The following is a 55268-nucleotide window of genomic DNA, read 5'->3' as shown; positions in this document are numbered from 1 at the left end:
GCCGGGTACCTGCCCAGGTGAACTCCTCGGCGAGCCAGGTGGCGAGCAGGGTGTGGCAGTGCGCCCGCCATGACGGCACGTCGAAATCAGCGGGATGGCTGGAGGCCGGTTCGCGCAGGCCGAGCGGTGCGGCTCTGGCCGACTTGACCGACGACGGCTGGGGATGCGGCGTAGGGACCGCGGGCATGGAGAGTCTCCAGTGGTTGCGCAGGTCCGGCGGATCGCGCCTGGGGGAGCGTCCCATGGTCGCGCCCATCTTCCGGCCGGCGCCCGGGTGGATCGGTCGCCACCGTAATTTGATCACCTTACGTCTGGTGTTGGCCACGAGCCCAAACCGGCATATATCGAACGCTTGTACGATGGCGGGGTGATTCTCGCGCCTGGCATGTGCTCGCGGTGGCATCGCGTGCCGCGGCCGATGCTGCAATACGCGGTCGGCGACCACGTCACCCGGTTCAAGAAGGTGACTGCTCGGCCCGCGGGACTGGGAGGTCCTCGTCTACTTCCACAGCGGCGGCGATCGTTTCGGCGTGTGGCTGATACATCAGGCGGCCGCGATACGGTCTGTCGACGAGCCGACTTTCGGGCCGCCCTTCTGGCTGTGAAGTGGGCCGTCGCGCGGTTCCGGCCTTGCGGGCTGCGCCGCTGCCATGGCCTGCAAGCAGGCGACGAGAGGTGGTATCGGTGGAGCGTCCGACTTGTTGAAACGGCTGGCCAGCCGAGGGTCCCGCGAACGATCGGCGGGATCTCGGGCGCGCTGAGCGGCGCCCGCTGTGCTCAGTTCTTCGCCGAACTGATGAGCGCCGAGCAGGGCCCCGAACTGGACAACGTGCTGAACGCCTGGTGGGGCCGCGCGATACTCGACCCCGACCCTGACCGCGACAGCATCCACCAGGCGGCGGAGACGGGCAGCCTGCCGACGTCCAGCATGGACGAGATCCGGCGCCGCCGGCAGGAACGCGCCTCGTAGGCGGGTGTCAGGGGCGGTAGTCGAGGTGGATGAGTTCCGGCGGGAGGCTGGGTAGCGGTACGCCGCGCAGCCGCATGGTCTCGCGCCGGTCTGCGATCCGTTCGGCTGCGCGTTCGGCCTGCTGGGTGTGGAGGTGGGCGGTGAGCGGCCGAGCCGGACGCCTGACGCCTTCGCCACCTCGACGCCTTCCGGCATCCGATCGTCGCGCCAGACGTGAAGCCGCCGGTGCCGCGGCCCGGTCGGCGGCGTCCGAGGAGGGGCAGGCGGCCAGGGACCGGCAGGTGGCGGCCCAAAGCTTGCCGCGATCAAAGCGTCGAACGTTTCGCGCAGCCACTGATCGTCGGCGCAGATCAGCTCCGCGAACTCACCGTCCACGCGCCGCGTGGCCAGGTCCTGCACGTCGATCCCTCCCCGGAAACCTCTGATAGCGCTGCCAGGTCATCGACCGATACACTTTTTCTATAGCCAACGCTGCAAGAATCTGTCAAGCTCCTTCTTCGCACACCCTGGCGAGTGGCCGCCGTACCAGGAAGTGATCATGTCGGTTGAACGGCTCGACGATCTGGACTACCCCGCCTACACCACCAGCCAGGCTGCCCAGGTGCTCGGCGTGCAGCAGGCGTTCCTGCGGGGGCTGGACTCCGCCGGGGCGGTACGGCCGGACCGCTCGGCTGGCGGGCACCGCCGCTACAGTCGCCGCCAGCTTGTGTTCGTGATGCGCATCCGAGAGCTGTTCGACCAGGGCCACTCCCTGGCCTCCACCTTGCGGATCCTGTCACTGGAGGACGAGCTGGCGGTGGCCCGCGCCCACATCGGCCGGCTCCAGGATCTGGCACGCGGCCTGGAGGTGGCCGCGGCCGAAGCAGTCGCATCGGACCCCGCGGAGAGTCACCCGCAGGGGATTTGACAATTGGCCACTAAGATTATCTACAATCTCTCTTAGAGGTTTTCCTCTGTGGCAGAGCAGGCATCCCCGGGTGCCGTCGGCCCCGGGGGGATCTTCGGAGGTGAGCACGATGCTGCTGACGTCGATCGACCCGTTCGTGCAGGAGTTCGAGCGTCAGTTCGACCGGCTGACCCGCCAGGCCGCCGCCGAGGGCGCCGGCGCCATCATGCCGATGGACGGAATCCGCCGCGCCGACGACGTGGTGCTGCGGTTCGATCTGCCCGGCATCGACCCCGACTCCATCGAGGTCACCGTCGACCGCGGGGTGCTCTCGGTCAGCGCCCGCCGCGAGGAGGAGCTCGGCCAGGACGAGCGCGTCTTCGTCCGCGAACGGGTGATGGGAGCCTTCACCCGCCGCGTCTACCTGTCCGAGCACCTCGACAGCGACAGGATCGACGCCGACTACACCAACGGGGTGTTGACCGTGCGCATCCCCGTGATGGAGAAGGCCAAGCCGCGCAAGGTGGAGATCAGCCGCGGCGACAGCAAAGCCATCAACGCCTGACCCGCTCCGGGGACGGGCCATGGCGCGGCACCGCCGCGCATGGTCCCGTGGCCCGCCCCCGGCCCGGAGGCCGATCGTCCACGCTGCCGCGCTCGCCAGGTCGCCGACCTTCTCCAGGTCCAGCACGCGGTACGGAACCCTGGCAGGAACCGTGGAACGCCGAGCCGGACTGACCCGAGACGGCCGGCCTTCCCGAGCTTTCACGCAGTGAACCAAGGGATCGGGCGATGGCGAAGGACTTCTACCAGGCGCTGGGGGTCACCAGGACTGCCGGCCAGGAGGAGATTCAGCGTGCCTATCGCAGACTGGCCCGCCTCTACCACCCTGACGTCAATCGCGAGCCCGGCGCCGAGGAGCGCTTCAAAGAGATCTCCGAGGCCTACCGCGTCCTGGGTGACCCGGCGGCGCGCAGGCGCTACGACGCGGCCGGGCAGGACTTCCAGCCGGCTTCAGCGGGCTGGGACCCCGGCATGCGGCCGCACGTACGGGTCCGGCGAGGAGCGCCGACGCCGGGGCCCGCCCCGGTCTGGACGACGGCTCCCGGTTTCGACGACCTGTTCGGCGACATGTTCGGCCACCGCCCGTACCAGGGATGGGTCCCCGCCGCAGGCGCCCATCAGGAGGCCGAGCTTGAGATCACCGTCGAGGAGGCCTACCACGGCGCCCGCCGTGTCCTCACCCTCGACGATCGCCACCGGATGGAGATCGTGGTTCCTCCCGGGTTCATCGGAGGCCAGCGCCTCCGAATCGCGGGGCAGGGCGGGCGCGGCAGGGCGGGAGCGCCGGACGGCGATCTCTTCCTCGTGGTGCGCGTCGCCGACCACCCGAAGTACCGGGTGCAGGGGCGCGACATCCACGTTGAGCTTCGTCTGGCTCCGTGGGAGGCCGCGCTGGGAGCCGTCGTGCCGGTGGACACCCCGGCCGGCCCAGAAATGATCAAGGTGCCGCCGGGCACCTCGAGCGGGCACCGTCTCCGGCTCCGCGGCCGTGGCCTGCCCAACCCCCAGGCAGCGCCCGGCGACCTGTACGCCGAGGCCCGGATCGTGGTCCCCAACCCGCTCAGCGAGGACGAGCGCCGCCTGTTCCAGCAGTTGGCGGCCAGAACCGGATTCGACCCGAGGAGGCAGCCGTGACCGCCGCACCGCAGCTGCCCCCTCTAGCCAAGTAGGGACCGTTGGCGGTGTGCCTGCCAGGGGTTTGCCCAGCCGGGAGGGCACGGCGCCGTCGACTGTGGCCACCTGATGGCAAATGTAACGGTTCGTGACAATTCGGGGCATAGAGATCTGTGGGGGTTGCGATGGCGTGTCTGACGGTGACGTGCAAAGACGAGGGCCACCGTGTTGTCGTCCGCCCGCTCGGGGAGCTCGACATGGCGACCGCTGACCTTCTGCAGGCGGTGCTAATGCCCAGCACCGGACGGCTCCCGCGCTGGTGGTGGACCTGAGCCAGGTGTCGTTCATGGACTGCTCGAGGCTGCGCGCACTGATGGCGATCAAGCAGCAGATCCTGCCCTACCGACGAGAGCATTCTCAACTACGGTGAGCTACTGACAGAACTTGTCGCCGACCACCGTCAACTTCTCGCCGCTCAGCGGCCGGGCCGGGGCGCCACGCGCGCCCGCGCATAGAGGGGCCCGAATAGTCCGAAAACCCTGGTCGCCGTGCCCGGGGTCCCGGTAGTAATCGCGGAAAATCCAACGGATGTACCCCTGACCTGCCCTGATGTGAGGGCGTCTCGATTTTCCGCCGTTGCTACCGGAACCTCCTTCAGCCGGAACCCGGGTCCGACATGGTCGCGGCCCGGTCGAGGCGGTCGCAGACCTCGCGCAGCACCGGGACCAGCTCCGGCGGATCCAGCACCTCGAAGTCGAACCCCTTCACCGCCACGTGCACCGCCAGCTCACGCAGCGAGTTCGAGCCGGCCGTGAACAGGCAGGTGCGCGTGTCCACGGCCTCCAGCCGTCCAGCGCCGGGCGACGTGCGCGGCGCCACCGCCTCCAGCGGGGCGTGGAAGAGGACGCGGGCCTGGTACGTGTACGGCGCCGAGGTGATGGCGTGCGAGACGTAGGCGGCCGCGTCCTCCTCGGGCGGCATGCGCGGCGTGAAGCGCGCCCCCGGTGGCCCGAGCGGCTCCTCGATCCGGTCGACCCGGAAGGTACGCCAGTCGTCCTTGGCCACGTCCCACGCCACCAGGTACCACCGGCGCGGGGTGTGCACCAGCCGGTGCGGCTCGACCTCGCGCGCGGTGACGCCGTCGCGCCCCCGGTAGCGCAGCCGCACCCGGCGCCGGTCGCGGCACGCCGTGGCGATCGCGGCCAGCAGATCGGCGCTGACCTCCGGATCGGCCGCCCCGGGCAGCGCCACGGTCGCCGCGCGGAACGCCTCCACCCGGTGCCGCAGCCGGGAGGGCAGGAGCTGCTGGAGCTTGGCCAGCGCCCGCACCGCACCCTCCTCCAGGCCGGCGACGCTGCCCGTCGCGGCCGTACGCAGGCTGATCGCCACCACCACGGCCTCCTCGTCGTCGAGCAGCAGCGGCGGCAACGCGGCCCCCACCCCGAGCCGGTATCCGCCGGCCACACCCGGAGTGGCGTCCACCGGATAGCCCAGCTCGCGCAGCCGTTCGACGTCGCGCCGCACGGTGCGCAGGCCGACCTCCAGCCGGTCGGCGAGTTCGGCACCGGTCCAGTCCGTACGCGCCTGCAGGAGCGACAGCAGGCGCAGCAGCCGCGCGGAGGTTTCCAACATGGGCACCATTGTGGCCACGATTGGTGCCCAAACCTGACACCAATGGCCAATACCGTGACGGACATGACGAACGAGATCCAGCCCTACCGCGTCGAGATCCCGCAGGCCGACCGCGACGACCTGCACGAGCGGCTGCGCCGTACCCGCTGGGCCCCCGAGCTGCCCGGCACCGGATGGGAGCGCGGCGTGCCGACCGGCTACCTGCGGGAGCTCGCCACCTACTGGGCCGACGGCTTCGACTGGCACGCCCAGGAGGCGGCGCTCAACGCGTACCCGCAGTTCACCACCACCGTGGACGGCGCGCAGGTGCACTTCCTGCACGTACGCTCCCCCGAGCCCGACGCCACCCCGCTCCTGCTGCTGCACGGCTGGCCCGGCTCGATCGTCGAGTTCCTCGACCTCATCGGCCCGCTCACCGACCCCGTGGCCCACGGCGGCGAGGCCGCCGACGCCTTCCACCTGGTGATTCCGTCGCTGCCGGGGTACGGCTTCTCCGGCCCGCTGCCCGGCACCGGCTGGACGGACGGCCGCACCGCCGCGGCGCTGGCGGAGCTGATGTCCAGGCTCGGCTACGACCGGTACGGCGTGCAGGGTGGCGACGTCAGCGCGTTCATCGCTCCGCTGGTAGGACGCGCCGCGCCGGACAGTGTCATCGGCGTGCACGTCAACGGCCTGCTCACGTTCCCCAACGGCGATCCGGCGATCATGGGCTCGCTGACCGAGGCCGAGCGTGGGCGGCTGGCCGGGATGAAGGAGTGGCAGGAGAAGCTGGGCGCGTACATGCAGGTCCAGGGCACGCGCCCGCAGACGGTTGCGGCCGCGCTGCACGACTCCCCCGCCGGGCAGCTCGCCTGGATCGTGGAGAAGTTCAAGGACTGGACGGACCCGGCCGCTGAGCTCCCCGAGGACGCGGTGGACCGGGACCGGATCCTCACCGACGTGAGCATCTACTGGTTCACCGGCACCGCAGGCTCGGCGGCTCACACCTACTACGAGCGGTTCAACGACTTCACCATGTGGGCGCCGAAGGAGCGCGGGACGGTGGCGACCGCGGTCGCGGTGTTCCCCACGGACTTCTCGGTCCGCCCGCTGGCCGACCAGGCGCACAACGTGGTGCGCTGGTCGGAGTTCGAGCGGGGCGGCCACTTCGCGGCCCTGGAGACCCCCGACCTGATGATCGCCGACCTTCGGGCGTTCTTCCGGAGCCTGGGCTAACCGGACAGCAGGGGTCCGCGAGTGCCCCGCGCGTGGCGGCCAGCTTCGAGGAGGTTGACCTTGACGTGCGGGTCAGGAGTTACGGTCTCGGCGCTCTTGCGACCACACGCCCGAGGAACGCCCCATGATCCCCGCGCCGCGAAGCCAGCGAGCTGTCACCAACCGCCACCATTCGCGACCTTTCGCTACGATGATCGCGGCCCATGATGGGCGGCGGGTTCGTGTCGCCGAAACACGCGAGGAGCGCGGATGCAGCCGAATCCGGCGGTGATCGCCGGCATCCTGGCGCTGCTCACCGCTGGCATGCTCGTCTGGTTCGCGCTCTACAACGTCGTCTACGCCAACGGGCCGACCGGTCTCTGGTCCAGCCTGGTGGTGGAGAACGTGCTCGGCGGCGTCATCTGTCCTGACACGCGCGGCCCGGCCCTCCACGAGGTTCCCAGGGTGGCACTGACCTTCCGGATGGTCCTCCCTCACGCGCACCCGCGCGTGAGGGAGCGGGAGTGGCGGGAGGCTGTGGGGTCAGGGAAGCCGGCGGGGTTGCGCGGGAGGGACCGGCGCTCGGCGGGTCCGCGCGAGCAGTTCTTCGGCGCTGGGGTTTCGAGATCAGGGACGTCGTTGCTGTCTGGCGAAGAATTCGAGGAGTTCGGGGGCCAGGGCGTGGGCGGCCACGTCGTGGGACTGGTTCGGGAGGAGCCGGTGGCAGGCGGCGGGGATGGTGCGGGCCACGGCGGTTCCGGCGTTGCGCATCCAGGCGGGGCTGTCACCGCCGTCGAGGACGAGTGTGGGCCTGGTGAGCGTGGCGGCGATGGTGGGGAGGCGGTTTCCTGGCCGCATGATCTCGGCCTCGTAGGCGAGGGTGCGGGCGATGGCTTCGAGGTGCGTCCAGGTGGGATGGGTCCGCATGGCGGCGACCGCGTCGGCGGGGACCTCTGCGGCCTGGACCATGAACAGCTCGACCGCGTCGCCCGGCCGTCCCGCCTCGATCAGGGCGGTGAGGCGCGAGGCGAAGTCGTCCGGCAGGTAGGGAGCGGTCGGGTCGACGTGGTACGGCGGCTCCCACAGGGCCAGGCAGGTGATCGCGGGCAGTTGGGCCGCGGCCTCCAGCGCCAGTGCGGCGCCGGAGGACCCGCCGAAGACCATGGCGCTGCCGCCCGTCGCCGTGATGACGGCGGCAAGGTCCTCGATCTCTCGCTGGACGGCGTAGGGACGGGTGTCCCCGCTGCCGCCGCGGCCACGGCGGTCGTAGTTGACCACCGTGAACCAGGGCGAGAGGGCTCGGGCGACCTCGGCGAGCGTCGGGTGGGACCGGTCGGTGACCGCGCCATGGACGAGGACGACCACCGGTCCCGAGCCGAGGCGGTCGAACACGATGCTCGTGCCGTCGGCCGACGTCGCGGTCCCGGTGACCATGGTGGGGGTCGTCACGTCAGTTGCTCGGCGCGGCGATGCACAGCGCGGACCAGTGGTGGCCGTCGGGGTCGGCGAAGTGACGCTGGTAGCGCCCGCCCGCGGTGACGGGCTCGCCGAGCTCCTCGGCTCCTGCGGCCACGGCCTTGCCGACCAGCTCGTCCACCTGCCCTTGGTCGTCGAGGCCGAGGACCAGGATTGCCTGGGTGGTCTTGGCCGGGTCAGCGACCTCGTTTCTGGCGTAGCCCGCGAAGGTCGGCTCGGCCAACAGCATGACCTGGGTGCGCTCGCTGATGATCACGGACGCCATGTCGTCGGCCATGCCGAAGTGCTCGAAGCCGAGCGCGGTGTAGAAGGCCTTGGAGCGGTGGAGGTCCTTGACGGCGAGGTTCACGAACAGGGCGGGACCGGACATTGTCGGTCTCTCTTTCTTCCGGGGTCTCCTTGTGGCCTCCAGTGTGCTGATCGGCCGATCGCCCGGCTTGTCGCCGCGTGCCGGCCGCTTGACGATCCGTGCCGGGCCTCAGCCGCTCGGCGTCAGGCTCGCTCGGCGGTACTCGACCGGCGGCATCCCGTACGCCTGCCGGAACAATCGGCTGAAATGTGCCGGGTCGGGTAGTCCCCAGCGGGCCGCGATGCTGCTGACCGGCTGGCCGGCATTGGCCGGATCGGCCAGGTCGCGGCGGCAGCGTTCGAGCCTGCGGTGCCGGATCCACGCCGCGAGCGTGATGTCCTGCGACGCGAACAGGCGGTGCAGGTACCGCAGCGAGACGTGGTGCGCCGCCGCGACCGTCGCGGGACCGAGACCGGCGTCGCCCAGGTGCTGCTCGATGAAGGTGTGGACGCGCCGCAGCAGCACCTGTTCGCGGGTCTCCGGCTCGAGCGCCGCGAGCTGGGACACCTGCTCGGCGACGGTGGCGGCCAGCAGGTCCATCACCACCGTGGACAGCCGGGCCGCGCTGGCTGGCTGGTAGGTCTCCACGTCGCGGGCCACTCGAGCCAGCAGCGGCGCCGCCAACGCCGCCGTGCCGCCGCTTCCAGAGATCGCGACGGCGGTCAGCCGAGCGACCGGATCCGCGGGCACGGCCAGCATCTCGCGCGTGAAGCTGAAGACGGCCAGCTCCACCGTCGTGTCGTAGACCAGCTCATAAGGCCGGGAGAAATCGTAGATGGCAAGGTCCCCCGCCCCCAACCGCGCCGCGCGGCCGTCCTGTTCGACCAGGATGGTCCCGGATACGGGCATCACCACCCGGTAGAGCTCCGGGCTCTCCTTCCGGATCAAGCCTGGCGTCCGCAGAACGCGGTGCGGCGTCGTGGTCTGGACCCTTCCGATGCCGACCGGACCGAGTTGGGCCGCCTCGATCTGCCCCTGCAGGGCGACGTTTCGATCCATCCGCACGTCCAGCGGCCCGAGGATGTCGCACACGACGCTCAACCAGGCATCCACCCGCTGCGCGGCGGGCATATCGCTTGCCCGGATCAGAACGGCCAACCCACCTCCCGCCATTCCGGAAGATCATAGAGCGCGACCACGATCGATCGAAAGGCCATGATCCAGACAACCCGCCGTTCTGGCTGACCTGGAGGCCGCCGTCGCCGACGCCGCTGGCCTGCTCGCAGGCGCCGGGTGCGCGGCGGCCCGGGCAGGGCGGGCAGCGGGTCAGCTGTTCGCGCGGATGGTCTGGTTGATCCAGTCGGTGTAGGCGCTCACGTTGGTGTACAGGCCGGGGCCTTCGGCGCAGGAGGGGCTCGGGGCGCCGGGGCCGGAGGTGACGCCGATGAGCTCCCAGCGACCGCCGCGGCCGCGCTGGATCTGCGGGCCGCCGGAGTCGCCGTTGCAGGCCATGGCCTTGGGCGTGCGGCTGATGGTGCACAGGCGGGTGTCGGAGGCGTAGCCGGGTCCGCATTCGGAGATCGCGCCGCGGCGGGTCTCCAACTGGCGCAGCTTCTTGGCCATCTTCCACTCGTCCGGGTTCTTGCTGAACGTGGTGATGCCGAAGCCGATGATGCGGGTGGGGGTGCCGGGCTTGCCGGCCTGCCGGGCGATCGGGACGGGCTTGACGGAGACGGGCTTGTCCAGGCGGATCAGCGCGAGGTCGGCGGTGTTGTACGGCGCCTTGTCCGTGCCCTGGGCGTAGCGGGGGTGGGTGATCGCTTGGGCGATCCTGCGGACGGTGCCGCCGGACTTGCGCTGGTCGCTGCCGATGCGGACGGTGCCCTTCACGATCGAGCCGATCTCCATGTCGACGCAGTGCGCCGCGGTGACCACCCACTGGGGGTTGATCAGGGCCGCACCGCAGTTGCCGTCCTTGAGGCCCAGGGCGGGCGCCGTGATGGGGATGGAGGCCATGAAGCCGTAGGACTCGGTGGGCTTGGTGCCGTTGATGATCGCTCCGGCGCTGCCGGCCGTCGCCGCGAGGCAGGCCGCGCCGGCCAGGGCGACGACGGCGGAACGGGACATGGCGCGGTGGAACGACTTCTTGCCAATCACGGGGGAGAAACCCTTCAGTGGAAGATTGAGACGTTATAAAGCTAGATGTCCGTCTTTTCCTGGGGGATCACGTCAGCACGCCAACATGGGGTAGGGGTAACCCCACCTGACCAGGGCGGACATCACGGCTCGTGCAGACCGAGGTGGCGGGGTCAGTCACGTTCCCGTAGGGGGGTCCATGAGAATCCTCGCCCTTGGCGGACCCGGCGCGATGGGGCGGGTCGTGGTGCGCGAAGCGGCCGGTCTTGCCGGGTCCGAAAGATCGTCGTCGCCGACCGGGACCTGGATGCGGCGCGAGCACTGGTCAAGGATCTGGAAGGCGGCCCGGTACGGCTCGACGCCCGTCAGGTCGACGTCACCGACAAGGGCGCCCTTTCCGCCGCGCTGGCCGAGGCCGACCTCGTGGTCAACACCGTCGGACCGTACTACCGGTTCGGCCCCCTGGTCCTGCGGGCTGCGATCGCCGGCCGTACCCATTACCTGGACATCTGTGACGACTGGGAGCCCACCCTGGAGATGCTCGACCTCGACGCCGAGGCCCGCGCGGCGGATGTGTGCGCGGTGATCAGCATGGGCGCCACAGGCAGGGTCGTGCCGCGGTGGCCGTCTCTGGCCAGGATCTGCTCACTGCTGGAGGGTCTGACTGCGGTCGATGAGATCCAGCACCGCGTCCCTCATCTCGCGGAGGACGGCGACGGTCTCCGCGGCGGCCGCGGCGATGGCCTGCTCACCGGGTGCGGTGTCGGGCTCGAGCAGCCGGGCGACGGTGTCGGCGAGAACCTTGTCGGGATCGTCGACGCCGGGCACCGCGGTGGCCGGGTCGGACATCGCGGTGCCGAACCCGGTGAGCAGGGCGTGTACGGTGTACGTCTGCTCCGGCAGGGGACGGTCGTGGCGGACCAGTCCGTGCCGGTGCACGATCGGCATTCCCATCTCGCACATGGCGCTGGGTGTGGTGCGGGCGAACAGCTCGCGGTCGCCGGTCTGCTGGGTGAGCAGCCGCAGCAGCTCGGTGTCGCCGCTGTGCAGGCGGCGCGCCAGCGGGAGTTTCAACCCGGTGCGGATCAGCAGCGGGGCGAAGCGGCGCGGCAGCACGACGGCGGGGTCGGCGGTGATGCGGGCGATGATCTCGTCCAGGAAGGTCAGCACGTCGCGTGCGAACAGCCCGAGGATGAGGTCTTCCTTGGCGGGCCAGTACAGGTAGACGGTGCCCTTGCCGACCCCTGCCACCCGGGCGATCTCGCTGACGGTGACCTTGCGCACGCCATGGTCGAGCACCAGCTCGCGTGCGCTGTCCAGGATGCGGGCGGCCTTACGCGAGTGGCGCTCGATCAGCTGGCTCACCGGGGCGGTCCTCTTCTCCCGTGCTCGGGTTCCATCGGGCTGGAATCGGGTCAGGCGGCGGCGATGTCCAGCTGTTTGTTGTTCATGTCGGGGCCGTTCACCATCTTGCCTATGGCCGGGCCGATGACCGGCGCGTGCATGAGGCGGACCATCACGCTGCGCATGATCTGCTCCTTGCGGTCATGCGGGGTGAGCAGCCGGCGCATGACCAGCGCGCTCTTCTGCTCGGTGTGGATGAACGGCCGCATCCGGTCCTCCCACGCGCGCAGCGCGCCGGACAGGTCGCCGGGGTGGCGCTGCAGCATGGTGCCCAGGAGTTCGCCGCCGGCGATGCCGCTGGAGGCGCCCATGCCCGCGTACAGGGTAACGCACCATGCGGCGTCACCGATCAAGACGACCCGGCCGCGGTGCCAGCGCGGCATCCTGACCTGGTGCACCGAGTCGAACAGGAAGTCCGGGGCCTGCTCGAACGCCGTGAACAAGCGCTCCAGCAGCGGGCCGGGGGCTGCGGGCCGAACGCGGCCCTGATGGACTCGATCGGCGGGCGCGCGAACTCGGCGTCCGTGTCATCGGTGCGGTAGGAGAACAGCAGGCCCGGCGTGTGGTCGCGGAAGGAGAAGATCCACGCAGAGCGTCCCGGCTCGGCCAGGACGAGGCCCTCGTCCTGGGTGAAGCCCTCTATGGACTCCTTCAGGACGGTCGCACCGATCATGTAGTTCAGCGGATGCAAATGGTTCTGGGAGCCGAAGACCAGCTCACGCACGGTGGAGCGCATCCCGTCGGCGCCCACCACCAGGTCGAAACGTTCGGTGACGACGGCGCCGGAGGCGGTGTCGTGCAGGGTGACCGTCGCGGCGGAATCGTCCTGCGTGATGCGGGTCGGCACGGTGGAGTAGCGGATCTCCACATCGTCCGGCAGCGCGGAGAACAGCGCCTGCTCGATGTCGCCGCGCACCACCAGCCGGGGTTTGCCAGGCAGGTCGGCCGGGCTCATGCCGGGGCTACGGCGCCCGGCCCGGTTCACCTCGTAGGTGGTGAGTTGCGGGCTCCTGCGGTCACCGATCGCCTCCAGCACGCCCAACCGGCGGGCGGAGGCGATACCGGTGCCGAACAGCATGATGAAGTACCCGCTCGAACGGCGCGCGGGCGCCCGCTCCACCAGTACCGGCTCCCAACCCACTTCCCGCAGCCGCAGCGCGGTGGCGATGCCCGCTATCCCGAGACCGACCACCAGAGCCCGGCCATGTCTGACTGTGCCCGTCATGACGACTTCCTTCCTGTCGTGTCGTCCATGACGCTACTGAACGAACTGACCAATTCAGTTCGTTTGGTCAGTTTGTGGTGGAGGCCACACGGGCGAACCTCCCGCACCGGGAAGACAGGAGTGTCAGAGGGTCGTCGCCATCGGCCTCCGGCGGGCTGTTCTGCGCGGGGCCAAGACTCCCCTCGGGTGTAAAGGCGTGCCGAAGCCGGCCGGATGGTCGGTCGCGGGCGGAGGCGGCCGGCGGGGGAGCGGCCGTCCTCCGCGGAAACAGCGGCAGTACCCGCACAAGCGGAAACAGCGGCAGTACCCGCACAAGCGGAAACAGCGGCAGCGCCAGCACAAGCGGAAACAGCGGCAGCGCCAGCGCAACCCGCGATCAGCGCCCCGGGTCCGAGCCGGGCGACGGATCCGGGGCGTGTGCAGGCGCTGCGGGCTGGGGCCGGGCCGGCCCGCAGCGGGCTGCCGGTTCTCCCTGGACGCCGAGGGGACCAGAGTGGCGGGGACAGGCGCGCAGCTCACCCCCCGGCTTCGCGCGAGCTGCGCGAGCCGGTCACGTGATGGGCGTTATGGGGGTGCTATCCCACCCCGATCCACGTCCACATGCCCCGCTGGCGGTGCTGGTCCACCGGGCACCACAGCAGGTACCGGCCATGCTTCAGGGTGACCGTGAGCGCTGTCCGTCCTCCAGGTGGGACGATCATGGAGGTGCGGCTGACGCCGGGTCCCCTGATCGACAGGCCGTGTGGGTGCGAGCCCACGTTCTTGATCCTGAAGGTGACGCTTCCGGGCCTGAAGCGCCACCTCGAGAGCGCGATGAAGTAGTTTCCTTCCCTCACCTTGACGACAGAAGTGTCAGCGGCGCTCGCCGTGACGTGGGGCGCTGCCACGGCGGCCGTGCCGCCGGCCGTCAGTGTCAGCGCGGTGGAGGCCAGTACTGCCGCCAGACAGTACGTGCCTCTGGAACGATGAACAGCGAACATGATCGCCATCCCTTCATCGCCGTACCACCGATGTCGGCCATGGCGCAGGCCTCCATCACCTCTCCACGCATACGGAGCGCCAACCCCACGAAAGTCTCTGAGGGTCGTACAGCATTCACCATTTCGGCGAGACCAATTCTTTCCTTTTCAACAGATCCGGCCGTGGCCGCGGCGTAGCGGACCGCGAACGTCCCGGCGGCGGTCCGCACCAGGAGTCGGGCACACAGGCCAGGCAGTGGAGGTTAGGCGCGGCAGACCGGGGCAAAACTTGCATTATGGCAGGTGGGGGATGGTTCTCCCGATGGCCGGTGTTGCGGCAGCTTCGGGGAGAGGACGGCAGGAGCGACGCCGCGCGCTCGGCGCGCACCGACGCGCTGAGGCCGCGCACCGAGGAGGCGGACACGGTCGCCCGCTCGGTCTGCCCCTACTGCGCGGTCGGCTGCGGCCAGCTCGTCTACGTCAAGGACGGCCGGGTCAGCCAGATCGAGGGCGACCCCGACTCCCCGATCTCGCGCGGCAGGCTGTGCCCCAAGGGCTCGGCCAGCAAGCAACTCGTCACCCATCCGGGCCGTCAGACGCACGTGCTGTACCGCAGGCCGTACGGCACGCGGTGGGAGCGGCTCGACCTCGACACCGCGATGGAGATGATCGCCGAGCGGGTGCTGACGACGCGGCGGGACACCTGGCAGCAGACCCATGAGGGCAAGGTCGTGCGCCGCACGCTGGGCATCGCCGGTCTGGGCGGGGCGACGCTCGACAACGAAGAGAACTACCTGATGAAGAAGCTCTACACCGCCCTCGGCGCGATCCAGGTGGAGAACCAGGCGCGTATTTGACACTCCTCCACCGTCCCCGGTCTGGGGACCAGCTTCGGGCGTGGCGGCGCGACGACCTTCCAGCAGGATCTGGCTCGTGCGGACTGCATCGTCATCCAGGGTTCCAACATGGCCGAATGCCATCCGGTGGGCTTCCAGTGGGTGGTGGAGGCCAGGGCGCGGGGAGCGAAGGTCTTCCACGTGGACCCGCGCTTCACCCGGACCAGCGCGCTGGCCGACCGGCACCTGTCGATCCGCGCGGGCAGCGACATCGTGCTGCTCGGCGCCCTGGTCAACCATGTCCTCGGCAACGAACTGGACTTCCGCGAGTACGTGCTGGCCTACACCAACGCCGCGAACCTCGTGTCCGAGGACTTCCAGGACACCGAGGATCTCGACGGGCTGTTCTCCGGCTTCGATCCTGAGACGTGCTCGTACGACCCGAAGAGCTGGTCGTACGAGGGCCCGGCCGAGCACGCGCCGGGGGAGACCCTGGAGGGCGGCCTGCACCACGCCGCGGCGGCAGGGGCGGACCGGTACGGCTCCAGCGGGGCCGCCGCGCACCCCAGCCCGCCGACGGACCCGACGCTGCGCCACCCGCGCTGCGTCTACCAGATCCTCAGGCGGCACTTCGCCCGCTACACCCCGCAGCTGGTGGAGCAGCTCTGCGGCATCTCGCCGGAGGACTTCGCCGAGCTCGCCGACGCGATCACCGCCAACTCCGGCCGGGAGCGCACCACCGCGTGGGTGTACTCTGTCGGCTGGACCCAGCACACGGTGGGCGCGCAGTACATCCGCACCGCCGCGATCCTCCAGCTGCTCCTGGGCAACATCGGCCGCCCCGGCGGCGGCATCCTGGCGCTGCGCGGGCACGCGAGCATCCAGGGCTCGACCGACATCCCGACGCTGTTCAACATCCTGCCGGGCTACCTGGCCATGCCCCACGCCCACCGGCACACGGGCCTGGACGACTACCTGGCTCGCGAGGGAGGAGACACCGGCTTCTGGGGCAACCGGCGTTCCTACCTGGTGAGCCTGCTCAAGGCCTGGTGGGGAGAGGCGGCCACCGAGGAGAACGACTTCTGCTTCGACCACCTGCCGCGCCTGACCGGCGACCACGGCCACTACACCACGGTGATGGGCCAGATCGACGGGACGGTGAAGGGCTACTTCGTGGTGGGGGAGAACCCCGCGGTCGGCTCGTCCGGCGGCCGGGCCCAGCGCCTCGGCCTGGCCAACCTCGACTGGCTGGTGGTGCGCGACCTGACGCTGGTGGAGACGGCCACGTTCTGGCAGGACGGGCCGGAGCTCGAGACCGGGGAGATGCGCACCGAGGACATCGCCACCGAGGTGTTCTTCCTGCCCGCCGCGAGCCACGTGGAGAAGGAGGGCACCTTCACCAACACCCAGCGGCTCCTGCAGTGGCGGGAGAAGGCGCTCGACCCGCCCGGCGACTGCCGTAGCGACCTGTGGTTCTACTACCACCTCGGCAGGATTCTCAGGGAGCGGCTGACAGGGGACGAGATCGACCGGCCGCTGCGCGAGCTGACGTGGGACTACCCCGAGCACGGCGAGCACCGCGAGCCGTCGGCGGCGGCCGTGCTCCGCGAGATCAACGGTGTCGGCCCGGACGGCCGGGCGCTGTCGTCCCCCACCCAGCTCAGGCCCGACGGGTCCACCACGTGTGGCTGCTGGATCTACTGCGGCGTCTACGCCGGCGAGGTCAACCAGGCCGCCCGGCGCCGGCCCGGGAGGGAGCAGACGCCCGTGGCGCCCGAATGGGGCTGGGCCTGGCCGGCCAACCGGCGGATCCTGTACAACCGGGCTTCCGCCGACCCCGAGGGCCGTCCGTGGAGCGAGCGGAAGGCCTACGTCTGGTGGGACGCGGAGCGCGGTGAGTGGACCGGGCACGACGTGCCCGACTTCGAAAGGAACAAGCCGCCGGACTACGTGCCGCCCGAGGGCGCCAGGGCCGAGACCGCGCTGTCCGGGACCGACCCGTTCATCATGCAGTCCGACGGGAAGGGCTGGCTGTACGTGCCGGCGGGCCTGGCCGACGGGCCGCTGCCCGCCCACTACGAGCCGCACGAGTCGCCGGTCCGCAACCCGTTGTACGGCCAGCAGGCCAACCCCGCGCGACGGACCTACCCGCGCGCGGTAAGCCCCTACAACCCGCCGCGGTCGCCGCGCTTCCCGTACGTGCTGACCACCTACCGGCTCACCGAGCACCACACGGCCGGCGCCATGAGCCGGCCGCTGGCCTACCTCGCCGAGCTGCAGCCTGAGCTGTTCTGCGAGGTGTCGCCCCTGCTCGCCGCCGAGCTCGGGCTGGCCAACGGCGACTGGGCCACGATCGTGACGAGCCGTACCGTGATCGAGGCCAGGGTGCTGGTCACCGGCCGGGTCCGGCCGCTGCGGATCCAGGGCGAGACGGTGCATCAGATCGGCCTGCCCTACCACTGGGGGTGGGGCGGCGGCGGCCTGGTGACCGGCGACGTCACCAACGACCTGCTGCCGCTGGTGCTCGACCCGAACGTCTACATCCAGGAGAGCAAAGCCATGACCTGCGACGTGCGTCCCGGCAGGCGGCCGAGGGGCCGGGCGATGCTCGACCTGCTGGAGGAGTACCGGCATGACTGAGCGGATGGGCTTCTTCACCGACACCAGCGTCTGCATCGGCTGCAAGGCCTGCGAGGTGGCCTGCAAGGAGTGGAACCAGCTGCCCGACGACGGGTTCGTGTTCGAGGCGACCTCCTACGACAACACCGGGCAGCTCGGGGCGAGCACCTGGCGCCACGTCGCCTTCATCGAGCAGACGCGCCCCGTGCGGACGAACGGGGGCGGGGACGGGGACGGCGACGGCGGCGTGGACCGCTGGCTGATGTCGTCCGACGTGTGCAAGCACTGCACCCACGCCGCCTGCCTGGACGTCTGCCCGACCGGCGCGCTGTTCCGGACCGAGTTCGGCACGGTGGTGATCCAGGAGGACATCTGCAACGGCTGCGGCTACTGCGTGCCGGCCTGCCCGTTCGGCGTGATCGACCGCAGGGAGGACGACGGGCGGGCCTGGAAGTGCACGATGTGCTACGACCGGCAGCGCGGGGGCCTCGAACCGGCGTGCGCCAAGGCGTGCCCGACCGACTCGATCCAGTTCGGCCCGCTCGACGAGCTCCGGGAACGGGCCGCGGACCGGCTGGAGAGCCTGCACGCCGAAGGGCGCCCCGAGGCCAGGCTGTACGGCGAGAGCCCGGACGACGGCGTGGGCGGCGCGGGGGCGTTCTTCCTGCTGCTGGACGAACCGGAGGTGTACGGCCTGCCCCCTGACCCGGTGGTGACCACCCGCGACCTGCCGTCCATGTGGCGCTGGGCGGGGGCCGCGGCGCTGTCCGTGGCGGGTGTGGTGGCGGTCGCCTTCTCGGGAGGCTTCTCGGGAGGCTTCTCGGGAGGCTTCGCGGGATTCCGTGACGGAGGGCGGCGGTGACGCGGGAGCGGTCGATGGTGCCGGAGGCCGAGTTCCGCTCGTACTACGGGCGGCCGGTGATCAAGGCGCCGATATGGCACGAACCTCACATGCCAACCTATCTCTACCTGGGCGGCATGTCGGGGGGTTCGTCGATGATCGCCGTGGTGGCCGGGTTCGCCGGGCACCACCGGCTCGCGCGCGCGGCCCGGATCGCGGCGGCACTCGGGGCGGCCGCCGGCGCCGGCCTCCTCGCCGCCGAGCTGGGCAGGCCCGAACGCTTCCTCAACATGCTGCGGGTGTTCAAGCCGACCTCGCCGATGAGCGTGGGCTCCTGGATCCTTGCCGCCCAGGGAGGGCTGTCGGCGGTCGCCGCCGCCACCGAGCTGGCCGGGATCCTGCCCGTGGTGGGCGACGCGGCGGTCCTCGCCACGGGCGTGACCGGTCCGCTGACCGCCACCTACACCGCCGTCCTGGTCGCCGACACCGCCGTGCCGGCCTGGCACGACGCCTACAGGGAGCTGCCGTTCCTGTTCGCAGGGAGCGCGCTGGCCAGCGCCGGGGCGGTGGGCATGCTGGCGACGCCCCGCGCCGAGGCCGGTCCCGCCCGCGTGGTGGCGGTGCTCGGGGCCGCCATGGAGACCGTCTCCGGCGCGGTGATGGAGCGCAGGCTGGGGCCGGTCGGCGAGCCGTACCGGCTGGGGAGGGCGGGCCGCCTGATGCGCGCCGCCCGCGCGCTGACGGCCGGTGGCGGGCTGTTCGCCGCGGTCGCGGGGCGCAGCCGTACGCTCACCGCCCTGTCCGGCCTGGCCCTCACGGCCGGCGCCCTGTGCACCCGCTTCGGCATCCTGGCGGCGGGCAGGGCCTCGGCCGCCGATCCGAGGTACACGGTCGTACCGCAGCGGCAGCGCCTCGACGGAGAGCGGCCCGCCTGATCGGCCTTACCCGCCTGCGCGTAGGTTCTCCCTTGGAGGCGTGTGGGCGCCTGGTGGCCCCCGCGGTCTTCAAAACCGACGAGGCCGAGGTCATCGGCCTGGCGGGTTCGATTCCCGTCCGCCTCCGCTCTATTTTCGAAGGGTGGACCCACGAAGGCAGGTGCCACGCACCGACGCCGTGCTCGCCGACCCGCGCCTGGTCGCGGCGGGCGGGCGGCTGGGCCGGTCGGTCGTCAAGGACGCGGTGGCGCGGGCCCAGCAGCGGGCGCGGCTCGGCGAGATCACCGCCGAGGAGGTCGCGGACGAGGCCGTGGCGGCGCTCCCCCCACAGGCCGCGAGCCTGCGCGCGGTGATCAACGCGACCGGCGTGCTGATCCACACCAACCTCGGCCGGGCACCGCTGTCGCCCGCCGCGGTCGAGGCGATGGCGGCCGCCGCCGGAGCCGCCGACGTGGAGTTCGACCTGGAGACCGGCGTCCGGGCCCGCCGCGGGCGCGGCGCGCTGGACGCGCTCGCGCGCGCCGTGCCGGCCGCCGAGGACGTGCACGTCGTCAACAACAACGCCGCGGCGCTCGTCCTGGTGGCCACCGCGCTCGCCGCGGGCCGGGAGATCGTGATCAGCCGCGGCGAGCTGGTGGAGATCGGCGACGGGTTCCGCATCCCCGACCTGCTGGTCTCCACGGGGGCGCGGCTGCGCGAGGTCGGCACGACCAACCGCACCTCCTTCGGCGACTACGCGGCGGCCGTGGGACCGCAGACCGGATGCGTGCTCAAGGTGCACCCGTCGAACTTCCGGATCGAGGGTTTCACCGGCTGCGCCGAGGTGCCGGAGCTCACCGGGCTGGGTGTGCCCGTCGTGGCCGACATCGGCTCCGGCCTCCTCACCCGCGAGCCGCTGCTGCCCGCCGAGCCTGACGCGACCACCATGCTCGAGTCCGGGGCGGATCTCGTGACCGCCAGCGGCGACAAGCTGCTCGGCGGGCCGCAGGCGGGACTCCTTCTCGGCCGCCACGACCTGGTCGAACGATGCAGGCGGCATCCCCTCGCCCGCGCGCTGCGAGTCGGCAAGCTGACGCTGGCGGCGCTGGAGGCCACGCTCCGGGGTCCCGCCGTCCCCGTCCGCCAGGCGCTGCACGCCGATCCGGCGGCGCTCGCCGACCGGGCCGAGGCGCTCGCCGGCACGCTGGCGGGCGCCGGGGTCGACGCGCGAGCCGTACCGAGCGAGGCCGCCGTGGGAGGTGGGGGAGCGCCCGGGGTCACGCTGCCGAGCGCCGCGGTGAGCTTGCCCGAACGGCTCGCCGCTCCGCTGCGCACCGGCGATCCGCCGGTCGTCGGCCGCGTCCAGGGCGGGCGGCTGCTGCTCGACCTGCGCACCGTTCCCCGCGACAGGGACGGCGACGTGGCCCGCGCGATCCTCGAGGTGAGCGGCTGATGCACGTCGTCGCCACCGCCGGTCACGTCGATCACGGCAAGTCCACGCTGGTGCGGGCGCTCACCGGGATGGAGCCCGACCGGCTGGAGGAGGAGCGGCGGCGGGGGCTGACGATCGAGCTGGGCTACGCCTGGACGGCCCTGCCCTCGGGGCGGCGCCTCGCCTTCGTGGACGTTCCCGGCCACGAGCGGTTTCTCGGCACGATGCTGGCCGGGGTAGGTCCCGTGCCGGCCGTCCTGTTCGTGGTGGCCGCCGACGAGGGCTGGATGCCGCAGTCCGAGGAGCACCTGGTGGCGCTGGAGGCCCTCGGCGTACGGCACTGCCTGCTCGCGGTGACCCGCGCCGACCTCGCCGACCCGGGCCAGGCGATCGAGCAGGCGCGGACCCGCCTGGCCGCCGCGGGGCTGGAGGGCGCGGGCCCGGATGCGGGCGGATCGGGCCTGGATGCGGGCAGGTCGGGCGGGTCGGGCGGCGTCGAGGCGGTCGGGGTGAGCGGGCGCACCGGTCAGGGACTCGGCGAGCTGCGGGAGGCACTGGACCGGCTGGTCGCCCGGCTTCCCTCGCCCGATCCGCGGGCACCGGTCCGGCTGTGGATCGACAGGGTGTTCACCGTGACCGGCAGCGGCACGGTCGTGACCGGCACCCTGCCCGAGGGCACGATCTCGGTGGGCGACGACCTGGCGCTCGGTGGCGAAGCGGTACGGGTGCGGGCGCTGGAGTCCCTCAAGGAGCCACTGGCCGCGGTGACGGGCGTCGCCAGGGTGGCGGTGAACCTGCGGGGCCGCGGACTTCCCGAGCGAGGCCTGGCCCTGGTCACCCCCGGCCGATGGACGTTCACGGACCTGGTGGACGTCCGGATCTCACCGGTCGGAGCGCTCCGGGATCCCGGCCGCGGTCCGGGCGGCGGCGACGAGGGGCGGCGCCTGCCCAGGCGGCTGATCGCGCACATCGGGTCGGCGGCGGTGGCGTGCGAGGTACGGCCGCTCGGCGGCCGTGTCGCGCGGCTGCGCCTGGCCGGCCCGCTCCCGCTCCACCTCGCAGATGTGCTGCTGCTGCGCGACCCCGGCCGCGACCGGACCGAGGTGCGGGTGCTGGCCGCGGCGAGCGTGCTCGACGTGCGCCCGCCGGCGCTCGGCCGCCGGGGCGCGGCGCGGGCGCACGCCGCACGGCTCGAGTCGGCCACGCCGGACGCGGCCTCCGCCCTGCGCACCCACCGGCTGCTGCGCGCCGCCGACCTGACCGCCATGGTCCGGACGCCCGGCGGGCAGCCGGTCTGCGGCGACTGGTACGCCGACCCCGATCATTGGGAGGAGCTGGCCGGGCGGCTGACCGGGGTGGCCCGGCGGTACGCGGCCGAGCACCCGCTCGATCCCGGCATGCCGCTCGAAGCGGCCCGGCACGAGCTCGCCCTGCCCGACCGGCGGCTGGTCGCCGCGCTGGTACGGCCGCCGCTCACACTCGGCGAGGGCCGGATCCTCACCCGGCCTCCCGGGCTGCCCGCACAGGTGGCCAGGGCGGTCGAGCGGCTGACGGCCGAGCTGTCCGCGCATCCCTTCCAGGCGCTGGAGGCCCGGCGCCTGACCCAGCTGGGGCTCGGGATCCGGGAGCTGGCGGCGGCTGTACGGGCGGGACGCCTGCTACGCGTGGCCGAAGGCGTCGTGCTGCTGCCCGGCGCGGACGCCAGGGCGGCGGAGCTGCTGAGACGGCTGCCGCAGCCCTTCACGGTCAGCCAGGCCCGGCGCGCCCTCGACACCACCCGAAGGGTCGCGGTGCCGCTGCTGGAACACCTCGATCGGAGCGGGGTCACCGAACGGGTGGACGATGTCCACCGCCGCTGCCGTTGACCCCATGAACGACACCGTGGGACGCGCTGGCCGAGACGCCGCGCCGGGGAGCGGCGGCCGTGGGGCGGCCCCCGCCTTCGCCGGGGCAGGACAGGGAGAAGTTCAGCGCCTCCTGGAAGTTCGGCAGCTCGCGCCGGAGCCTGGCCGGCCACTCGATCTCCTGCTCGCCGCACCAGCGGTCGGCGGCCTCGGCGGCCATCCGCTGGTAGTGGTCGCGGTGGCGGCGGCGCAGCGGCGACTCCATGCCGGCCTCGGTGAGCCGCTGCCTGCCGTACTGGCGCAGCGTCTCGAGCAGCCGGTAGCGGGTGCGGCGGCCGTGGGCGCGCGCCAGCAGCTCGCAGTTGTCCAGCAGCAGCAGCCGCTTGCCGCGCAGGAACCCGGCCAGCACGTCGGCCGGACGCCGCGCCGACTGGTCTCGCACGCCGAGCGCCTGCGCCACCAGCCGTTACCCCGCACGTCATCGCCCCTCCTCGCACGTCCCGGAAACAACGGGGCCACCGGCGCCGACGATCTGGCGGCACTCCTGGAGCACCTCGACCTGGACGACGTCATCCTGGTCGGGCACTCGGCGGGCGGCGCCGAGGTCGCCCGCTACCTGGCCCGACACGGGGAGGACCGCATCGCCGGTGCCGCCTTCGTCTCCGCCGTCCTGCCCTACCTCAAGCTGACCGACGACAACCCCGAAGGTGTGCCGGAGGCGGCTCTGCATGCCACTCTCCAAGCCTTCCGGGCCGACCGGCCCAAGTGGTTCGCCCGGCAGGCGCAGGCCTGGTTCGCCACCCACCTCGACGAGGTGTCGCCGGCCATGATCGAGCACACCGTCGCCCAGTGCCTGTCGGCCTCCCCGTGGGCGACGGCCAAGCTCTTCGAGGCGATGTTCCACGAGACTCGCCGCCGGCCTCAAGAAGCGGAGCCGGCCGCTGCCCCGCCCATGAGGCGCTCGGCGAAGGCGGACATCTGATCGCGCTGCTCGTCCGGTTCGGTGGCGCCGGAGCTGACGACGATACGGGTCACGCCCTGTTCGGCGAGGGCCGCGACCTGCTCTTCGGAGATGTCCATCGACGCGGACCGGGTGTACTCCAGGGCCGCCGGATCGCGTCCCGCCTCCACGGCGGTCTTCCTGGCGAGGTCCAGCTGAACGGCCCGCTCGTCGGGGTGGAGCGCGCCGCCGGGGAAGAACCCGTCGCCGCGCAGCCCGGCGCGGCGGGCGGCCGCCCGGCTCGACCCGCCGACGTGGATGGGCAGGTGCGTGACCCCGTAAGGCTTCGGGAAGCTGCTCAGGTTCTCGAAGGCGAAGAACTCCCCGGCGAAGCTGACGCCTTCCTCGCCGCCCTCCCAGAGCAGCCGCAGCACGTCGATCGCCTCGTCGGCCCGGCGGCCGCGGGTGGCGTAGTCGACGCCCACCGCCTGGGCCTCGCCGGGCAGCGCCCCCAGCCCCACGGTCAGCAGCCGCATCCGCCCCTTCGACAGCACGTCGATGGTGGCCAGGCGTTTGGCGAGGGTCACCGGGTGGTGGTACGGCAGCAGCAGCACGCCCGTGCCGAGCAGGATCCGGCTGGTGTGCGCGGCGGCGAAGCCCAGGCAGTCGAGCGGGTCACCGTACGGCAGCGACGGCGGCATGGCGAAGGATCCGATGGTCGCACCGGGGTACAGCACGATGTGCTCCGGAACGTACAGGGACTCGAAGCCGCATTCCTCGGCGTGCCGGGCGTAGGCGGCGAGCTTGTCTGGGTCGACCCCGTGATACGGCGTGCTGTAACTGATCCCGAACTTCATGGCGGCCACACTAGAACGTTGACACCAGCGTCAAGGCAAAACCCGTGAGGCCCCACACCCGCCGGCAGGAAAGCCGGACCCGGGCTCGCCGGCGCTCGACGACCAGCTCGACGAACACCCCCTCTCCAGCCGCTCGACGGTGGCGCCTGGAGGCCGGGCCGACGGCGTTGTCGTCGTGGCGTGCGGGGTCGGCTGGTGAGGGCTTCCGGAATCGGGACCTCGTGGACCAGGACATTGATATAAGAGTCTGGTGATCACCAACCCGCGCCCGTTAAGGCCGTCCGATCCCCTTCACGTGGCGTCGTACCGGCTCGTGGGTCTGCTGGGTGAGGGCGGGCAGGGAGCGGTCTACCTGGGCGTCGCTCCCGACGGCGGTCAGGTGGCGGTCAAGGTACTGCACGCCCGCCTCGTCCAGGACGCCGAAAGCCGCCGCCGGTTCGTCCGGGAGGTGAACACGGCGCGCAGGGTGGGACCGTTCGGTACGGCACGCGTCGTGGACGTCGACATCGAGGGAGATCAGCCGTACATCGTCAGCGAGTACATCTCCGGTGAGTCCTTGCAGCAGCTGATCAGCCGAGAGGGGCCTCGCGACGCGGGCGGGATGCGCCGCCTGATGCTGGCGACCGCGGCCGCGCTGCAGGCCATTCACGAGTCCGGCATCGTGCATCGTGACTTCAAGCCGAGCAACGTGCTGCTGGCGCTGGACGGCCCCCGGGTCATCGACTTCGGTATCGCCCGGGCGCTCGAGGGCACGACCATGCTCTCGAGCGCGATCGTCGGCACCCCTCCGTACATGTCTCCCGAACAGCTCGCGGGAAAGGACGTCGAGCCGAGCTCCGACGTGTTCTCCTGGGCCGTCACGATGGTGTTCGCGGCCACCGGCCGACCGGCCTTCGGCCAGGACAGCATTCCCGCGGTGTTCAACCGCATCCTCAACCGGCAACCCGATCTGGACGGCGTTCCGGACGAGCTGAAGGGCCTGCTCTCGGCGTGCCTGGCCAAAGACCCGCAGCAGCGCCCGAGCGCCGGCCAACTGCTGCAGCGCATCCTGGGCCATCACGAGCCGACGCTCGCCCTTCCGGCGCCGCCCTCCGCTGACCGGCCGTTCGGCCTGGCCTTCGTCGCCCAGCTCGTCGTGATGCTGGCCACTCCCGTGATCGGCTTCGCCGTCCATTACGGCTACGGCGCGGACCCGGACGGCGGCCTGTCGCCGATCCCCTTCCCGTGGGTGGACGACGGGATTCCGTTCTGGCCCGGCATGATCGCATGGATCGTCATCGGGAGCCTGATCACGCTGGCGCTGCGGTTCGCGGCGAAACGGAGCTGACACGTGGACGTCGAAGGTCTCATCATCGCCCTGTTCGCGCTGGCCGGACTCGCCGGTTCGGCCTGGCTCTTCATCGTCAAGAGGAGACGCTTCCTCTCCGAGCATCGCCTCCTGGTGGCTGTCACCGTCCTGCCGTTGCAACCGATCCTGATCACCGGGCTGGCGGTGTTGTTGATCACGCAATGGGGTCGGCTCGAGCTCAGCGGGGTGATGCTCGGCGTCCTCGCCTATGTCAACGGGCTCGTCGCCTTCGCCCTGGTCGTGGCGGTGCAGGACCTGCGACAGGCGCGACGCCGACGCGGAGTCGACCACGTCTCTTCCCCGCACCCCACCGATGGCGGGACCGGGGGGTTCCGGGGCTGACGTCGGCGGCCCCGGGCGACCGCCCGATCAGCACGATCGGGCGGTCGCCGCCGCTGGAAGGACACCTTCACGTAGCGCCGGGGTGAGGTCAGCGCAGGCGGGCCTCGATGGCCTCGATGATCCGCGGCCGCAGTTCCGCGGCGCGGATGACGGCGTCGACGGAACCCACCTCGACCGCCCGCTGGATGTTGTGCACGCGGTCGAACTCCGCGGCCACCTCGCCGAGCTTCTCCGCGCGGACCGACGAGCGGAGCTCGTCCAGCTCCGCGGTCAACGCGGCCCGGTCGGCGCCGGCGGTGGCCGCGACGCGGGCCTCCAGGTCCCGCACGCGCGGGTCGGCCGCGGTGCGGGCGTCGACCTCGCCGGAGAACACCACCGCGGCGGCGGGCGCGCCGCCGAGCACCGAGGCGAACGAGCCTTCCAGCGCGAGCACGGTCATGTTCGGGTTCAGCGCCTTCGAGAAGACCACGAACGCGCCGCCGTGGTACCGCGAGATCACGCAGAACACGATGGGCCCGCGGAAGTTCACGATCGCGCGGCCGATCTCGGCGCCGTACTCCAGCTGCAGCTTCCGCATCGACTCCGGCGAGCCGTCGAAGCCCGACAGGTTCGCCAGCACCACCAGCGGCCGGTTGCCGCTGGCCGCGTTGATCGCCCGCGCGGCCTTCTTCGACGACCGCGGGAACAGGGTGCCCGCGGTGTAGGTGTCCGGGCCGTCGGTGGGAGGGAAACCGCGCCGCGGTATCGCCCGCGACTCGATGCCGAGCAGGCACACCGGCATGCCGCCGAGATGGACGTCCTGCACCACCGCGGTCTCCGCGTCGGCCATGCCCGCCCAGCGTTCGAGCACCGGGTGGTCCTGGTCGGACAGCGCCCGCATCACGGTTCGGATGTCGAACGGCTTCTTGCGGTCCGGGTTGGCCTCGGCGGAGAAGATCTGACCGACCGAGGTGAAGTCACTGCCCGCCACAGCGTGCGGGAAGTCGGAGACGTCGCGGTCGACGGGGTCGGTCGTCGTCGCCCGCCGCGGCGCCTGCTCGCCAGGCGCGACGTAGGTGTGGTCGTAGTGCGACATCAGCACGTCGCGCGCGGCGGTCAGGTTCGGCGCCCAGTACTGCGCCTGCCCGTTCGGGCCCATCACCCGGTCGTAGCCGCCGATGCCGAAGTTGTCCTCGGCCGAGACGCCACCGGAGAAGTCGAGCGACTGCTTGCCGGTGAGCACCATCGCCGAGTCCGGCGTCATCACCAGGATGCCCTTGGTGTGCATGAGCATCGTCGCCTCGGCGTTCCAATACGGCTGCGCGCCGACGTTGATGCCCGCGACCACGATGTTGATCTCGCCGCCGTCCTGGGTGAACTCGACGATCCGCTTGAGCGCTGCGGCCACCCAGTCCATGTTCTCGGTGCCCGACGCCATGGAGATGCGCGCACCGGACGACAGCGCGTACCACTCCAGCGGCACCCGCATCCGCTCGGCCAGGTCCAGCGCGGCGATCACGCGGCGGCACTCCGGCTCCGACAGCGCGCCGAGCGACTTCGTCGGGTCGCCGAGCAGCACGACCCTGGTGAGGCCCTCGGGGTGCCGCGCGGTCGGCGTGGAGACCACGCCGGCCACGATCGCCGCGCTGTTGCGCCCCTTCGGCCGGTCGACCGGCACCAGCGCGTGGGCGTCGTCGAGGTCGTGTTCGACGAAGTCGCCGAGCAGGCCGGTCAGCTCGTACGGGTAGACCGTGTTGCGGCTGCTCGCGCGCAGGACCTTCTGCCGGTAGTCGTCGAGCGGCTCGATGGGCTCGTCCGACGGCTCGCCGATGGTCAGCTCGGTGCCGCCGGTGGCGTCGAGGGAGATGCGCACGGCGATCTTGGTCAGCTCGCCGGTCTCCTGGTCGCGCTGCCGTCCGATGAACAGGGTCTCCTCCAGCCCTGCGCCCACGGTCGTCGGCAGGACGCGCCGGGCGATCATCTCCAGCTCCGCGCGGGTGATGTTGCTGGGCGGCCAGACGTAGATCACGATCCGGTTGGTGTTGAGGCGCTTGTTCGACGGCCGCCGCGACTGGGCGCGGCGGATCGAGTCGACGCAGGCGGCGATGGTGTCCTCGGCCGTCGGCAGCGCGACCAGCCTGCCGTCGTGCTCGCGCAGCTCGGTCAGGTCACGCACCTGTGCGAACGCGACGAGGCGCTCGTCAGAACGGTTCTCCCGCGCCACGCACTGGAAGAGGTAGACCTCCTCGTCAGACGACGGCAGCCGGGTGAGGTCGAACTTGCCCAGCCGCTCCATCTGCATCCGCTGCGCGATGTACGGATGCAGACCGCGGATCAGCCGCTCCTCGGTCATGCCGGTGGCCGACGGGCGGAAGGTGAAGTGGTGGTGCATCACCGCGCCGCGGCTGCCCGCGACGGTGGCGGTGAGCCTGCGGACCTGGCTCGGCATCGGGTGCGCGCTGATCACCTCGTGCAGCGCGGCCGCCATCGCGTCGGAGTCCTCGGGCTGCTCCTCCCACGCGAGATAGATGTCGGCGTCGATGGCGTCCTCGCCGCTCGCGAGCTCGGCGAGCCCGCGCAGCGCGCTGCCCAGCGCTTCGAAGCTCACCGCGGCGGATGCCACACATGAGCCCGCGCGCTCGGCGACCACGAACGTGCAGCCCGCGCCCGCGCTGGTGCGGACACCGGTGAGAGCCTTGTTGCCGTAGTAGCGCCGGGTCAGCACCTCCAGCATGATCGTGTTGTCCAGGTCGGCGCGGATGAGCCGCTGGCCGAGCAGCCGCACCAGCGGCTCGGTGCTGCGCACCATCTCGGCGATGCGCTCGGCGCGGTCCGGGGCGTCCGGGTGCGCGTCCAGGTGGCGCAGGTGCTTGCGGACACTGGCGTAGACGCGGGCGCGGTTGCGGCGCAGCAGCGGCTGGCCGAACCAGGCGAACACCACGCCGCGCGCGAGGTCGGCGACCACGGGGAAGCGGACCTGCGTCGCGGCCACCAGCCGTTCCAGCGCGAGGCCGGCGGGCTCGCGCAGCGTCTCGTCCGGCGGCGCCTCCCGCAGCCAGGCGCGCAGCAACGTCGCGACGGCCGTGGCGTCGGCGGACGCGCGTTGCAGGGCGAGGAAGATCCGGAACACCGCGGCTTCGAGCTCGGGGGACGGCTCCAGCCCGGTGACACCGTAGTGCCCGAGCGCCTTGGCGAGCTTGTCCTGGAACGCCTGCGGCAGCCCGGCCCGCTCGACGTCGAGGCTCTGCAGGTAGGTGTGGAAGTACTCGCGGGCGCTGCGCACGTGGCCGTCGCCGCCGCCGTCCTCGCTCGCCGGCCGGTTACGGCTCAGCTCGGCGAGGTCGGCGAACACCTCGATCAGCTCGAGCTCCTCGGTCAGCGGCCGGTGGCCGTCCTCGCCGGCGGCCCGCCGCGCGGCGAGGTAGTCGTCGAGCACCCGGCTTTCGTCGTGCGGGTCGACGTCGAAGCCGAGCAGCAGGCTGCGCAGGTCCTCCTGGCCACGCGTGGTGCGCTCCCGCACCGGGACCTCCGCCGGAGCCGCGGGCAGGTCCAGCTCGACGGACGCGGCGGCCGAGGAGTGCTCGACCGCGGTGTCGGCGAGCGGCTCCAGCCGCAGCAGCGGTGCCCCCGTCTCCACCTTGCCGCCCACGGACACGACGCATTCCTTCAGCCGCGCCTTGAACGGCGCCCGCAGCACCGTCTCCATCTTCATGCTCTCGAGCACCATCACCGGCTCGCCCGCCTCGACCTCGGCGCCGACCTCCAGCGGCGTGGCCACGACCAGCGCGGGCGCCGGCGAGCGGACGACGCCGCCCTCGTCGCGGCTGACCCGGTGCGTCACGCCGTCCACCTCGATCACATGGATCGGCCCGTGCGTGCCGGTGAGCAGGCGGTACCGGGCGCCGTTGACGACGATCTGCCCGGTGTGCCGGTCGAAGCGGTCGAGCTCGACGTCGGCGGTACGGACGTCGTCACCCGCGTGGACGCCGACGCGGAAGCGATGCGCGCCGACCCGCGCGACCCGCACGCGGTAGCCGACGCCACGCAGCTTGAGGTCCAGCGGCCGGCCGCTCTCGTGCTGCACCTGCGGGCGTCCGCCGAACGCCGTCGACAGCAGCCGCTGCCGCTCGACGCGTTCCTCCTCCTCGTACGCCTCGATGGCGGCGGCCGCCAGCGCGACGCCGGAGTGGCGGTGCGAGACGAGCCTGCCCTCGCCGCGGACACGGTCGATCCAGCCGGTGTCCGCGCTGGCGTCGATCACCTCGGGCTGGTCGAGCAGGTCGAGCACGAAGCTCTTGTTCGTCGCGCCACCCTCGATGATCACCGAGGTCTGCGCCATCGCGCGGCGCAGCCGGCCGAGCGCCTCGTCGCGATCGCGGCCGTAGGCGATGATCTTCGCGATCATCGAGTCGAAGTCGGCGGGGATGGTGTCGCCCTCGCTGACGCCGGTGTCCACGCGGATACCGGGCCCGGCGGGCAGGTCCATCCGCGCGATGCGGCCCGGAGAGGGCGCGAAGTCGCGGTCGGGGTCTTCGGCGTTCAGCCGAGCCTCGATGGCGTGGCCGCGTTCCACCGGCGGGTCGCCTTCGAGCCTGCCGCCTGAGGCCACCCGCAGCTGCGCCTTGACCAGGTCGAAGCCCGTGGTGCACTCGGTGATCGGGTGCTCGACCTGCAGGCGGGTGTTGACCTCGAGGAAGGCGAAGAGCTTGTCACCGGGGTGGTAGAGGAACTCGACGGTCGCCGCGCCGCTGTAGCCGACCGCGACGGCCAGTCGTTCGGCCGACCTCTTGAGCTCGGCCGCCTGCGCGGGGCTGAGCACCGGCGACGCCGACTCCTCGATGACCTTCTGGTTGCGCCGCTGCACCGAGCAGTCGCGCACGCCGAGCGCCCACGCGGTTCCCTGGCCGTCGGCGATCACCTGGACCTCGACGTGCCGGGCGCCGGTGACCAGCCGCTCAAGGAACACGATGCCGCTGCCGAACGCCCGCGCGGCCTCCTGGCTGGTGCGCTCGTAGGCGTCGGCGAGCTCGGCGTCGCTCGTGATCACGCGGATGCCGCGCCCGCCGCCCCCCGCGGTCGCCTTCAGCATCAGCGGATAGCCGATCTCGGCCGCCGCCGCCAAGGCGGCGTCCAGGGTCTCGACCGGCCCCCGGCTCCACGGCGCGACCGGCACGCCGACCTCCTCGGCGATCAGCTTCGCGCCGATCTTGTCGCCGAGCTTGCGCATCGCCTCCGCGCTCGGCCCGACGAACGTGACCCCGATCTCGTCGCACAGCTCCGCGAACGCCGGGTCCTCCGCGACGAAGCCCCAGCCGACCCACGCTGCGTCGGCCCCGGTCTCCACCAGCGCCCGCTCCAGCACCTTCAGGTCGAGATACGGGCGCGCGGACGCGGGTCCGAGGTCGTAGGCGATGTCGGCCTCGCGCACGAACGTGGCGGTGCGGTCGACGTCGGTGTGCAGGGCGACGGTCTCGATCCGAGTCCCGGTCTCCGCGGCGATGTCCCGTACGGCGTGGATGAGCCGCATGGCGGCCTCACCACGGTTGACGATGGCGACACGACTGAACACCCGACCGAGCCCTCCTGTAGACCAACGATGTGCGCGCCGCGACACACGGCGCCCCCCGGCATTGTTCACCCTTCCGTCTACCGGGCCGGCCGCGCTATGTCGCAGACAGCGCACGCTACCCGGCCCGAGTTGTGGGAAAGCCACCAAAACCGTCGGCCGCTCCGGCCCGACCAGGGCATGTGCGAGGGGAGTGGGCGACTCCCGTCCGTCAAGGCGCCGTCACGCCTCGCGGTCGCGACCGCCGGGCTGAGCCGGGGTGGACGAGTCACCTGACCGCGGCACGCCGGCCCACCGGCCCACCGGCTCCACCGGCCCTACTGGCTACCCGGTCACCGGCTCCCGAGCTTCCGCAGTGCCTGCTCCGACGCCGAGCCCGGCTCGGCGGCGAACAGGTCCAGCCCGCAGCACGACGGCTCGTCGGGCAGCGCGATGAGCTCGCCGTGAAGGGTCAGTTCGCCCACGACCGGGTGGTGCAGCACGTACGTCCGGGACCGGACCTGCGCGACCGGGTGCTCGGCCCACATCCGCGCGAATTCCGGGCTCAGCCCCAGCATGTGGTCGATGTGCGCCGTGAGCCCGGAGTCCCCGCGATAGCGCCCGAGCAGCACGCGAAGATGCGCCACCTGGTCGCGCGCCGCCCGCTCCCAACCGGCGCGGTGCAGCTCGCGCCCGGAGGGTTCGGTGAACAGCAGGTGCGAGAGCGTGCGGCGGTCCTCAGGCAGCGCGGGGAAGTCCCCGAACACCGCCACGGCGAGCTCGTTCCAGCCGACGATCTGGGTGTGCCTGCCGACCACCAGCGCCGGCGTCATCACGAACGACTCCAGCAGGTAGCGCAACCCCGCGGGCAGAACCGGCGACTCGGTGGCCGTACACGCCAGGGGACGCCGCGCGATCCGGTGCAGGTAAGCCAGCTCGTCGGTGTCCAGGCGCAGCGCCGCACCGACGGCGTCCACGACCTCGTCCGAGACGCTGTCGCCCTTGCCCTGCTCCAGACGCGTGTAGTGGGCGATGCTCACACCCGCGAGCCGGGCCAGCTCCTCACGCCGCAGGCCCGCGACCCGGCGCGCTCCGCCGTAGTCGTGCAGCCCGACGTCCGCCGGACGCAGACGGGCACGGCGTGATTTGAGGAACTCGCTCAGCTCGGTCCGGTCGTCCACGCGACAACCCTACGTGTGAGCGTGCGGTGGGTGATCACGCCGTGAGTACGCAGGACACGGGCCTGGTCGGGTGGTCACGCCGGCTCCAGGCTGTCAGGCGAGCCCGCCACACGCGAGCGGACCGGCCTCGCCGCGCTCGCTCGCCGGCGGCTCCTCTATCGACATCCACCGAACGAACGGAGCGGAGCCGTGTCCCGAACACTCGGACTCATCGGCAGCGGAATGATCGGTTCTTCTGTTGCCCGCCTGGCCGTCGCGGCCGGCCTTGAGGTCGTCCTCAGCAATTCGCGAGGGCCCGAGACACTCGCTGATCTTGTCGCCGAGCTGGGCGAGCACGCCCGGGCGGCCACACCGGCAGAAGCCGCGCGCGCCGCCGACCTGGTGGTGGCGGCCATCCCGTTGCAGGCCTACGAACAGCTCCCCGCCGAAGCCCTGGCCGGCAAGACGGTGCTGGACACGGCGAACTACTACCCCGAGCGGGACGGCCACCTGGCCGAACTTGACGCGGGCGACCTGACCTCCAGCGCCCTGATGCAGCGCCACCTCGCGGGCTCCCAGGTGGTCAAGGCGTTCAACAACATCACCCCGCACCAGCTGGTCACCCTCGCCCGGCCCGCGGGCGCGCCGGACCGCAGCGCCCTGCCCATCGCCGGTGACGACGCGGAGGCCAAGGAAGAGGCCGCCCGGCTGCTGGACGTCCTCGGCTATGACGCGGTGGACATCGGAACGCTTGCCGCCAGCTGGCGCAGTGAACCGAACACGCCGGTGTACATCCAGCCCTATCTCGGCGAGGTGCCCGCCATGAACGTCGAGGACTTCCTCCGCTGGACTCTCCAGACTCCCGGCGTCGTCGTTCCGGCGTCACAGGTCGGCAACCTGGCCGAGACCGCGGTTCGCCAAGCGGCGGGCGAGGCCAGGCTGCCGAGCGTCGACTGACTCCGCACCCCATCGAGGCGGCGCGTCGCCGGGGTGCGGTGATCTCCTCGGCGCGCCCTTCACCCTCCGGCCGCGCCATCCCGCACGGGCGAACTCAGCAGACAGCCGTCCGCTTCGCGGACTCCGCCGCGAGCAGGGCCGCACCGAGCTGGACGGCGACCAGCGTGCGGATCGGGATCGGGGTGGCCACCGCCTCGGCCTCGGCCTCGGTGAACCATTCGTCGAAGCGCGCGCCGAGACGGGCTCGCTCGGCCCGGATGGCGGGCGTGGCGTTGCCCGCGCCGAGCTCGGCGTCGAGCATGCGCAGACAGGTCCCGGCGTACCTCAGCCGCATGCTGTGCACGAGCTGCCGGTTGCCCACCACCTCGGCCACCGTGGCGGGCCGGTCGGTGCCGGGGAAGGTCTCCCATTCGCCGATGAAGTCGTCGTGGGCGGCGACGAAGTCCTCGAGGGCGTCGCGGAAGGGCGAGCGCACCCTCAGGTCGGCCCTGACGGCGGAATGGGACCGCGCCAGCTCGGCGATCAGGGCGCGCTGCCCGGCCAGGTTGGCCTGGATCGCCTCGCTGTAGGTCTGCTCGGTGGGGGTCTGGTCGGCGACGCGGGGGTCGGCCCAGTAGGGCAGTTCGGTCACCAGGTGTAGGGCGTCGAAGCGGTCGGCGTAGTCGACGCTTCCGCCGCCGATGCCGTAGGCCGCCGCGATGTGGGCGCCTCTCGGGGTCATGTAGGCGGCCGGGCCGATCGGGACGGCGCTCGGCACCTCGGGCGGGCCCATGTGCAGCGGCAGGCCCTGGGCGGTCGCGATCGCGGTCAGGCGGGCGGCGAGCGCGGGGTCGTCCTTGCTGAGGTAGTAGAACGCGCCCTGGAGTTCGCCGTTGTGCAGGGAGTAGACGAAGGCGGGCTTGACCTCGTCCATCAGCCGCATCAGCGCCTCGGTCTCAGGCAGGGTGCGGTCGAAGAAGTAGTCCTCGCCGGCCAGCGGGAAGGTCCATTCGACCTGGTCGGCTTCGGCGGGGCGGTAGAAGTGCTCGGCGTAGGCGCGGCGGTCGCTCGGCCGCGAGTACCAGCCCTCGTTGAGCCGGGCGCCGTCGGGGTCGGCGCACGGGACGAGGTGCCAGCGGTAGCCGAAGTCCTCGCGCAGCGAGGCGTCCTCGACGAGCTGGCGCAGCAGGCTGCTGACGGTGAGCGCGCCGATGGGCTCGTTGGGGTGGGGCCCGCCGATGATCACGGCGTCGTGAGGGCCGGAGCCGATGGTGGCCGCGCGCAGCGGCTCACCCAGCCGCGAGGTGCCGATGCGGCGCAGCCGTACCAGATCGGGGTGGGCGGCGGCCAGCTCGTCGAGCTCGGCATGCATCTGGTCCACGGTGGGGAACGCGGTGTAGTCGGGCACTCGGCTCATGTGGTGGGTGACGTCCATCTCCGACCTCCTGATAAACTGGATTATTCTAGTAAACCAGATTATCTTTACGGCATGCAGGAGATGTCATGCGGCTGACCAGAGCGGAAAGTAAAGCGGCCAACAAGCGCGCGCTGCTCGAGGCGGCGCGCGAGATCGTCGGCCGGGACGGCTCCAAGGCGAAGCTCGAGGACATCGCCGAGCTGGCCGGCCTGACCACCGGCGCGGTCTACTCACTGTTCGGCGGCAAGAACGACCTGATGGTCGCCATGGTCGACGACTACACCGGGCCGCTCGACCTGCGTTCGGTCGAGGCCGCCGCGCCCGGCATGCCGCTGGAGGAGATCGTGGCCGAGGTCGCCCGCGGGTTCCTGCGCATGTCGGCCGACCCCGAGGCCACCGGCAAGCTCCTGTTCGAGACGCGGGTGCTCGACCTCGTACTCAACGATCCGGCACTGCTCGGCAAGCTCAACGCCTCGACCAGGTCGATCGAGGCCGGGCTCGCCGCGCTGTTCACCGGCAGTGCGTACGGCGGGGCGCCCGTCACGGCCGAGCAGGCGGTGCGCCTGGCCCGCGCGCTCAAGGCTCTGCTGTCCGGGCTCGGGCTGGCCGCCGTGCTCGGCACCCACGACGGCTCCGAGGAGTTCTTCGTCGCCACCGCGCAGGCGCTGATCACGCATGAGGTGCTCGGCCCGGCCTGAACCACGGCCGAGGGTTCGGGGGGAACACGCGGCCACACATCACCCCACCCGAAAGGCACGACCATGCGCAGATCCGGCTTCGGCGTCATCGGTGCGCCGGTGTTGTTCATCGGCGTTCTCCAACTGTTGGAGATCATGCTCTCGCCCGCGCTCCCGCTCATCCAGCAAGACCTGTCGGCCCCGCCCGGCGCGCTCGCGTGGATCTTCACCGGCTCGCTGATCAGTTCGGCGATCAGCACCCCGATCGTCGGCCGCCTGGCCGACATGTACGACAAACGCCTGCTGCTGCTCGTCGTGATGGCGATCAGCAGTGCCGGAGTGCTCATCGCCGGCCTGGCGCCCAACGTCACCGTGCTGATCGTGGGCATGGCGGTGGAGGGCGTCTGGCTGGGCGTGCTGCCCCTGACCGTGGGGCTGTTCCGCGACACCCTCGAGCCCGAGCGGGGCGCCACCGGCAACGGCCTGGTCATCGGCGTGTCCGCCCTGGCCGGAACGCTCGGTCTCATCCTCGCCGGGCCGATCACCGCGGCGCTCGGCTACCGGTCGCTGTTCTTCCTGACTCTGGCCGGTGCGCTGGTGGCCGGGCTCTGGGCCTGGCGCGTGGTGCCCGCGACGTCCCGCGCGGCCTCCGGGCGGGTCGACTGGGCCGGCGGGCTGCTGCTCGCCGGCGGGCTCGCCGTGCTGATGCTGGGCCTGACCGCCGCCTCCAGCTGGGGCTGGACGGCTCCCGCCACCCTTGCCCTGTTCGCGGCCGCGGCGCTGACGCTGGGCCTGTGGGCGGTCGTCGAGCTGCGCACCCGAGACCCGCTCGTGGACCTGCGGCTGCTGGCCGGGCGCTCTCCCGCCGGAGTGACCGCGATGGGGTTCGTGTTCGGCTTCGCCTCCTTCGGGCTCGTGGTCGCCCTGCCGATGATGCTGTCGCTGCCCGTCGAGACCGGGTACGGCCTGGGCGCCGACACGCTGTGGATCGGGATCTACATGGTCCCGCTGGGCGTCGCGGGCACCCTGATCGCGCCGCTGGTCGGGCCGATGACCAGGCTGCTCGGGCGGCGCACCGTGCTGGTGCTCGGCAGCGCGCTCGTCTCGGCCGGCACCGCCGTGCTGGCCTTCTGGCACTCCTCCCCGTGGCAGATCGTGGCCGGGGTGACGATCACGGGACTGGGCCTGTCCATCGGCCTCACCGCCGGGCTCAACGCCGTGGCCGCCGACGTGCCCGCCGACCGCGCGGCCGGCGTCAGCGGCGTGGTCTTCTTCGTCAAGAGCATCGGCGGCACCTTCGGAGCGATGCTCGGCGGCATGGTGCTGGCGGCCGGCACGGTGGCGGGAGTGCCCACCGAGAGCAGCTTCGTCGAGACCTTCCTGCTGTCGGCGGTGCTCGCCCTGCTTGCCGTCGGCGCCGCCCTGGTGATCCCCGCCGTTGGACAGCAGGCCCAAGGCGGGGGCGAAGCTTCGGCCCCGACGACAAAGCCCGCCGTTCACCCGAGTGAAAGCCTGTGACGATGGCAAAGGTTTACATCTCCATCGACATGGAGGGCGTGACGGGCATCGCCACCATGGACCAGGTGGTCCGCGGCGGTCACGGCTACCCCCGGTCGCAACGGCTCATGACCGCCGAGGCCAACGCCGCCATCGAGGGGGCGTTCGCGGCCGGGGCCGAGAGCGTCCTGGTCAACGACAGCCACGGCACCATGGACAACCTCCTGCACGACGAACTCGACCCGCGGGCCCGGCTGATCTTCGGCTCGCCCAAGCTGGACTGCATGGCCGAGGGCATCTCGGCCGAGCACGACGTGGCGATGTTCCTCGGCTACCACGCCGCCGCCGGTTCGCCCGGCGTGCTCGCGCACACCTTCTCCTCGCACTTCCTCGGGGTACGCCTCAACGGCAGGCCCGTCTCCGAGGCGGAGGTCAACGCGCTGCAGGCGGCCGCGGTCGGCGTCCCGGTGGGGTTGCTCACCGGTGACGACGTCATCTGCGGCGTCGCGGAGAAGGCGTTCCCCGGCGTGCGTACGGTCGCCGTCAAGGTCGCGCACGGGCACACCGCCGCGGACAGCCTCTCACCCGCCGAGGCCAGGCGGCAGATCCGGGAGGCGGCGGCGGAGGCCGTACGGGGGGCCGGGGAACTGGCGCCGCTCCAGCTGCCGGAGGTGCTCGAGCTCGAGATCGACATGCCCAGCGCGCCCGCGGCCGAGCTGGGGGCGCTGGTCCCGGGCGTGCGCCGGGTCGCCGACAAGACGCTGGCCGCCACCTTCGGCACGCCCACGGAGGTGCTGGGCTGCGTGACGGTCTGCTACCACCTCGCCGCCGACGCCATGATCAGCCGGATGGCCCTGTACGGCCGCCGCTAGCCCGGCCGCCGGTCCGCCGCCGGCGGGATGAGCCGCGCGGAGTGACAGGGGGTGACCTGCTCGCCCCCTGTCACCGGCACGCCGGACACCGCCCGCCACCCCGACGTGCTGGCCGCCCGGCGTCGGGAACGCGCCCGTATCCGCGGTGACGAACAACGACGTCGGGGCCGACCGTCCGCCCGAGCGGCCTGATCACTCAACCCGGTTGGTCACCGCACTGGCCGACACGATGAGTAATGCTATAGTCACATCCAGCTATGGAGGTGGTCATGGCCGTGCCGCGTCACGTGGCCTGTGTGATGGACGGGAACGGCCGTTGGGCCGCGCAGCGGTCGCTGCCGCGCACCGCGGGCCACGAGGCCGCCGAGGCCGCGGTGATGGACGTCATCGAGGCGGCGCGCTCCTCCGGGGTCACCTGGCTGAGCCTGTACGCCTTCTCCACGGAGAACTGGCGGCGGCCGTCCGGCGAGGTCGACATCCTCATGCGGCTCGTCCGACGGGCCATTCGCAAACACGCGCCGGTGCTGCACGCGCGGGGTGTCCGCTGCAGATTCCTCGGCATGAGCGATCCGCGCATCCCGGCACCGCTGGTCCAGGACATCACCGACCTGATGACGCTCACCCGCGACAACAAGCGCATGACGCTGACCGTCGCCTTCGACCACGGCGGGCGCCGCGACATCGTGGAGGCCGCGCGGTCGCTGATCCGTTCCGCGACGCCGGCCGACCAGGTCACCGAGGCCAGCTTCGCCGAGCACCTGCCGTACGCCGACACGCCCGACGTCGACCTGGTCATCCGCACCTCCGGCGAGCAGCGCATCTCCAACTTCATGCTCTGGCAGGTGGCCTACGCCGAGTGGGTCTTCCCCCAGGTGCTCTGGCCCGACTTCCGCGCGACCCACTTCTGGGAATGCCTTGGCGCCTACTTCCGGCGCCAGCGCCGGTTCGGCGACGTACGCCAGCCCACCCTCATGACAGGAGAGGACCCTCGATGAGCCAGACCACCCCGGAGGATAACGTCGACGTCTTCGGGCCCGACTCCATCCTGCGTCGCCTGGTCAAAGAGGCGCGCTGGGGTCTCGCGGTGACCAGGGCCACCCTGCTGGAAGCCGCCTACCCGCCGATCGGCGCGGCCCTGATGGAGAACTCCACGTTCCTGACGCACCCGTGGCGACGCCTGCGCAACACCACGATGAGCTCGCGGCGCATCCTCGACCCCGACCCGCGCGTACGCGACCGCGAAGCGGCCCGGCTCAACCGCCTCCACGCCCGCATGTCCGGCACCGACGCGCAGGGCCGCCCCTACGACGCGACCGACCCCGAGGCGCGCGCCTGGGTGGTGGCGACCCTGTTCGAGTCGACGGTGACGATGTGCCGGCTGAGTGGCGAGGCGCTCGACGCCGAGACGATGCGACGGCTCTACGACGAACACCGCACGTTCCTGGCCCTGATCGACGGCACCAGCGACCATCTCCCCGCGACGCTGCCGGAGTTCTGGTCCTACTACGACGACGTCATCGCCCACCGCCTGGAGAACAACGAGGCGGTGGGGGTCATCCTCTACCGGCTCTTCGCCAACGTGCCCGCACCTCCGGTGCTGCGCGGCCATCCCGCGGTGTGGACCGCGGGCCGGGCCGTGGCAAGCCCGGTGGTCACCGCGATCACCATCGCCTCGCTCCCCGAAGCCTTCAGCCGGCGCGTCGCCCTGCCCGATCTGCCGGGAGCCAGGACGCTCATGCAGGCCGCGTATCTGAGCGCCGCACTCGCCACGCGCTACCTGCCGGAAAGCTGGACGCGGGTGGAGTTCTTCATGGGTCTGCTGGACCCCTCCCACGAGGGCGCCGGCCCATGGGAGGCCGTACGCCGCCAGGCCGGCAAGGCCGCGGCCCTGGCACGTCTTCTCACCCCCGCCTCCGACGAGGACGACCAGGTGGTCCGATCGGCCGACCGGTTCTTCGCCGAGGTCCTCGACCAGACCGGCGACGGCTACCTGCGCTGGCCCGATCTGGCCGCCATGGCCAGAGAGATCGCCACGCGGCTCGACCTGGGCGAGCAGGAGGAGGAGCGGCTGTTCCAGGCGTACGCCGCCTGGTGGCGCGAGCTGCAGACCGCTCTCGACAGCGACGGCGACGGACGCGTCACCCGCCACGAATACGCCGCCGCGGCCGCCTGCCTGCCCGGCTCCGGGCTCATCAGGATCGCCGACGTGCTGTTCGACGCCACCGACGCCGACGACGACGAGAAGATCGACGCCGAGGAATACCGCAACCTGTTCCGTACGGCCTTCCACCGCGACCTGACCGACAGCGGCGGCAGCTACTCACGCAGCGCCTTCGTCAGGCACTTCGTCTCCTTCATGTCCGGGCAACAGCACTCGAACGCCTACACCTCGCTCCTTTCCCAGGGGTGACCGTACGGGGTCGGCCGGAACGACAGGTGGTTGACATGCCGCCCGACCTGCGCGAACAGCCCGGCGCCTGTGGGCCTGCACGTGTCCTGACCTGCCAGGGCGTTACGGCACCACGAGGTTGATGGCCACACCGACGGGGACGGACCAGACGGCACCGGCAAGGATGTAGCCCCACTGCCGGCGGCGTTCGGCCTTGATGGACTTCCTGGTCTCACCGAGCAGAATCTGCCGGATCTTCTCGGCTTGCTCGGCATCGGCTTCGAGTAGCCGCTGCTGCTCCTCGGCCTGCCGCACCGGCAGGTCGCGGGCCTCCTGCTGCGCCTGTACGTCGCGGCGCAGTTCGTCCATCACGGTGGCGGCTGTCGCCGGTGCCGCGGTCACCGGTGCCGCGCGCCGGCATGTCGGCGATTCCCCTTGTCTCCTCCCGCCTGGCGTGCGATGTGTTCGCCCAGCAGAGCAAGGGCTCGCCGCCGTGTTCGCGCATGCCTGCCGGCAGCCGGTCCCGCGCTCGGGGTTGTGGTGAATGGCAGGGCCGAGCCCCTCGGCCACGGCGCGCTGCGAGGTGGCGGAACCCACCGGTCGGCCGGATTGCCTGATGCAGGACTAACTTGGACAATTCATTATCTTGTGTGATTCGTGTTTATGGCGGTAGGTTGGGCGCTATGTCCGCATCCCAGACTCCGACCACCGCCGAGGAGCTGCGCGGTGCCGGCCTGCGGGTGACGGCCGCTCGCGTCGCGCTGCTCGAGACCGTCAGGAACGGTGACCACCTCGACGTCGAGGCCGTCGCCTCCGGGGTGCGCGAGCGCGTCGGCCACATCTCACTCCAAGCCGTGTACGAGGCCCTCCACGCGCTGACCGCGGCGGGGCTCGTGCGCCGCATCGAACCGCCCGGCAGCCCGGCCCTGTTCGAGGGACGCGTCGGGGACAACCATCACCATCTCGTGTGCCGGTCGTGCGGTGCCGTCGCCGACGTCGACTGCGCGGTCGGTCACGCCCCCTGCCTGACCGCCTCCCAGGACCACGGTTTCGCGATCGACGAGGCCGAGGTCATCTACTGGGGCCTGTGCCCCGACTGTTCCACCGCCCGCAGTGCCTCAGCACAGTGATCTGAATAGTCCGGAAGGATTCCCATGTCTGAGAACCACGACGCCATCGTCACAGACGCGAAGACCGAGGGTGAAGGTGGCTGCCCGGTCGCGCACGGGCGCGCCCCGCACCCGACTCAGGGTGGCGGGAACCGCCAGTGGTGGCCGGAGCGGCTCAACCTGAAGATCCTCGCCAAGAACCCCGCTGTGGCGAACCCCCTTGGCGACGGGTTCGACTACGCCGAGGCGTTCAAGAGCCTCGACCTTCCTGCCGTCAAGCGGGACATCGCGGAGGTGCTGACGACCTCGCAGGACTGGTGGCCGGCCGACTTCGGCCACTACGGCCCGTTCATCATCCGGATGGCCTGGCACAGCGCGGGCACCTACCGGATCAGCGACGGCCGTGGCGGCGCGGGGGCCGGCCAGCAGCGCTTCGCCCCGCTCAACAGCTGGCCGGACAACGGCAACCTCGACAAGGCCCGCCGCCTGCTGTGGCCGGTCAAGAAGAAGTACGGCAAGAAGCTCTCGTGGGCCGACCTCATGATCCTCGCCGGTAACGTCGCCCTGGAGACCATGGGCTTCGAGACCTTCGGCTTCGCCGGCGGTCGTGCCGACGTGTGGGAGCCCGACGAGGACGTCTACTGGGGTCCCGAGACCACCTGGCTCGGCGACCAGCGCTACAGCGGCGACCGCGAGCTGGAGAACCCGCTCGGCGCGGTCCAGATGGGCCTCATCTACGTCAACCCGGAGGGGCCGAACGGCAACCCGGACCCGCTCGCCGCGGCCCGCGACATCCGTGAGACCTTCCGCCGGATGGCGATGAACGACGAGGAGACGGTCGCCCTCATCGCGGGCGGTCACACCTTCGGCAAGACCCACGGCGCGGGCCCGTCGGACCACGTCGGCCCCGACCCCGAGGCCGCCCCGATCGAGGAGCAGGGCTTCGGCTGGAGGAGCACCTTCGGCACCGGCAAGGGTGGCGACACGATCACCAGCGGTCTCGAGGGCATCTGGACCAACACCCCGGTGACGTGGGACAACAGCTTCTTCGAGATCCTGTTCGGCTACGAGTGGGAGCTGTTCAAGAGCCCCGCCGGCGCCCACCAGTGGCGGCCGAAGGACGGCGCAGGGGCGGGTACGGTCCCCGACGCCCACGACCCGTCGAAGAGCCACGCCCCGACGATGCTCACGACCGACCTCTCGCTGCGCGTGGACCCGATCTACGAGCAGATCTCGCGACGCTTCCTGGAGAACCCGGACGAGTTCGCGGACGCCTTCGCTCGTGCGTGGTTCAAGCTGACCCACCGCGACATGGGCCCGGTCGCGCGCTACCTCGGCCCGGAGGTCCCGTCCGAGACGCTGCTGTGGCAGGACCCCCTTCCCGCGGTGACGCACGAGCTCGTCGACGCCGAGGACATCGCCGCTCTCAAGGGCCGGATCCTCGCCTCGGGCCTGTCGGTGCCGCAGCTGGTGTCCACCGCGTGGGCGTCGGCAGCGTCCTTCCGCGGCAGCGACAAGCGCGGCGGCGCCAACGGCGCGCGCGTCCGCCTCGAGCCGCAGAGCGGGTGGGAGGTCAACGACCCCGACCAGCTGGCGACGGTGCTGCGCACCCTGGAGGGCATCCAGCAGGACTTCAACGCCGCCCAGACCGGCGGCAAGCGGGTCTCTCTCGCCGACGTGATCGTGCTCGCCGGTGGCGCGGCCGTCGAGCAGGCCGCCAAGCAGGCCGGCTTCGACGTCGCGGTCCCCTTCACGCCGGGCCGCGTCGACGCCGCGCAGGAGCAGACCGACGTGGAGTCGTTCGCCGCGCTCGAGCCGACCGCCGACGGCTTCCGCAACTACCTCGAGAAGGGCAACCGGCTCCCGGCCGAGTACCTGCTGATCGACCGGGCGAACCTGCTGACCCTCAGCGCCCCGGAGATGACGGTCCTCGTCGGCGGCCTGCGCGTCCTGGGCGCGACCCACCAGCAGTCGCCGGTGGGTGTCCTCACCTCGACCCCCGGGTCGCTGACCAACGACTTCTTCGTCAACCTGCTCGACCTGGGCACGACGTGGAAGGCGACCTCCGAGGACGCGAACACCTTCGAGGCTCGCGACTCGGCCACGGGCGAGGTCAAGTGGACCGGCAGCCGTGTCGACCTGGTCTTCGGGTCGAACTCCGAGCTGCGGGCGCTCGCGGAGGTCTACGCGAGCGATGACGCGAAGGAGAAGTTCGTGAACGACTTCGTCGCGGCGTGGGACAAGGTGATGAACCTCGACCGGTTCGACCTGGTCTGATCGTGACGTCCAGGCCGGCCGGCGCCGGCCGGCCTGGACGCCTCGCGACACCGGGCCGGCGACGGCTGCCGGCGGCCCGACTGGTCAGCGGCCGGGACGGTAACGCTTGGCCGCCCTGGCGTGCGCCTCGTTCAGCAGCGTGTACGCCTGCCCGCCGGTCGCCTCGCCGGGGTTGAGGACGCAGATCCATCCCTGGACGGCGTACAGCGGGTGCGGGATGATCCGGTCGGTCACCGTGTAGTCGACGCCGGCGTGGTGGTCGGCGTGGGCCGCGGGCGGGTAGCCGATCAGCTCCTCGAAGGCGGCCCGGCCGACGGCGATGTTCAGCCGGAACACGCCGGGCCGGTCGAGGCCGGAGGCGCTGTCCCAGCCGGGGTAGTCCTTGACGACGACCGTCGCGTACGGCAGGCGTCCGTCGGTGGGCATCGTCCCCTCGGGGGCGTAGAAGAAGAAGGTGTCCCCCCATGCCGCCTCGGGGGTGCCGTTGTCCTCGCCGGCGGTGATGGCGACGGTGGCGGGCAGGCCGCTGACGAAGTCGATGATGTCGTTCTCGGTCACGCTCGGACGGGTCCTTTCGGAGTCGGGTTCCCTCCCTTCAAGTGTTTCATTGAACTCCTTCTTGGGACTTTTCGTGCTTTCTGCCGGGACTCCGGCCGGAAAACCCTCAACCGGCGCTGTCAGCCGAGCGCGCGGTCGAGGTTGAAGGCGGCGCTGATCAGCGCCAGATGGGTGAACGCCTGCGGGAAGTTGCCGAGCTGCTCGCCGGTGTGCCCGATCTGCTCGGCGAACAGGCCGACATGGTTGGCGTAGGTGAGCATCTTCTCGAAGGCCAGCCGGGCCTCGTCCAGACGTCCGGCGCGGGCGAGCGCCTCGACGTACCAGAACGAGCAGATCGAGAACGTGCCTTCCATGCCCTGCAGGCCGTCCGGGCTGGCCTGCGGGTCGTAGCGGTAGACCAGCGAGTCGGACACCAGATGGTTGCCGAGAGCGGTGAGGGTGGACATCCACTTCGGGTCGGTGGGCGCCGAGAACTTGGCCAGCGGCATCATCAGCACCGAGGCGTCGAGGACGTCGCCGTCGAGATACTGGGCGAAGGCCTCCAGGTCGCCCGACCAGCCGCGGCGCATGATCTGCCGGTAGATCGTGTCGCGGGTCCGCTGCCAGCGGGCCAGATCGGCGGGCAGCCCGCGGTGGTTGGCCAGGCGGATGGCGCGCTCGATGGCCACCCAGCACATCAGCCGCGAGTACAGGAAGTTCTTGCGGCCGCCGCGGGTCTCCCACACGCCCTCGTCGGGCTGGTCCCAGTTGTCGCACACCCAGTCGACCAGGGTGCCGACGTAGTCCCAGTCGTCGCTGGAGATTGGTTTGCCCCACTTGTCGTAGAGGTAGATGGCGTCGACGAGCGCGCCGTAGATGTCGAGCTGCAACTGGTCGACGGCGGCGTTCCCGACCCGGACCGGCCACGATCCCTGGTAGCCCTCGAAGTTGTCGAGCAGGCGTTCCGGCAGGTCGCCGCGCCCGTCGATGCCGTACATGATCTGCAAGGGACCGGGCGTGCCGGGCGTGCAGGTGCACACGCTGGTCGTCAGGAAGCGCATGAACGCCGCGGCCTCCCCGGTGAAGCCGAGCCTGAGCAGCGCGTAGACGCAGAACGCGGCGTCGCGCACCCACACGTAGCGGTAGTCCCAGTTGCGCTCGCCGCCGATCGACTCCGGCAGGCTGGTGGTCGGCGCGGCCACGATGCCGCCGGTCGGGGCGTACGTGAGCAGCTTCAGCACCAGCGCCGACCGGTGCACCATCTCGCGCCAGCGGCCGCGGTAGCGCGAGGTGGACAGCCAGCGCCGCCAGAAGGCGACGGTGGCGGTGAACTGCTCCTCGGCCTCGGTGGTCGCGCACGAGCGCGGCGCGACTCCGTCGCCGACCCGGTCGAGGGCGAAGACGGCGTGCTCACCCTCCTGGAGTTTGAACTCCGACCACACGTCCGTGCCGTCTGCTTCCATCGGCACGGTGGCGGTCAGCGCCAGCGACAGGGAAGGCGTCTCGAAGACGGCCTGGCTGTGCGCCAGGCGGAGGGTGTGCTGCTCGCTTCCGTAGCCGAACCGCGGCGCTATCCGCGCCCGGAAGGGGAGCGCGCCCCGCACGCAGGTCACCCGGCGGATGAGCCGGTGGCGGTCGTGCTCGAGCGCCTCGTCGGCGACGGGCATGAAGTCCTGGATCTCGCCGACGCCGTCATTGGCGTAGAAGCGGGTGATCAGGACGTTGGTGTCGGGGAAGTAGAACTGCTTGGTCCTGGCCGGCACGTCGGCGGCCAGTTCGAACGAGCCGCCCCGCTCGCTGTCGAGGAGCGAGGCGAACACGCTGGGGGAGTCGAACCGGGGACAGCAGTACCAGTCGATCGTGCCGTTCGTGCCGACCAGCGCGGTCGTGCGCAGGTCGCCGATCAGGCCGTGGTCGGCTATCGGCAGGTATCGGGAGTTCTCGCCGGGGATCGCAGTGGCCACCGGGGCCTCCTCGCGGTTTCGAGTGGTCCGACGGTCAAAGCCTAGGAAAGCGGGTCGCCGGGCCGGGTCTGCGTCACGTCAAGGACTCGGCAGGGTTTGGCCTCGCCGCGACCACCACCGCGACTTAGAGCGGGCGACGGCCGGGAAAGCCCAGTTCGGTGCGGTGGTACCAGGACAGCTCGCGTTCGCCCTCGATCCAGCACAACCGCACCGATCGCCCGTCCAGCACCGACGGGAAGTCCACCAGGATCGGCGCGATGCCCTTCACCTCGACCCCCTGCTGCGTCCAGCCGGTGAGGATCTCCTCGATACGGGCCTCGATGCCCTTCAGCTCGGCGAGCCCGCCCAGCGGCGAGGCGCCGTGCTGCTCGCGGTCGTGGGCGATCTCGGCCAGGTCGGCGCGGGCGGCGACCAGCTCTCGGGCCTCCTCGATGATCACGGGCAGCAGCGCGCGGGCCTCGTCGAGGGTGAAGGTCCTGTCCATGACGGCACGCTACCGGCTCGGGCCGGAGGCGCGGATCCGCGGCCCGCCCGTGTTGCCGTGGCGAGGGATCCACGGTAGCGTCGCGCTTCGAATGATCTCAACATCTGAATGTTCATGACATTTGAAAAGAGGGACTCCGTGACCCGGGGGATCGACTTCACCCGTCCTGAGCCGCTGCCCGACCCGGGCCTCCGGCAGGTGCCCGCGCTCCCGACGACCGTCTGACGCGCGATGGCCCACGCAGGAAGCCGGGACGCGGCGCTGAGGTGCGCGTTCTGCGGCAAGCCCCAGAAGCAGGTCAAGAAGCTCATCGCGGGTCCGGGCCGCATCTGCATCTGCGACGAGTGCGTCGAGGTGTGCACCGAGCTCGTCGACGACGACCTCGACCCCGCCGGCGCGCCGCCCAGGCCGCCGAAGCCGCGGGAGATCCACGCCTTCCTCGACCAGTACGTCATCGGGCAGGACCGGGCCAAGCGCACGCTAGCCGTGGCCGTGTACAACCACTACAAGCGTGTCAACACGCGATCACGCCAGGGCGGGCGCGACGAGCGGGTCGAGCTCGGTAAGTCCAACATCCTGCTGATCGGCCCCACGGGCTGCGGCAAGACCCATCTCGTCCATACGCTGGCCCGCATGCTCGACGTACCCTTCGCGACGGCCGACGCCACCGCGCTCACCGAGGCCGGGTACGTCGGGGAGGACGTCGAGACCATCCTGGCCAAGCTGCTCCACGCGGCCGGCAACGACGTGCGCAAGGCCGAGCGCGGCATCGTCTACATCGACGAGATCGACAAGATCACGCGCAGGAGCGAGCACGCGTCGCTCACCCGGGACGTCTCCGGCGAGGGTGTCCAGCAGGCACTGCTGAAGATCCTCGAAGGGACCGTCGTCAGTGTGCCCCCGCTGACCGGCCGCAAGCACCCGCAGGAGGAGTACGTCCGGATGGACACCACCGACGTGCTGTTCGTCGCCGGCGGCGCCTTCTCCGGGCTCGAACCGATCATCGACCAGCGGGCGGGGCGCGGGGCCGCCGGGTTCGGCGCCACGGTCCGCGGGGAGACGGAGCCCGACCCGTTCGCCGAGGTCATGCCGCAGGACCTGCGGCGGTTCGGGCTGATCCCCGAGTTCGTCGGCCGCCTGCCGGTCGTGGCCACCTTCCAGCCACTGGACGGGACGGCGGTGGCGCGGATCCTCACCGAGCCGCGCAACGCGCTGATCAGGCAGTACCAGCGGCTGTTCGAGATGGACGGCGTGGCGCTGGACTTCGCCGACGGCGCCGTCGAGGCGATCGCCGAGCTGGCGCTGCTGCGCCGTACCGGGGCCAGGGCGGCGCGCGCGATCCTCGAGGAGGTGCTGCTCGGCGTCATGTACGAGATCCCGGGCCGGGATGACGTGGCGCGCGTGGTGATCGGGCGCGACACGGTGCTCCGCAACGCCGGCCCGACCCTGGTGCCGCGCTCCGACGACGGGCGCAGCCACCGCCGGTCGGCCTAGCGGCGGCTATGCTCGCGCCGCGCACCATCGACGCCGCCGACGGTCGGGCCTGCGGGCTCGCGCCGCCGAGGTCACCGACGGTCGGCCTCTGGGCTCGCGCCGCGCACCATCGAGGTCGCCGACGGTCGGGCCTGCGGGCTCGCGCCGTGCCGCCGGGGTCGCCGACGGCCGGTCTAAGGGGTCGCGCCGCGGACCGCCCAGGCCCGGGCGGGCAGCGTGATCGACCCGTCGGCCGCCACCGGGAGCCGCTCGCGCAGCCGGTCCCGCAGGGCCGTCCGGTGCGCCTCGGACAGGGACGCGGCGTACGCCGGCGCCGGGCCCTGAGCGCCGAGGAACGGCCCCCAGTAGTCGTCGAAGTCCGCGAACACCGCGGCCACCTCGATCGGCTCGACCAGCACGTCGCTCAGCCCGGCGCCGGCCCACAACGCGCGCAACGGCTCCGGCCGGCAGAGCGGGAACCGGGTCCCTTCGTCCAGCGCCTCCGCGTCCGGATCGAGTTCGACGGCGGCCGCCCAGAAGGCCCGGAGGATCGCCATCCGGCCGGAGTAGTCCCAGACGTACGCCGCGACCGTCCCGCCCGGCGCGGTCACCCGGGCCAGCTCGGCCACGGCCGCCGGCGCGTCCGGCACGAAGTTCAGCACCAGCCCGCTGACCGCGACGTCGAACCGCCCGTCCTCGAACGGCAGCGCCCCCGCCTCGGCGGCCGCGAACCGGACCAGCGGATCGGTGACCAGCTCCCGCGCGTGCCTGACGAATCCGTGCGACGGATCGACCCCGACCACCTCGGCCGGCGCGGCGGCGCCCGGCACCGCGGCGGCCAGCGCGCCGGTGCCGCAGCCGACGTCCAGCCAGCGCCGGCCGGCCGGTACGGCGAGCCACGAGACGAACGCCGCGGCCACCATCCGGCTCCACCGGCCCATGTAGCGCTCGTACGCCTCGCCGACCTGCCAGATCCTCCTCCCGCCCATGGTGTGACGCTACGCCGGCGGGCCGGGCGCCGGCTCGCCGGGCGCCATGCCGCGGCCCTCCGTCCGTTGGCCGGGCGTCCCGCGCGGGTCGACCGGCCTGCGCGCCCAGGGCGCCGCGCCTGCGCGAGGGGTGTCGCGTCTACGCGCAGGGTGTCGCGTCTACGCGCTGAGGGCGTCGCCCAGGTGCCTGCGGGAGGTGACGCCGAGCTTCCTGAACACCTTGCGCAGGTGGTACTCCACCGTGCTCGCACTGATGAACAGCTCGGCGGCGATCTCCTGGTTGGTGGTGCCCCCCGCGGCGAGCCGGGCCACCCGCAGCTCCTGAGGTGTCAGGTCGTACCTGGCGCTGGGAGTGCGGACACGGGCCTGCTCCCCGGTGGCGGCCAGCTCCATCCGGGTCCGCTCGGCGAAGGCGGCGGCGCCCATGGCCACGAACCTCTCGTGGGCGGTCCGCAACTGCTCGCGAGCGTCGAGACGGCGGTTGCGCCGCCGGAGCCACTCGCCGTAGAGCAGGTGGGTGCGGGCCACCTCCGTGGCCAGCGGGGTCCGCTCCAGCAGTGCGAGCGCCTCCCGGTAGAGCCGCTCGTCGTCGGCCAGGAGAGCGCGGCTGCGGGCGAGCACGCCCAGCGCCCACGGGGTGCCGCTCGCCTCGGCGCGCTCGCTCAGTCGCGCCAGCGCCCGCTCGGCCACCGCGGTGTCGTTGTTGCGCACCGCCGCCTCGACCAGATCGGGCAGGACCCCGCCGCCGTAGTGCGGCGGATCGGCGGCGTAGCCGGCCTCCCCTGCGGCCTGGGCTTCGGCGTAGCGGCAGTGGCCGAGCTCCAGCAGCACCAGGGCGGCGCGGGCGAGCTGCACCTGGAGCCCGCCGGGCCGTTCGGCGTCGGGCCCGGCCTGGATCGCCACGGCGGCCAGCGTGCGTTCCCTGTCACCGCGCCAAGCGTGCAGCATGACGTCGCTCGTGCCGGCGAAGCGCAGGTCCGCGCCGATCGCCGCCGCCACGTCCATGAACTCGGCGAAATGCGCCTCGGACGCGGCGAAGCGGCCGCAGAGCAGCGCGTGGGTGGCCGAGCCGTGCGCGCCCGCCTGGAGCATGCGCAGCGCGCCCTGGCGGCGGGCCGCCGCCGAGAAGCGCCGCGAGCAGTCGCCCAGCGCGTCGATGTCCCACAGGTCGAGGGCGAGGACGGCGCCGAGCAGGAACCAGCGCGCCGCGTCGCCGTTCTCCGCGCCTTCGGCCTGCATGGCGAGCAGACCCTGCCGCATCAGCGGAACCGCCTCGCGGTAACCGACGGCGACCATGGTGGCGTGCGCCGCCAGCAGCACGTCCGCGATCGTGGGCTCACCCGGTACGGCGGGCGCCCGCAGCGCGGCCCTGGCCACCCGCTCGGCGCTCATGCCGGGGCCGACGCGGGCCACGACGATGGCCGCGTCGAACGCCTCCAGCAGGGTGTCCCTGGCGGCACGCGGGTCCGGCCCGGCCAGGACCTGAGCGGCCTGGAGCAGCAGCGCCACCGCGCCTTCCCTGCCGAGCATGACGTTCAGGAAACCGCGCAGCCGCATGGCGTAGGCGTCCAGCGCCGCGACACCCAGATCGGGGGTGAGCAGTTCCAGCAGTTCCTCGCCGCGGTGCGGCGCGCCGGCCGTCAGTGCCGCCGCGCAGGCCGCCAGCAGCCGGCCGTTGCGCTGCGGCCCCGGCGGGGTCAGCTCGGCGGCCCGGCGCAGGAAGGCGGCCTGCGCCAGGTGGCCGCCGCGCTCGCGCGCCCGCTCGGCGCTGGCCTCCAGCTCGGCCGCGACGGCTTCGCTGGGGCCGTCGGCGGCCGCGGCCAGGTGCCAGGCGTGCCGGTCGGCGTCCCGCACGGGGTCGGTGACCGCGGCCAGGGCCGCATGCGCCTGCCGCCGCCGGGACGCGGCGGCTCCGCCGTACACCGCCGAGCGGATCAACGGGTGGCGGAAGTGGGTACCCGGGTTCGAGGCCAGGAACTCGCCGCGCTCGGCTCGTTCGACGGCCGCCTCGATGCCGGCGGGAGGCGCGGCCGACAGGTGCGCGACCGCCTGCCGTACCAGGGCAGGATCGCCGGTGGGGTCGGCGGCGGCGACCAGGAGGACCTGCTGGGTCAGCGAGTCGAGATCGCCGACCTGGCGCAGGAAGCGCGCTTCGAGCCTGCGGTCCAGGGACAGCGGCTCGCCGAAGCCCGGTTCGGCCAGCTCGCCCGCGGCCAGCCCGCGGCCGAGCTCGCGGATGGCCAGCGGGTTGCCCCCGGTCTCCTCGAGGCAGCGCCTGACGATCACCCGGTCGATCTCGGCGCCCAGGGAGGAGTCCAGCAGCGCCAGGGCCTCGTCGTCGGGGAGCCCCGCTACGTGGAGCTCGTCCAGCCCGGCCAGGCAGGCGAGGGCGGGGTCACCGTCGCGGACACCGAACAGCAGGACGATCCCGTCGGCGTACAGGCGGCGGGCGACGAAGGCGAGCACCTCCAGGGACTCGCGGTCCATCCACTGGGCGTCGTCGCAGACGGCCAGGACCGGGCGGTCGGCGGCGGACTCCGCGAGCAGGGTCAGCGCCGCGAGCCCCACCAGGAAACGGTCCGGCGGGGCCGCGCGCAGCAGGCCGAAGGCCGTCTCCAGTGCGTCGCGCTGCGGCCCCGGCAGCCGTCCGCGCTCGCCGAGGAAGGGCAGCAGCAGGCGGTGCAGTCCGGCGAAGCCCAGCTCCTGCTCGGCCTCCACCCCGGCGACCCTGGTGACCTGTAACCCGGCCGCGGCGCCGACCGCGTGGTCGAGCAACGCGGTCTTGCCGATGCCCGCCGGGCCGCTGAGGACCAGCACGCCGCTCAGACCCGCTGCGGCTCTGCCCAGCAGGCCGTCGAGCTCGGCGGTCTCCGCCTTCCTGCCACGCAGAACCATGGTCTCAGACTAAGGGTTTCCCTGATCGGCACCTGAAAGGCTAAGGGGTTTCAAGGACTCGATCGCCGGGTCCGAGGGGGGATGGTTCTCGGGACATCACTCACGTCCTGGAGAACGTTCATGAGCAAGCCCGTTCTGGAGCCGGCCGCGCAGGCCTTCGCCGACGCGACGGCGAACCCGCCCTACCTGTTCGAGCTGCCGCCCGAGGAGGGCCGCAAGGCCGTAGACCAGGTGCAGTCGCCCGAGATCGAGGTGCCGGGCACCACCCGGGAGACCGTCGAGAACCTCACCATCTTCCGGCCCGCCGACGCGACCGGCCCGTTGCCGGTCATCCTGTACATCCACGGCGCCGGCTGGGTGTTCGGCAACGACCACACCCATGGCCGGCTGGCCCGCGAACTGGCCCGGGGCACCGGCGCGGCCGTGGTGTTCGTCAACTACAGCCTCTCGCCCGAGGCCCGCTACCCGGTGGCCAACCAGCAGAACCGGGCCGCCCTGCACTGGGTGCTCACCCATGGCGCCACCTTCGGCCTGGACGCGGCCAGGATCGCGGTTGCCGGCGACTCCGTCGGCGGCAACATGGCCGCCGCGCTCACCCTGACCGCCCGCGAGCACCTCAAGGCCCAGGTGCTGTTCTACCCGGTCACCGACGCCGGCTTCGACACCGGCTCCTATCGGCAGTTCGCCACCGGCTACTTCCTGCGCCGCGACGCCATGCAGTGGTTCTGGGACCAGTACACAACCAGCGACGAGCAGCGCGCCGAGATCACCGCCTCGCCGCTGCGCGCCACCACCGAGGACCTGGCCGGGCTGCCGCCGGCGCTGGTCATCACCGCCGAGGCCGACGTGCTGCGCGACGAGGGCGAGGCCTACGCCGACAAGCTGCGCCAGGCCGGGGTGCCGGTGGTGGCCGTGCGCTACCAGGGCGTCATCCACGACTTCGTCATGCTCAACGCGCTGCGCGACACCCACGCCGCCGAGGCAGCCATCAACCAGGCCGTCTCCTTCCTGAAGGGCATCCTGTGAGCCACGACTTCCAGCAGATCGAGCAGGCCAACGCCACCGGCAAGATCCCCGCGGTGTTCGTCCACGGCCTGTGGCTGCTGCCCAGCAGCTGGGACCGCTGGGCCCGCGTCTTCGCCGAGGCCGGCTTCGCACCCGTCACCCCCGGCTGGCCCGACGACCCCGACACCGTCGAGGAAGCCAACGCCCACCCGCAGGTGTTCGCGCACAAGACGGTCGGCCAGGTCGCCGACCACTTCGCCGACCTGATCGCCACACTGGACCGCAAGCCGGTCATCATCGGCCACTCCTTCGGCGGGCTGCTCACCCAGATCCTCGCCGGCCGCGGTCTGGCCTGCGCCGGCGTGGCCATCGACCCCGCCCCCTTCCAAGGGGTGCTGCCGTTGCCGATCTCCTCGCTGCGCGCCGCCGCCCCGGTGCTGGCCAACCCCGCCAACATCCACCGCGCCGTGCCGCTGACCTACGAGCAGTTCCGCTACGCCTTCGCCAACGCCGTCACCGAGCAGGAAGCCCACGAGCTCTACGACACCTTCTGCGTCCCCGCCCCCGGCGCGCCGCTGTTCCAGGCCGCCGTCGCCAACGTCAACCCGTGGAGCGAGACCAAGGTCGACAGCCTCACCCCCGACCGCGGCCCGCTGCTGATCGTCTCCGGCGAGAAGGACCACACCGTCCCCTGGGCCATCGCCAACGCCTCCTACAAGAAGCAGGCCCGCAACGAACACCATCCCACCGAGATCATCGAGATGCCCGGCCGCGGCCACTCCCTGACCATCGACAGCGGTTGGCGCGAGGTCTGCGACACCGCTCTCGCCTTCGTGAAGAAGGTGCTCTGACGCGCCGACTCCTCCTCGCGCGGCGCGTCATCGCCTCGGGCTGACCGGCGGCCGGGCCCGCGGCGGCCGGGGGCGGCCCCGGCCGCGAGACCTCCTGCGAGGGGCGGAAAGATCTCGGATCCGGGGTTTGCCGCCCGGGTTATCCTCGGCTCGCCCCCGAGCCTTGGAGCCGCGATGTCACGCAAGCTCAGGACCCTGTTATCACTCTTCGTGCTGGCCGTGACCCCGCTGGTCGCCGGCCCGTCGCCGGCCGTGGCCGCGGCGCCGTCCGGTGCCGCGGTCACGGCACCGGACGGCGAGAAGTGGATCACCCTGGTCACCGGAGACCGGGTGTTGCTGCGGCCGGACGCGCCACGCGGACAGGACGTGGTGGTCAGACCCGCCCGTGGGCGCGACCAGGTACGCTTCCGCAGCTACACCGACCACGGCGACACCTATGTGGTCCCGTCCGACGCCGAGGGACGCGACCGTGAGCTGTTCAACCTGACCAGGTCGGGAGGAGCGCGCCGGGCGGCGGCCACGACCACGGCGGCGGAGACCTTCGACGTCACCATCCGCGTGCTCGACCACCAGGGCCGCCCCACCTCGACCTGGTCGGCGGTGTTCAACAGCCTCGAGGTGGAGCAGTCGTTCTCCCCCCACGACCCCTCGGGCACGGTGGTGGCCAAGCTCCCGCGCGGCTCCTACTACCTGCAGGCGGAGGTGCGGACCGGGCCGCTCGTCACGCACATCGTCGAGCCGCTGTTCGTGGTCGACGGGGACCGTACGCTCGACCTGGTGGCCACCGAGGGCAAGCCGGTCGGCATCACGCTGGACCGGCCGGAGGCGGTCGGCGGCGAGGTCGCGTTGATCTTCGAGCGGTACACGCCGGACGGCCGGTTCGTCGGGCAGGGGTACCACGCGGTGAACTTCGCCGACACCCTGGTGCGTCCGTCGACCACGGCGGCGCCGCCCGGACAGTTCACCTTCTACGTCGCCGGGCGCTTCGCCAAGCCCGACGGCGCGGGCGGCTTCGCGGGCAGCCCGTACCTCTACCACCTCCAGTGGGTGCAGCCCGACAGGGTGCCCGCGGACCTGGTGCGGCACATCCCCGACGGCAACCTGGCGACCGTCGACTCGACGTTCGCCGCGTCGGCCCCCGGCAAGGTCGGCCAGAAGGACTACCTGGTCTCGGCGCCGCTGCCGTTCTCCCTCAAGGAGTACTACATCCCCGACACCCACTGGCTGTCGTCGTTCGGCCAGTTCGACGGCGCGGTCGGGGCCACCCCCGAGATCATCACCTACAGCGGGCCCAAGGTGTTCACCGCGGGTACGGTCTCGCGCGAGAGCTGGGGTGTGGCCGCGTTCGGGCCGTCCTTCCCGCCGGCGTGGCCGTGGTCCTGGACGAAGGC

At 71.8% G+C, this 55268-nt stretch carries 46 protein-coding genes, 1 tRNA gene and 1 pseudogene (1 of these 48 cut by a window edge); 27 read left to right on the top strand and 21 right to left on the bottom strand.

Annotated features, from left to right (window positions below; genetic code table 11):
- On the bottom strand, positions 1-187 hold a 187-nt coding region (locus ACWEVS_RS32985; protein ID WP_452554570.1), incomplete at its 3' end, for a hypothetical protein.
- Positions 188-796: 609 nt separating this feature from the next.
- On the opposite strand from ACWEVS_RS32985, the gene ACWEVS_RS32980 reads away from it, so the two are divergent.
- From ACWEVS_RS32980 to ACWEVS_RS32965, 4 genes are all read left to right on the top strand, one after another.
- Positions 797-970: a hypothetical protein gene (locus ACWEVS_RS32980; protein ID WP_452554568.1), complete on the top strand. Its 174-nt coding sequence runs from the start codon at positions 797-799 to the stop codon at positions 968-970.
- A gap of 538 nt (positions 971-1508) precedes the next feature.
- Positions 1509-1877, top strand: coding sequence for a MerR family transcriptional regulator (locus tag ACWEVS_RS32975; protein ID WP_452554566.1), 369 nt, complete (start codon positions 1509-1511; stop codon positions 1875-1877).
- Between the two features lie 109 nt (positions 1878-1986).
- Entirely contained in the window at positions 1987-2421 is a 435-nt protein-coding gene (locus tag ACWEVS_RS32970; RefSeq protein ID WP_449928530.1) for an Hsp20/alpha crystallin family protein, read from the top strand.
- Between the two features lie 227 nt (positions 2422-2648).
- Positions 2649-3554 (top strand): DnaJ C-terminal domain-containing protein, encoded by a 906-nt coding sequence (locus ACWEVS_RS32965; RefSeq protein WP_452554564.1) that lies wholly within the window; start codon positions 2649-2651, stop codon positions 3552-3554.
- A 633-nt stretch (positions 3555-4187) separates the two neighbouring features.
- Here ACWEVS_RS32965 and ACWEVS_RS32960 read toward each other — a convergent pair.
- Complete coding sequence (locus tag ACWEVS_RS32960; RefSeq protein ID WP_452554562.1) at positions 4188-5165, bottom strand: helix-turn-helix transcriptional regulator; 978 nt, start codon at positions 5163-5165, stop codon at positions 4188-4190.
- Positions 5166-5228: 63 nt separating this feature from the next.
- On the opposite strand from ACWEVS_RS32960, the gene ACWEVS_RS32955 reads away from it, so the two are divergent.
- Positions 5229-6380 (top strand): epoxide hydrolase family protein, encoded by a 1152-nt coding sequence (locus ACWEVS_RS32955; protein ID WP_449928538.1) that lies wholly within the window; start codon positions 5229-5231, stop codon positions 6378-6380.
- Positions 6381-6986: 606 nt separating this feature from the next.
- Here the strand turns inward: ACWEVS_RS32955 and ACWEVS_RS32950 are convergent.
- The 4 genes from ACWEVS_RS32950 to ACWEVS_RS32935 form a co-directional block, all read right to left on the bottom strand.
- On the bottom strand, positions 6987-7808 hold the full coding sequence (locus ACWEVS_RS32950; RefSeq protein WP_452554560.1) for an alpha/beta fold hydrolase: 822 nt from the start codon (positions 7806-7808) through the stop codon (positions 6987-6989).
- Position 7809: 1 nt separating this feature from the next.
- A complete protein-coding gene (locus tag ACWEVS_RS32945; protein WP_452554558.1) occupies positions 7810-8205 on the bottom strand; it encodes a VOC family protein in 396 nt (131 codons plus the stop codon).
- Positions 8206-8313: 108 nt separating this feature from the next.
- A complete protein-coding gene (locus tag ACWEVS_RS32940) occupies positions 8314-9282 on the bottom strand; it encodes an AraC-like ligand-binding domain-containing protein (protein ID WP_452554556.1) in 969 nt (322 codons plus the stop codon).
- A 168-nt stretch (positions 9283-9450) separates the two neighbouring features.
- The gene (locus tag ACWEVS_RS32935) at positions 9451-10281 is read right to left on the bottom strand and encodes a S1 family peptidase (RefSeq protein WP_452418291.1); all 831 of its coding nucleotides are present in this window, start codon (positions 10279-10281) and stop codon (positions 9451-9453) included.
- A gap of 45 nt (positions 10282-10326) precedes the next feature.
- On the opposite strand from ACWEVS_RS32935, the pseudogene ACWEVS_RS32930 reads away from it, so the two are divergent.
- Positions 10327-10833: pseudogene (locus tag ACWEVS_RS32930) on the top strand (saccharopine dehydrogenase NADP-binding domain-containing protein); the annotation flags it as partial.
- A 72-nt stretch (positions 10834-10905) separates the two neighbouring features.
- Here ACWEVS_RS32930 and ACWEVS_RS32925 read toward each other — a convergent pair.
- The 4 genes from ACWEVS_RS32925 to ACWEVS_RS32910 all read right to left on the bottom strand — a co-directional run bounded on the left by ACWEVS_RS32925 (position 10906) and on the right by ACWEVS_RS32910 (position 13869).
- Positions 10906-11625, bottom strand: a complete 720-nt coding sequence (locus ACWEVS_RS32925; protein WP_452418289.1) for a TetR/AcrR family transcriptional regulator — start codon at positions 11623-11625, stop codon at positions 10906-10908.
- 50 nt (positions 11626-11675) lie between these two features.
- Positions 11676-11975 (bottom strand): hypothetical protein, encoded by a 300-nt coding sequence (locus ACWEVS_RS32920; RefSeq protein WP_452554554.1) that lies wholly within the window; start codon positions 11973-11975, stop codon positions 11676-11678.
- A gap of 38 nt (positions 11976-12013) precedes the next feature.
- Positions 12014-12889, bottom strand: a complete 876-nt coding sequence (locus tag ACWEVS_RS32915) for an FAD-dependent monooxygenase (RefSeq protein ID WP_452554552.1) — start codon at positions 12887-12889, stop codon at positions 12014-12016.
- Positions 12890-13464: 575 nt separating this feature from the next.
- On the bottom strand, positions 13465-13869 hold the full coding sequence (locus tag ACWEVS_RS32910; RefSeq protein ID WP_449928568.1) for a hypothetical protein: 405 nt from the start codon (positions 13867-13869) through the stop codon (positions 13465-13467).
- Between the two features lie 275 nt (positions 13870-14144).
- On the opposite strand from ACWEVS_RS32910, the gene fdh reads away from it, so the two are divergent.
- From fdh to ACWEVS_RS32880, 6 genes are all read left to right on the top strand, one after another.
- Complete coding sequence (gene fdh, locus ACWEVS_RS32905; protein WP_452554550.1) at positions 14145-17324, top strand: formate dehydrogenase; 3180 nt, start codon at positions 14145-14147, stop codon at positions 17322-17324.
- Complete coding sequence (locus ACWEVS_RS32900; protein WP_452554548.1) at positions 17317-18165, top strand: 4Fe-4S dicluster domain-containing protein; 849 nt, start codon at positions 17317-17319, stop codon at positions 18163-18165. The genes fdh and ACWEVS_RS32900 overlap by 8 nt, the downstream gene beginning before the upstream one ends.
- A gap of 89 nt (positions 18166-18254) precedes the next feature.
- The gene (gene nrfD / locus ACWEVS_RS32895) at positions 18255-19079 is read left to right on the top strand and encodes an NrfD/PsrC family molybdoenzyme membrane anchor subunit (RefSeq protein ID WP_452418282.1); all 825 of its coding nucleotides are present in this window, start codon (positions 18255-18257) and stop codon (positions 19077-19079) included.
- A gap of 34 nt (positions 19080-19113) precedes the next feature.
- A tRNA-Sec gene (locus ACWEVS_RS32890) sits at positions 19114-19206 on the top strand.
- A 15-nt stretch (positions 19207-19221) separates the two neighbouring features.
- Positions 19222-20511 carry an L-seryl-tRNA(Sec) selenium transferase gene (gene selA, locus ACWEVS_RS32885; protein WP_449928576.1) on the top strand — a complete coding sequence of 430 codons (1290 nt, stop codon included), beginning with the start codon at positions 19222-19224 and terminating at the stop codon, positions 20509-20511.
- On the top strand, positions 20511-22355 hold the full coding sequence (locus ACWEVS_RS32880) for a SelB domain-containing protein (RefSeq protein ID WP_452554546.1): 1845 nt from the start codon (positions 20511-20513) through the stop codon (positions 22353-22355). The genes selA and ACWEVS_RS32880 overlap by 1 nt, the downstream gene beginning before the upstream one ends.
- Here ACWEVS_RS32880 and ACWEVS_RS32875 read toward each other — a convergent pair.
- On the bottom strand, positions 22315-22743 hold the full coding sequence (locus tag ACWEVS_RS32875; protein ID WP_452554544.1) for a hypothetical protein: 429 nt from the start codon (positions 22741-22743) through the stop codon (positions 22315-22317). The genes ACWEVS_RS32880 and ACWEVS_RS32875 overlap by 41 nt on opposite strands.
- Here ACWEVS_RS32875 and ACWEVS_RS32870 point away from each other — a divergent pair.
- Positions 22672-23316 (top strand): alpha/beta fold hydrolase, encoded by a 645-nt coding sequence (locus ACWEVS_RS32870; protein ID WP_452554542.1) that lies wholly within the window; start codon positions 22672-22674, stop codon positions 23314-23316. The two genes, ACWEVS_RS32875 and ACWEVS_RS32870, sit on opposite strands and share 72 nt — an antisense overlap.
- Here ACWEVS_RS32870 and ACWEVS_RS32865 read toward each other — a convergent pair.
- On the bottom strand, positions 23256-24131 hold the full coding sequence (locus ACWEVS_RS32865) for a TIGR03619 family F420-dependent LLM class oxidoreductase (RefSeq protein ID WP_449928580.1): 876 nt from the start codon (positions 24129-24131) through the stop codon (positions 23256-23258). The genes ACWEVS_RS32870 and ACWEVS_RS32865 overlap by 61 nt on opposite strands.
- A gap of 295 nt (positions 24132-24426) precedes the next feature.
- Here ACWEVS_RS32865 and ACWEVS_RS32860 point away from each other — a divergent pair, with 295 nt between their 5' ends.
- Positions 24427-25458 (top strand): serine/threonine-protein kinase, encoded by a 1032-nt coding sequence (locus ACWEVS_RS32860; protein ID WP_452554540.1) that lies wholly within the window; start codon positions 24427-24429, stop codon positions 25456-25458.
- A gap of 3 nt (positions 25459-25461) precedes the next feature.
- The gene (locus tag ACWEVS_RS32855; RefSeq protein WP_452418276.1) at positions 25462-25821 is read left to right on the top strand and encodes a hypothetical protein; all 360 of its coding nucleotides are present in this window, start codon (positions 25462-25464) and stop codon (positions 25819-25821) included.
- Positions 25822-25909: 88 nt separating this feature from the next.
- Here ACWEVS_RS32855 and ACWEVS_RS32850 read toward each other — a convergent pair whose 3' ends face one another.
- Both ACWEVS_RS32850 and ACWEVS_RS32845 read right to left on the bottom strand, forming a co-directional pair.
- Positions 25910-31369, bottom strand: a complete 5460-nt coding sequence (locus tag ACWEVS_RS32850; RefSeq protein WP_452554538.1) for an ATP-binding protein — start codon at positions 31367-31369, stop codon at positions 25910-25912.
- A gap of 329 nt (positions 31370-31698) precedes the next feature.
- Positions 31699-32526, bottom strand: a complete 828-nt coding sequence (locus ACWEVS_RS32845) for a helix-turn-helix domain-containing protein (protein ID WP_449928588.1) — start codon at positions 32524-32526, stop codon at positions 31699-31701.
- A gap of 189 nt (positions 32527-32715) precedes the next feature.
- Here ACWEVS_RS32845 and ACWEVS_RS32840 point away from each other — a divergent pair, with 189 nt between their 5' ends.
- On the top strand, positions 32716-33462 hold the full coding sequence (locus ACWEVS_RS32840) for an NADPH-dependent F420 reductase (protein ID WP_449928590.1): 747 nt from the start codon (positions 32716-32718) through the stop codon (positions 33460-33462).
- Between the two features lie 94 nt (positions 33463-33556).
- Here the strand turns inward: ACWEVS_RS32840 and ACWEVS_RS32835 are convergent, their stop codons facing one another.
- On the bottom strand, positions 33557-34876 hold the full coding sequence (locus ACWEVS_RS32835) for a M14 family zinc carboxypeptidase (protein ID WP_452554535.1): 1320 nt from the start codon (positions 34874-34876) through the stop codon (positions 33557-33559).
- A 68-nt stretch (positions 34877-34944) separates the two neighbouring features.
- Between ACWEVS_RS32835 and ACWEVS_RS32830 the strand changes: the two genes are divergently transcribed.
- The 5 genes from ACWEVS_RS32830 to ACWEVS_RS32810 all read left to right on the top strand — a co-directional run bounded on the left by ACWEVS_RS32830 (position 34945) and on the right by ACWEVS_RS32810 (position 40314).
- Positions 34945-35556 (top strand): TetR/AcrR family transcriptional regulator, encoded by a 612-nt coding sequence (locus tag ACWEVS_RS32830; protein ID WP_452418270.1) that lies wholly within the window; start codon positions 34945-34947, stop codon positions 35554-35556.
- Positions 35557-35619: 63 nt separating this feature from the next.
- On the top strand, positions 35620-37053 hold the full coding sequence (locus tag ACWEVS_RS32825; RefSeq protein ID WP_452418268.1) for an MFS transporter: 1434 nt from the start codon (positions 35620-35622) through the stop codon (positions 37051-37053).
- Between the two features lie 2 nt (positions 37054-37055).
- Positions 37056-37904 (top strand): M55 family metallopeptidase, encoded by an 849-nt coding sequence (locus tag ACWEVS_RS32820; RefSeq protein WP_449928598.1) that lies wholly within the window; start codon positions 37056-37058, stop codon positions 37902-37904.
- Positions 37905-38173: 269 nt separating this feature from the next.
- Positions 38174-38899 carry a polyprenyl diphosphate synthase gene (gene uppS / locus ACWEVS_RS32815; RefSeq protein WP_452418266.1) on the top strand — a complete coding sequence of 242 codons (726 nt, stop codon included), beginning with the start codon at positions 38174-38176 and terminating at the stop codon, positions 38897-38899.
- Complete coding sequence (locus tag ACWEVS_RS32810) at positions 38896-40314, top strand: oxygenase MpaB family protein (RefSeq protein WP_452418264.1); 1419 nt, start codon at positions 38896-38898, stop codon at positions 40312-40314. Before uppS ends, ACWEVS_RS32810 begins: the two co-directional genes overlap by 4 nt.
- Before the next feature lie 102 nt (positions 40315-40416).
- Here the strand turns inward: ACWEVS_RS32810 and ACWEVS_RS32805 are convergent, their stop codons facing one another.
- Positions 40417-40665, bottom strand: coding sequence for a hypothetical protein (locus ACWEVS_RS32805; protein WP_449928604.1), 249 nt, complete (start codon positions 40663-40665; stop codon positions 40417-40419).
- Positions 40666-40976: 311 nt separating this feature from the next.
- On the opposite strand from ACWEVS_RS32805, the gene ACWEVS_RS32800 reads away from it, so the two are divergent.
- Complete coding sequence (locus tag ACWEVS_RS32800) at positions 40977-41423, top strand: Fur family transcriptional regulator (RefSeq protein WP_354918169.1); 447 nt, start codon at positions 40977-40979, stop codon at positions 41421-41423.
- 24 nt (positions 41424-41447) lie between these two features.
- A complete protein-coding gene (katG, locus tag ACWEVS_RS32795; protein ID WP_449928606.1) occupies positions 41448-43679 on the top strand; it encodes a catalase/peroxidase HPI in 2232 nt (743 codons plus the stop codon).
- A gap of 84 nt (positions 43680-43763) precedes the next feature.
- Here the strand turns inward: katG and ACWEVS_RS32790 are convergent, their stop codons facing one another.
- From ACWEVS_RS32790 to ACWEVS_RS32780, 3 genes are all read right to left on the bottom strand, one after another.
- A complete protein-coding gene (locus tag ACWEVS_RS32790; protein WP_449928608.1) occupies positions 43764-44237 on the bottom strand; it encodes a DUF6194 family protein in 474 nt (157 codons plus the stop codon).
- 119 nt (positions 44238-44356) lie between these two features.
- Positions 44357-46180, bottom strand: a complete 1824-nt coding sequence (locus ACWEVS_RS32785; protein ID WP_452554533.1) for a glycoside hydrolase family 15 protein — start codon at positions 46178-46180, stop codon at positions 44357-44359.
- Between the two features lie 124 nt (positions 46181-46304).
- Positions 46305-46664, bottom strand: coding sequence for a DUF2203 domain-containing protein (locus ACWEVS_RS32780; protein ID WP_354915561.1), 360 nt, complete (start codon positions 46662-46664; stop codon positions 46305-46307).
- A gap of 231 nt (positions 46665-46895) precedes the next feature.
- Between ACWEVS_RS32780 and clpX the strand changes: the two genes are divergently transcribed.
- Positions 46896-48158 (top strand): ATP-dependent Clp protease ATP-binding subunit ClpX, encoded by a 1263-nt coding sequence (clpX, locus tag ACWEVS_RS32775; protein ID WP_452554531.1) that lies wholly within the window; start codon positions 46896-46898, stop codon positions 48156-48158.
- 173 nt (positions 48159-48331) lie between these two features.
- Here clpX and ACWEVS_RS32770 read toward each other — a convergent pair whose 3' ends face one another.
- Both ACWEVS_RS32770 and ACWEVS_RS32765 read right to left on the bottom strand, forming a co-directional pair.
- The gene (locus tag ACWEVS_RS32770) at positions 48332-49126 is read right to left on the bottom strand and encodes a class I SAM-dependent methyltransferase (protein WP_452554529.1); all 795 of its coding nucleotides are present in this window, start codon (positions 49124-49126) and stop codon (positions 48332-48334) included.
- Between the two features lie 159 nt (positions 49127-49285).
- Positions 49286-52021 (bottom strand): ATP-binding protein, encoded by a 2736-nt coding sequence (locus ACWEVS_RS32765; RefSeq protein ID WP_452554527.1) that lies wholly within the window; start codon positions 52019-52021, stop codon positions 49286-49288.
- Positions 52022-52141: 120 nt separating this feature from the next.
- Here ACWEVS_RS32765 and ACWEVS_RS32760 point away from each other — a divergent pair, with 120 nt between their 5' ends.
- From ACWEVS_RS32760 to ACWEVS_RS32750, 3 genes are all read left to right on the top strand, one after another.
- Positions 52142-53047 (top strand): alpha/beta hydrolase, encoded by a 906-nt coding sequence (locus ACWEVS_RS32760; RefSeq protein WP_449928620.1) that lies wholly within the window; start codon positions 52142-52144, stop codon positions 53045-53047.
- Complete coding sequence (locus ACWEVS_RS32755) at positions 53044-53877, top strand: alpha/beta hydrolase (RefSeq protein WP_452554525.1); 834 nt, start codon at positions 53044-53046, stop codon at positions 53875-53877. Before ACWEVS_RS32760 ends, ACWEVS_RS32755 begins: the two co-directional genes overlap by 4 nt.
- A gap of 174 nt (positions 53878-54051) precedes the next feature.
- Positions 54052-55268, top strand: partial view of a hypothetical protein gene (locus ACWEVS_RS32750; protein WP_452554523.1) — the 5' portion only. It continues 595 nt past the right edge of the window; 1217 of the gene's 1812 nt are visible here — the first part of the coding sequence; its start codon is at positions 54052-54054; the stop codon falls past the right edge of the window.

The sequence above is a fragment of the Nonomuraea sp. NPDC003754 genome (genome assembly GCF_053605785.1).
Note: the sequence above shows the minus strand (reverse complement) of the source record. Positions and strands in the feature narration are given on the sequence as shown.

What these genes read in the sequence shown, in the direction of transcription:
- ACWEVS_RS32915 (WP_452554552.1), bottom strand. Translation starts at nt 12,889, where the DNA reads ATGACGGGCACAGTCAGACATGGCCGGGCTCTGGTGGTCGGTCTCGGG.
- ACWEVS_RS32830 (WP_452418270.1), top strand. Translation starts at nt 34,945, where the DNA reads ATGCGGCTGACCAGAGCGGAAAGTAAAGCGGCCAACAAGCGCGCGCTG.
- uppS (WP_452418266.1), top strand. Translation starts at nt 38,174, where the DNA reads ATGGCCGTGCCGCGTCACGTGGCCTGTGTGATGGACGGGAACGGCCGT.
- ACWEVS_RS32825 (WP_452418268.1), top strand. Translation starts at nt 35,620, where the DNA reads ATGCGCAGATCCGGCTTCGGCGTCATCGGTGCGCCGGTGTTGTTCATC.
- ACWEVS_RS32960 (WP_452554562.1), bottom strand. Translation starts at nt 5,165, where the DNA reads ATGTTGGAAACCTCCGCGCGGCTGCTGCGCCTGCTGTCGCTCCTGCAG.
- ACWEVS_RS32765 (WP_452554527.1), bottom strand. Translation starts at nt 52,021, where the DNA reads ATGGTTCTGCGTGGCAGGAAGGCGGAGACCGCCGAGCTCGACGGCCTG.
- ACWEVS_RS32980 (WP_452554568.1), top strand. Translation starts at nt 797, where the DNA reads ATGAGCGCCGAGCAGGGCCCCGAACTGGACAACGTGCTGAACGCCTGG.
- ACWEVS_RS32955 (WP_449928538.1), top strand. Translation starts at nt 5,229, where the DNA reads ATGACGAACGAGATCCAGCCCTACCGCGTCGAGATCCCGCAGGCCGAC.
- ACWEVS_RS32820 (WP_449928598.1), top strand. Translation starts at nt 37,056, where the DNA reads ATGGCAAAGGTTTACATCTCCATCGACATGGAGGGCGTGACGGGCATC.
- ACWEVS_RS32880 (WP_452554546.1), top strand. Translation starts at nt 20,511, where the DNA reads ATGCACGTCGTCGCCACCGCCGGTCACGTCGATCACGGCAAGTCCACG.
- ACWEVS_RS32800 (WP_354918169.1), top strand. Translation starts at nt 40,977, where the DNA reads ATGTCCGCATCCCAGACTCCGACCACCGCCGAGGAGCTGCGCGGTGCC.
- ACWEVS_RS32865 (WP_449928580.1), bottom strand. Translation starts at nt 24,131, where the DNA reads ATGAAGTTCGGGATCAGTTACAGCACGCCGTATCACGGGGTCGACCCA.
- ACWEVS_RS32835 (WP_452554535.1), bottom strand. Translation starts at nt 34,876, where the DNA reads ATGGACGTCACCCACCACATGAGCCGAGTGCCCGACTACACCGCGTTC.
- ACWEVS_RS32900 (WP_452554548.1), top strand. Translation starts at nt 17,317, where the DNA reads ATGACTGAGCGGATGGGCTTCTTCACCGACACCAGCGTCTGCATCGGC.
- ACWEVS_RS32810 (WP_452418264.1), top strand. Translation starts at nt 38,896, where the DNA reads ATGAGCCAGACCACCCCGGAGGATAACGTCGACGTCTTCGGGCCCGAC.
- katG (WP_449928606.1), top strand. Translation starts at nt 41,448, where the DNA reads ATGTCTGAGAACCACGACGCCATCGTCACAGACGCGAAGACCGAGGGT.
- ACWEVS_RS32970 (WP_449928530.1), top strand. Translation starts at nt 1,987, where the DNA reads ATGCTGCTGACGTCGATCGACCCGTTCGTGCAGGAGTTCGAGCGTCAG.
- nrfD (WP_452418282.1), top strand. Translation starts at nt 18,255, where the DNA reads ATGCCAACCTATCTCTACCTGGGCGGCATGTCGGGGGGTTCGTCGATG.
- ACWEVS_RS32770 (WP_452554529.1), bottom strand. Translation starts at nt 49,126, where the DNA reads ATGGGCGGGAGGAGGATCTGGCAGGTCGGCGAGGCGTACGAGCGCTAC.
- clpX (WP_452554531.1), top strand. Translation starts at nt 46,896, where the DNA reads ATGGCCCACGCAGGAAGCCGGGACGCGGCGCTGAGGTGCGCGTTCTGC.
- ACWEVS_RS32910 (WP_449928568.1), bottom strand. Translation starts at nt 13,869, where the DNA reads ATGTTCGCTGTTCATCGTTCCAGAGGCACGTACTGTCTGGCGGCAGTA.
- ACWEVS_RS32780 (WP_354915561.1), bottom strand. Translation starts at nt 46,664, where the DNA reads ATGGACAGGACCTTCACCCTCGACGAGGCCCGCGCGCTGCTGCCCGTG.
- ACWEVS_RS32920 (WP_452554554.1), bottom strand. Translation starts at nt 11,975, where the DNA reads ATGGGCGCCTCCAGCGGCATCGCCGGCGGCGAACTCCTGGGCACCATG.
- ACWEVS_RS32760 (WP_449928620.1), top strand. Translation starts at nt 52,142, where the DNA reads ATGAGCAAGCCCGTTCTGGAGCCGGCCGCGCAGGCCTTCGCCGACGCG.
- ACWEVS_RS32975 (WP_452554566.1), top strand. Translation starts at nt 1,509, where the DNA reads ATGTCGGTTGAACGGCTCGACGATCTGGACTACCCCGCCTACACCACC.
- ACWEVS_RS32945 (WP_452554558.1), bottom strand. Translation starts at nt 8,205, where the DNA reads ATGTCCGGTCCCGCCCTGTTCGTGAACCTCGCCGTCAAGGACCTCCAC.
- ACWEVS_RS32965 (WP_452554564.1), top strand. Translation starts at nt 2,649, where the DNA reads ATGGCGAAGGACTTCTACCAGGCGCTGGGGGTCACCAGGACTGCCGGC.